This window comes from Micromonospora sp. C41, from assembly GCF_018070485.1.
GTDB classification, from domain to species: domain Bacteria; phylum Actinomycetota; class Actinomycetes; order Mycobacteriales; family Micromonosporaceae; genus Micromonospora; species Micromonospora chalcea.
Genome location: NZ_JAGPXP010000002.1, coordinates 1 through 56,348, shown reverse-complemented (window position 1 = coordinate 56,348; position 56,348 = coordinate 1). Strand labels below are relative to the sequence as shown.

At 74.3% G+C, this 56,348-nt stretch carries 52 protein-coding genes and 1 riboswitch (1 of these 53 running past the window's edge); of the genes, 32 read left to right on the top strand and 20 right to left on the bottom strand.

Annotation, left to right across the window (positions count from 1 at the left end):
• Both KBX43_RS02405 and KBX43_RS02400 read right to left on the bottom strand, forming a co-directional pair.
• Positions 1–1,205, bottom strand: the 5' portion of a protein-coding gene (locus tag KBX43_RS02405; RefSeq protein ID WP_064445874.1) for an aromatic acid exporter family protein. Its footprint begins 94 nt before the window's first position; 1,205 of the gene's 1,299 nt are visible here — the first part of the coding sequence; the start codon lies at positions 1,203–1,205; its stop codon lies beyond the left edge, outside the window.
• 60 nt (positions 1,206–1,265) lie between these two features.
• Positions 1,266–2,018, bottom strand: coding sequence for a dienelactone hydrolase family protein (locus tag KBX43_RS02400; protein WP_140946562.1), 753 nt, complete (start codon positions 2,016–2,018; stop codon positions 1,266–1,268).
• Between the two features lie 135 nt (positions 2,019–2,153).
• Here KBX43_RS02400 and KBX43_RS02395 point away from each other — a divergent pair, with 135 nt between their 5' ends.
• Complete coding sequence (locus tag KBX43_RS02395) at positions 2,154–2,552, top strand: DUF2267 domain-containing protein (protein ID WP_064445872.1); 399 nt, start codon at positions 2,154–2,156, stop codon at positions 2,550–2,552.
• Entirely contained in the window at positions 2,549–2,809 is a 261-nt protein-coding gene (locus tag KBX43_RS02390) for a hypothetical protein (protein ID WP_043323854.1), read from the top strand. Before KBX43_RS02395 ends, KBX43_RS02390 begins: the two co-directional genes overlap by 4 nt.
• 5 nt (positions 2,810–2,814) lie before the next feature.
• Here the strand turns inward: KBX43_RS02390 and KBX43_RS02385 are convergent, their stop codons facing one another.
• The gene (locus KBX43_RS02385) at positions 2,815–3,744 is read right to left on the bottom strand and encodes a diacylglycerol kinase family protein (protein WP_187693582.1); all 930 of its coding nucleotides are present in this window, start codon (positions 3,742–3,744) and stop codon (positions 2,815–2,817) included.
• Positions 3,745–3,858: 114 nt separating this feature from the next.
• On the opposite strand from KBX43_RS02385, the gene KBX43_RS02380 reads away from it, so the two are divergent.
• Genes KBX43_RS02380 through KBX43_RS02360 form a run of 5 tightly spaced genes read left to right on the top strand, consistent with a single transcriptional unit; the run spans position 3,859 to position 10,939 of the window.
• Positions 3,859–5,559, top strand: a complete 1,701-nt coding sequence (locus tag KBX43_RS02380; protein WP_247677079.1) for a sugar ABC transporter permease — start codon at positions 3,859–3,861, stop codon at positions 5,557–5,559.
• A gap of 47 nt (positions 5,560–5,606) precedes the next feature.
• Entirely contained in the window at positions 5,607–6,158 is a 552-nt protein-coding gene (locus KBX43_RS02375; protein ID WP_104114162.1) for a hypothetical protein, read from the top strand.
• Between the two features lie 12 nt (positions 6,159–6,170).
• Positions 6,171–6,716 (top strand): hypothetical protein, encoded by a 546-nt coding sequence (locus KBX43_RS02370; protein ID WP_187693581.1) that lies wholly within the window; start codon positions 6,171–6,173, stop codon positions 6,714–6,716.
• A gap of 8 nt (positions 6,717–6,724) precedes the next feature.
• Positions 6,725–8,146, top strand: coding sequence for a hypothetical protein (locus KBX43_RS02365; RefSeq protein WP_187693580.1), 1,422 nt, complete (start codon positions 6,725–6,727; stop codon positions 8,144–8,146).
• A 48-nt stretch (positions 8,147–8,194) separates the two neighbouring features.
• The gene (locus KBX43_RS02360) at positions 8,195–10,939 is read left to right on the top strand and encodes an AAA family ATPase (RefSeq protein WP_210882719.1); all 2,745 of its coding nucleotides are present in this window, start codon (positions 8,195–8,197) and stop codon (positions 10,937–10,939) included.
• A 25-nt stretch (positions 10,940–10,964) separates the two neighbouring features.
• On the opposite strand, the gene KBX43_RS02355 is transcribed toward KBX43_RS02360, so the two are convergent.
• A complete protein-coding gene (locus KBX43_RS02355) occupies positions 10,965–11,543 on the bottom strand; it encodes a TetR/AcrR family transcriptional regulator (RefSeq protein ID WP_210882718.1) in 579 nt (192 codons plus the stop codon).
• Positions 11,544–11,612: 69 nt separating this feature from the next.
• Here KBX43_RS02355 and KBX43_RS02350 point away from each other — a divergent pair, with 69 nt between their 5' ends.
• Positions 11,613–12,158 carry a hypothetical protein gene (locus KBX43_RS02350; RefSeq protein WP_210882716.1) on the top strand — a complete coding sequence of 182 codons (546 nt, stop codon included), beginning with the start codon at positions 11,613–11,615 and terminating at the stop codon, positions 12,156–12,158.
• Between the two features lie 3 nt (positions 12,159–12,161).
• Here KBX43_RS02350 and KBX43_RS02345 read toward each other — a convergent pair whose 3' ends face one another.
• The 4 genes from KBX43_RS02345 to KBX43_RS02330 all read right to left on the bottom strand — a co-directional run bounded on the left by KBX43_RS02345 (position 12,162) and on the right by KBX43_RS02330 (position 15,295).
• Entirely contained in the window at positions 12,162–13,400 is a 1,239-nt protein-coding gene (locus KBX43_RS02345) for a low temperature requirement protein A (protein WP_210882714.1), read from the bottom strand.
• A gap of 104 nt (positions 13,401–13,504) precedes the next feature.
• On the bottom strand, positions 13,505–14,365 hold the full coding sequence (locus tag KBX43_RS02340; RefSeq protein ID WP_210882712.1) for a Sir2 family NAD-dependent protein deacetylase: 861 nt from the start codon (positions 14,363–14,365) through the stop codon (positions 13,505–13,507).
• Positions 14,362–14,649, bottom strand: a complete 288-nt coding sequence (locus KBX43_RS02335) for a DUF1905 domain-containing protein (protein WP_069088624.1) — start codon at positions 14,647–14,649, stop codon at positions 14,362–14,364. Before KBX43_RS02335 ends, KBX43_RS02340 begins: the two co-directional genes overlap by 4 nt.
• 4 nt (positions 14,650–14,653) lie before the next feature.
• Positions 14,654–15,295, bottom strand: a complete 642-nt coding sequence (locus tag KBX43_RS02330) for a DUF998 domain-containing protein (protein WP_210882710.1) — start codon at positions 15,293–15,295, stop codon at positions 14,654–14,656.
• A gap of 133 nt (positions 15,296–15,428) precedes the next feature.
• On the opposite strand from KBX43_RS02330, the gene KBX43_RS02325 reads away from it, so the two are divergent.
• Together KBX43_RS02325 and KBX43_RS02320 are read left to right on the top strand one after the other, a co-directional pair.
• A complete protein-coding gene (locus tag KBX43_RS02325; RefSeq protein ID WP_210882708.1) occupies positions 15,429–16,712 on the top strand; it encodes a histidine kinase in 1,284 nt (427 codons plus the stop codon).
• Positions 16,700–17,359: a response regulator transcription factor gene (locus tag KBX43_RS02320; protein WP_043323831.1), complete on the top strand. Its 660-nt coding sequence runs from the start codon at positions 16,700–16,702 to the stop codon at positions 17,357–17,359. The genes KBX43_RS02325 and KBX43_RS02320 overlap by 13 nt, the downstream gene beginning before the upstream one ends.
• Before the next feature lie 7 nt (positions 17,360–17,366).
• Here KBX43_RS02320 and KBX43_RS02315 read toward each other — a convergent pair whose 3' ends face one another.
• Positions 17,367–17,789, bottom strand: coding sequence for a thioesterase family protein (locus KBX43_RS02315; RefSeq protein WP_043323829.1), 423 nt, complete (start codon positions 17,787–17,789; stop codon positions 17,367–17,369).
• 71 nt (positions 17,790–17,860) lie between these two features.
• On the opposite strand from KBX43_RS02315, the gene KBX43_RS02310 reads away from it, so the two are divergent.
• Complete coding sequence (locus KBX43_RS02310; protein ID WP_043323827.1) at positions 17,861–18,604, top strand: hypothetical protein; 744 nt, start codon at positions 17,861–17,863, stop codon at positions 18,602–18,604.
• Positions 18,605–18,611: 7 nt separating this feature from the next.
• Here the strand turns inward: KBX43_RS02310 and KBX43_RS02305 are convergent, their stop codons facing one another.
• Positions 18,612–18,917 (bottom strand): DUF1330 domain-containing protein, encoded by a 306-nt coding sequence (locus tag KBX43_RS02305; RefSeq protein ID WP_043323825.1) that lies wholly within the window; start codon positions 18,915–18,917, stop codon positions 18,612–18,614.
• Positions 18,918–19,082: 165 nt separating this feature from the next.
• Between KBX43_RS02305 and KBX43_RS02300 the strand changes: the two genes are divergently transcribed.
• A complete protein-coding gene (locus KBX43_RS02300; protein WP_113972771.1) occupies positions 19,083–20,045 on the top strand; it encodes a hypothetical protein in 963 nt (320 codons plus the stop codon).
• A 40-nt stretch (positions 20,046–20,085) separates the two neighbouring features.
• Complete coding sequence (locus tag KBX43_RS02295) at positions 20,086–20,418, top strand: putative quinol monooxygenase (RefSeq protein ID WP_043323822.1); 333 nt, start codon at positions 20,086–20,088, stop codon at positions 20,416–20,418.
• A 52-nt stretch (positions 20,419–20,470) separates the two neighbouring features.
• On the opposite strand, the gene KBX43_RS02290 is transcribed toward KBX43_RS02295, so the two are convergent.
• Complete coding sequence (locus KBX43_RS02290) at positions 20,471–21,316, bottom strand: S1 family peptidase (protein WP_113972772.1); 846 nt, start codon at positions 21,314–21,316, stop codon at positions 20,471–20,473.
• Between the two features lie 382 nt (positions 21,317–21,698).
• On the opposite strand from KBX43_RS02290, the gene KBX43_RS02285 reads away from it, so the two are divergent.
• Both KBX43_RS02285 and KBX43_RS02280 read left to right on the top strand, forming a co-directional pair.
• Positions 21,699–23,147 (top strand): endo-1,4-beta-xylanase, encoded by a 1,449-nt coding sequence (locus KBX43_RS02285; RefSeq protein WP_043323818.1) that lies wholly within the window; start codon positions 21,699–21,701, stop codon positions 23,145–23,147.
• Between the two features lie 115 nt (positions 23,148–23,262).
• Positions 23,263–24,198, top strand: a complete 936-nt coding sequence (locus tag KBX43_RS02280) for a superoxide dismutase (RefSeq protein WP_113972773.1) — start codon at positions 23,263–23,265, stop codon at positions 24,196–24,198.
• Positions 24,199–24,236: 38 nt separating this feature from the next.
• On the opposite strand, the gene KBX43_RS02275 is transcribed toward KBX43_RS02280, so the two are convergent.
• Together KBX43_RS02275 and KBX43_RS02270 are read right to left on the bottom strand one after the other, a co-directional pair.
• Positions 24,237–25,811, bottom strand: coding sequence for a Na+/H+ antiporter (locus KBX43_RS02275; RefSeq protein ID WP_181373756.1), 1,575 nt, complete (start codon positions 25,809–25,811; stop codon positions 24,237–24,239).
• A 78-nt stretch (positions 25,812–25,889) separates the two neighbouring features.
• Positions 25,890–26,510, bottom strand: a complete 621-nt coding sequence (locus tag KBX43_RS02270; RefSeq protein WP_064445853.1) for an L-threonylcarbamoyladenylate synthase — start codon at positions 26,508–26,510, stop codon at positions 25,890–25,892.
• Between the two features lie 96 nt (positions 26,511–26,606).
• Between KBX43_RS02270 and KBX43_RS02265 the strand changes: the two genes are divergently transcribed.
• Positions 26,607–26,969 (top strand): hypothetical protein, encoded by a 363-nt coding sequence (locus tag KBX43_RS02265; RefSeq protein WP_064445852.1) that lies wholly within the window; start codon positions 26,607–26,609, stop codon positions 26,967–26,969.
• 260 nt (positions 26,970–27,229) lie between these two features.
• Complete coding sequence (locus KBX43_RS02260; protein ID WP_113972774.1) at positions 27,230–30,214, top strand: glycosyl hydrolase; 2,985 nt, start codon at positions 27,230–27,232, stop codon at positions 30,212–30,214.
• 105 nt (positions 30,215–30,319) lie between these two features.
• On the opposite strand, the gene KBX43_RS02255 is transcribed toward KBX43_RS02260, so the two are convergent.
• The 4 genes from KBX43_RS02255 to KBX43_RS02240 all read right to left on the bottom strand — a co-directional run bounded on the left by KBX43_RS02255 (position 30,320) and on the right by KBX43_RS02240 (position 35,918).
• Positions 30,320–31,186 carry an SDR family NAD(P)-dependent oxidoreductase gene (locus KBX43_RS02255; protein WP_113972775.1) on the bottom strand — a complete coding sequence of 289 codons (867 nt, stop codon included), beginning with the start codon at positions 31,184–31,186 and terminating at the stop codon, positions 30,320–30,322.
• A gap of 164 nt (positions 31,187–31,350) precedes the next feature.
• A complete protein-coding gene (locus KBX43_RS02250) occupies positions 31,351–34,146 on the bottom strand; it encodes an FAD-binding and (Fe-S)-binding domain-containing protein (protein WP_113973091.1) in 2,796 nt (931 codons plus the stop codon).
• A gap of 36 nt (positions 34,147–34,182) precedes the next feature.
• Positions 34,183–34,953: a nucleotidyltransferase domain-containing protein gene (locus KBX43_RS02245; RefSeq protein WP_113973092.1), complete on the bottom strand. Its 771-nt coding sequence runs from the start codon at positions 34,951–34,953 to the stop codon at positions 34,183–34,185.
• 29 nt (positions 34,954–34,982) lie between these two features.
• Positions 34,983–35,918, bottom strand: coding sequence for a diacylglycerol kinase family protein (locus KBX43_RS02240; RefSeq protein WP_069088619.1), 936 nt, complete (start codon positions 35,916–35,918; stop codon positions 34,983–34,985).
• A 152-nt stretch (positions 35,919–36,070) separates the two neighbouring features.
• Here KBX43_RS02240 and KBX43_RS02235 point away from each other — a divergent pair, with 152 nt between their 5' ends.
• From KBX43_RS02235 to KBX43_RS02220, 4 genes are all read left to right on the top strand, one after another.
• Positions 36,071–37,225 (top strand): hypothetical protein, encoded by a 1,155-nt coding sequence (locus tag KBX43_RS02235; RefSeq protein ID WP_233514655.1) that lies wholly within the window; start codon positions 36,071–36,073, stop codon positions 37,223–37,225.
• 130 nt (positions 37,226–37,355) lie between these two features.
• Positions 37,356–38,021, top strand: coding sequence for a hypothetical protein (locus KBX43_RS02230; RefSeq protein WP_113972776.1), 666 nt, complete (start codon positions 37,356–37,358; stop codon positions 38,019–38,021).
• 192 nt (positions 38,022–38,213) lie between these two features.
• On the top strand, positions 38,214–40,532 hold the full coding sequence (locus tag KBX43_RS02225) for a transglycosylase domain-containing protein (protein WP_113972777.1): 2,319 nt from the start codon (positions 38,214–38,216) through the stop codon (positions 40,530–40,532).
• Positions 40,533–40,936: 404 nt separating this feature from the next.
• Positions 40,937–43,000, top strand: coding sequence for a M4 family metallopeptidase (locus tag KBX43_RS02220; protein WP_043323799.1), 2,064 nt, complete (start codon positions 40,937–40,939; stop codon positions 42,998–43,000).
• 134 nt (positions 43,001–43,134) lie between these two features.
• Here KBX43_RS02220 and KBX43_RS02215 read toward each other — a convergent pair whose 3' ends face one another.
• Together KBX43_RS02215 and KBX43_RS02210 are read right to left on the bottom strand one after the other, a co-directional pair.
• Positions 43,135–43,584: a YbaB/EbfC family nucleoid-associated protein gene (locus KBX43_RS02215; protein ID WP_043323797.1), complete on the bottom strand. Its 450-nt coding sequence runs from the start codon at positions 43,582–43,584 to the stop codon at positions 43,135–43,137.
• Between the two features lie 183 nt (positions 43,585–43,767).
• Positions 43,768–44,412, bottom strand: a complete 645-nt coding sequence (locus tag KBX43_RS02210) for a transglycosylase family protein (RefSeq protein ID WP_113972778.1) — start codon at positions 44,410–44,412, stop codon at positions 43,768–43,770.
• A riboswitch (cyclic di-AMP (ydaO/yuaA leader) is annotated at positions 44,411–44,556 on the bottom strand. Its footprint overlaps the gene before it by 2 nt.
• Before the next feature lie 172 nt (positions 44,557–44,728).
• Here KBX43_RS02210 and KBX43_RS02205 point away from each other — a divergent pair.
• From KBX43_RS02205 to KBX43_RS02195, 3 genes are read left to right on the top strand one after another with little or no spacing between them, the layout of a single operon-like run.
• Entirely contained in the window at positions 44,729–46,291 is a 1,563-nt protein-coding gene (locus KBX43_RS02205; RefSeq protein ID WP_210882706.1) for an LLM class flavin-dependent oxidoreductase, read from the top strand.
• Positions 46,292–46,337: 46 nt separating this feature from the next.
• Positions 46,338–46,814 (top strand): helix-turn-helix domain-containing protein, encoded by a 477-nt coding sequence (locus tag KBX43_RS02200; RefSeq protein WP_043323791.1) that lies wholly within the window; start codon positions 46,338–46,340, stop codon positions 46,812–46,814.
• Between the two features lie 33 nt (positions 46,815–46,847).
• Complete coding sequence (locus KBX43_RS02195) at positions 46,848–47,546, top strand: SDR family oxidoreductase (protein WP_043323789.1); 699 nt, start codon at positions 46,848–46,850, stop codon at positions 47,544–47,546.
• A gap of 66 nt (positions 47,547–47,612) precedes the next feature.
• Here the strand turns inward: KBX43_RS02195 and htpG are convergent, their stop codons facing one another.
• The gene (gene htpG, locus KBX43_RS02190) at positions 47,613–49,505 is read right to left on the bottom strand and encodes a molecular chaperone HtpG (protein WP_113972780.1); all 1,893 of its coding nucleotides are present in this window, start codon (positions 49,503–49,505) and stop codon (positions 47,613–47,615) included.
• A gap of 137 nt (positions 49,506–49,642) precedes the next feature.
• Here htpG and KBX43_RS02185 point away from each other — a divergent pair, with 137 nt between their 5' ends.
• The 8 genes from KBX43_RS02185 to KBX43_RS02150 all read left to right on the top strand — a co-directional run bounded on the left by KBX43_RS02185 (position 49,643) and on the right by KBX43_RS02150 (position 56,140).
• Positions 49,643–50,371 (top strand): FadR/GntR family transcriptional regulator, encoded by a 729-nt coding sequence (locus tag KBX43_RS02185; RefSeq protein ID WP_210882704.1) that lies wholly within the window; start codon positions 49,643–49,645, stop codon positions 50,369–50,371.
• A complete protein-coding gene (locus KBX43_RS02180) occupies positions 50,368–51,195 on the top strand; it encodes a sterol desaturase family protein (protein WP_043323784.1) in 828 nt (275 codons plus the stop codon). The genes KBX43_RS02185 and KBX43_RS02180 overlap by 4 nt, the downstream gene beginning before the upstream one ends.
• 11 nt (positions 51,196–51,206) lie before the next feature.
• Positions 51,207–51,866, top strand: coding sequence for a lysoplasmalogenase (locus KBX43_RS02175; protein WP_247677077.1), 660 nt, complete (start codon positions 51,207–51,209; stop codon positions 51,864–51,866).
• Complete coding sequence (gene smpB / locus KBX43_RS02170) at positions 51,839–52,330, top strand: SsrA-binding protein SmpB (protein WP_166457646.1); 492 nt, start codon at positions 51,839–51,841, stop codon at positions 52,328–52,330. Before KBX43_RS02175 ends, smpB begins: the two co-directional genes overlap by 28 nt.
• Before the next feature lie 109 nt (positions 52,331–52,439).
• The gene (locus KBX43_RS02165) at positions 52,440–52,877 is read left to right on the top strand and encodes a VOC family protein (RefSeq protein ID WP_187694610.1); all 438 of its coding nucleotides are present in this window, start codon (positions 52,440–52,442) and stop codon (positions 52,875–52,877) included.
• A gap of 61 nt (positions 52,878–52,938) precedes the next feature.
• Positions 52,939–53,514 carry a helix-turn-helix domain-containing protein gene (locus KBX43_RS02160; RefSeq protein ID WP_210882695.1) on the top strand — a complete coding sequence of 192 codons (576 nt, stop codon included), beginning with the start codon at positions 52,939–52,941 and terminating at the stop codon, positions 53,512–53,514.
• Complete coding sequence (locus KBX43_RS02155) at positions 53,511–54,791, top strand: MFS transporter (protein ID WP_187694609.1); 1,281 nt, start codon at positions 53,511–53,513, stop codon at positions 54,789–54,791. Before KBX43_RS02160 ends, KBX43_RS02155 begins: the two co-directional genes overlap by 4 nt.
• A 113-nt stretch (positions 54,792–54,904) precedes the next feature.
• Complete coding sequence (locus tag KBX43_RS02150) at positions 54,905–56,140, top strand: glycoside hydrolase family 16 protein (protein ID WP_210882693.1); 1,236 nt, start codon at positions 54,905–54,907, stop codon at positions 56,138–56,140.
• Positions 56,141–56,348: the final 208 nt, after the last annotated feature.

Sequence of the window (56,348 nt, the reverse complement as noted above, 5' to 3'; positions counted from 1 at the left end):
GCCCGGATCGGCGGGCGCGCTTCGGCCTCGCCCGCGCCGGCGGCCCGGCGCACGCTGCCGTTGGCGTCCTCGGCCCGGCAGCCGGTGGCCCGCAGCAGCTCGCTCTGCGCGGTCCGCAGGTCGCTGATCATCGCTTCGCCGTAGGTGCGCACCCCCTGCGACCACGCGCGTCCGGCCAGCTCCGCGCCCTCCCGCACCAACTCCCGGGTGCGTTCCAGGTCCTCGTCGTCGCCGCCGCGGCAGGCCCGGTTCAGCTCCCGCGTGGCCGCGCCGAGGCGGACCACCGCGTCCGGCAGCGCGGGCGGGATCGGCTCGTCGTACTGCAACGCGGTGGCGGAGCGCCGGGCGATCGACCGGGCGTAGAGCACCAGCCGTTCCAGGTGCTGCGTCGCCTCGGCGTACCTGTGGAACTGGGCCCGGCGGCGCCAGCGGACGGGCGCGATGGTCACCACCTCCTCGGCCCCGCTGAGCGCGTCGTTGAGCCGCCCGATGTCCGGCTCGAGTCCGCGCAGGTCCTCCAACGCGCGCTGAGCCTCGTCGGCGTCGCGCCGGGTCAGCGCGTGCGCGACGGCGTCGAGTTGCGCGGTGAGCCCGGCGGTCACCGGCTCCACCGCCTTGCCCAGCACCCGGATCGGGTTGACCGGCAGCAGCAGCGCCACCACGAACAGGCCGACCAGCCCACCCACCAGCGCGTCGAAGAGCCGGGGCAGCTCCAGACCGGGCTGCACCGGCGCGAGCGTGGCGATCAGCACCGCCGTACCACCGGCCTGGCCGACCAGCGCGCCGCCGCGCCCGGCCACCAGCAGCGCGGTGGCGATGGCGAGCGTGACCACCAGGCCGGTCTGCCAGGAGCCGCTGCCGAGCAGGGCGCGCAGCAGGTCACCGACCACGATGCCGAGGCCCACGCCGATGAGCAGTTCGAACGTGCGCCGGGCCCGCTGGCCGATCGCGGTGGCGATGGTGCCGACCGCGGCGGCCGGGGCGAAGACGTGCCCGCCGGAGCCGAGCAGCCACTGGGCGAGCAGCGCGGCGAGCGCCGCGGCCAGCCCGGCCTGCGCGGAGATCACCACGGTGATCTCCAGTTGGCGCATCCGGTTCCGGCTGGCCATGCCGCCCTCGGCACGGGCCCGGGCGAGGGCGCTGCCGCCCCGCTCGACCACCCGGTCCAGGGGCGAGCGGACGGTGTCGCGAGGGCGGTCGGCCATGTCGCCGGTTACCCGCCCCCGTGCCGGTGAATCGTCCGCCCGGCCCGGCCGGCGCCCGGATCAGCGCCCGAAGGTGCGGTCGAGCAGGTCGAACAACGCGGCCCAGTGCCGCTTCGTGGCCTGCTCGTCGTACATCGGCGTGTCCGACTGGGTGTAGCCGTGGCGGGCGCCGGGATAGACCTCGGAGCGGTAGGTGACACCGGCCGCGTCCAGCGCCTTCTCCAGCACGGCGATCTGCTCGGCGGTCATCGACGGGTCGGCGTCGGCGTGCCCGAAGTAGAGCTCGCCGGTCACCGCGCCGAGGCCCAGGTGCGGGCTGTCCGGCGCGTCGGTGACCACCCGCCCGGCGTGGAACGCGGCCGCCGCGGCGATCCGGTCCGGCAGCGCCTCGATCGCGCGCAGCGCGTTCATGCCGCCCATGCAGTACCCGGTGATCGCCGCCGGACCCGGCGCGACGTCCGGCTGGGCGGCGAGGAAGTCCAGGTAGGCGGCGGTGTCCCGGGCCACCGTCTCCGGCGTCAGCGCGGCCATCATCGGCCCGATGCTCTCGAACAGGGCGCCGCGGCGGCTGTCGTCGGCGAGCGCGCCGAGGTCGATCAGCGGGGCGCGTCCGGCGCGGTAAAACAGGTTGGGCGCCAGCACGACGTATCCGCGCTCGGCGATCGTCGCGGCCATCTCCGCCACCCGGGGCCGCAGCCCGAAGGCGTCCATGAACAGCAGGACGGGCGGGAAGGGGCCACCGGAGTCCGGCCGCGCCAGGTAGGCGTCCGCCGTTCCGTCGGGGGTGGGCACGTCCACGGTCGTCGGCTGCACTGTCGGGGCCTCCTTGCTGCGGGTTCCGGGCTGCACGCTACCCCCGGCCCGGCGGCGCCGGCGCCTCGGGCTCGCGACCCGTTTGCCGACGTCCAGCGTGGGAATCCGGCAATCCCAGCGGAGGAAGGCGGCGAGATGGACCAGGATCAGTTCATCGGCGCGGTGGCCCGGCGGTGCGGCGCGTCCGCGGAGCAGGCCACGGCGATCACCCGGGCGACGTTGACGACGCTGGCCGAGCGGATCGACGGCGGGGAGGCCCGCGACCTTGCCGACCAGCTGCCCGAGGCGCTGCGGGCCTACGCGTTCGGCCCGGCCGAGGCGGCCGAGCCGTTCGGGCTCGACGTGTTCGTGGAGCGGGTCAGCGGACGCGCCGACGTGGACGTGGACGCCGCCCGCGACGGCATCACGGCGGTGTTCGACGTGCTGCGCGACGCCGTCGACCCGGCCGCGTACACCCAGGTCGTCACGCAGCTTCCCGCCGAGTACGGCGACGTGGCCGACCAGAGCGCCCCGTACGTGCGGCGCACCGCGTGAGCGAGGACGCGCTGCGCCGCCCGCCCGAGGCCGACGCGCAGGAACAGCGGCAGGACGAGACGCTCGTCGGGCCACCCGACACGGTAGACAGGGCGGTGCCCGAGGCGAGCGAGGCGGACCTGGCCGAGCAGGGCGTGCTGCGCCCGCCGAGCGACCGCGCCGGCCTGGGCGAGTCGGTACGCGACGATCTGACCGCCTCCGACGCGGTGGAGCAGAACACGGAGATCCCGCTGCCCGACGAGGAGCACTGGGCCTGACCGGCTCAGTGGTCCGGGCTGTCCGCCCGGGCCATCAGCCGCAGCGCGTTCGGGTCCAGACCGATCCGGACCGGGGTCTGCCCGTACGGCTCGCCGTCGACCTCGATGCGGGCCGGCCGGTCGGTGTCCAGCCACAGCTGGCGTACCGCCAGGAACGGCTCGTCGCCGAGCGTGCGGCGGTGGCCGGCCGCCGCGTTGCGCGCCGTCTCGCGCAGCAGCCCGCGCCGGGTCGGCCCACCCACCGGGTACGCGACCAGCAGCCGGTCGTCGGCGGTGGCGTCGGCGGTGATCGGGCGGCCGGCGTGGAAACCGCCGTTTGCCACGTACACCTGATGGGTGGTGAACGTGTGCTCGCGTCCCTCGGCGCGGACCGTCACGCGCAGCGGCCGGTGCCGGGCCAGCAGACCCAGCCCGGTCATCGGGTACGCGAGCCGCCCGGCGGCCCGCTTCAGCCCCGGCGGCGCGGCCTGCATGATGTCGGCGGACAGCCCGATCCCGACGTGGTTGGTGAACCGGGTGTCGCCGATCAGGCCCAGGTCGACGTCGATCACCTTGCCGTCGGTGAGCACCGCGATCGCGGCGTCCAGGTCGAGCGGCACGCCGACGGTGCGGGCGAAGTTGTTGGTGGTGCCCAGCGGCAGCAGACCCAGCGCGACGTCCCGGTGGGCGAGCAGCCGGGCGGCCGCGCCGACGGTGCCGTCGCCGCCGCCGGTGACCAGCAGGTCCGGCTCGAGGTCGGCGGCCTCGGCGAGCACCCGGTCCAGTTCGCCGGGCCGGTCCACCGGGTACGCGCCGAGCAGCGTGAACCCGGCCGCGCGCAGGCGTGCGTGGACGGTGTCGTAGAGCCGCCGGCCACGGCGGGAGTGGGCGTTGACCACCAGCGCCGCCCGCCGTCGTCCCCGGATCGCCGTGGTCAGCTCCTGCTTGCTCCGCACGGTTGCGACAGTAGCCGCCCCGCCCGGCAGCGGTCCGGTCGCGCTGCCGACGTGGACGGCATCGGTTACCGTCGCGACGGCCGTGATCGTCGATCTTCGAGAGTGGATGTCCCGATGAATCAGCCGGCAACACCGCAGGCGCCAGCGCCCCAGCACACCCAGCCGAACCGCCCGGCGCAGACCCTGATCGGGCTGGCGCTGATCGTCCCGGCCGTGATCGCCTGGGTCTGGTCGTACGTCCTGCCCACCCTGTCCACAGTGGCCCGCAGCTTCCAGGGTGACGGGCCGCGCGGCTCGGGCGAGTCGGCCGGTACGGCGAACTACGAGGCCGCCCTCACCTCCGGCTTCGCCGGGCAGGTCGGGTTCGCGGTGCTGCTCGCCCTGATCCCGCTGGCGGTGGCGCTGCTCGCCGCGCCGCTGCTCGCCGTCCTCGCCGACCGGGCCGGCCGGGTGGCCCGCCTGGTCACCCGGGGCGTGCTGGCGCTGCCGCTCGCCGCGTACGCGCCGGTCGCGGTGTACCTCGGCCGGCGCGCCGAGGGCATCGAGGACGGCACCCTCACCCAGGATCTGCAGTCCCCCCGGACGTTCCTCGTCTCGGCGCTGGCACAGGTGACGTTCGGGCTGGTCGTCGCGGTGGCCGCGACGCTGTACCTGAGCGCCCTGCGCCGGCGGGACCCCGACCAGCGGCCCGCGCCCGCCATGCTGACTGTCGGCGGGCTGCTCGGCCTGGGCGTCCTCGCCGCCGCCCTGCAGACCTACACCGCCCCGGTGATCCTGACCGGCGGCGGGCCGCGCGGCGAATCCACTGCGACGCCGGTGTTCACCGCCGTGCAGACCACCTTCCGGACGATGCGCTTCGGTGTCGGGTCCGCCACGTCGACGCTGCTGCTGGTGCTGCTCGGGCTGCTCGGGATGGCCGCGGTGACGCTCATCCTGGCCACCCGGCTGCGCATCGAGTTCGACGGCTGGCGGGACGGCCCGGCCGTCCGGGAGGCGGAGTCCTTCACCGGCCGCCGGCCGCTGCTCGTCGGGCTGACCGCTGTCGCGCTCGTCGTCGTCCTCGGCGTGACCGTCTGGGCGTCGCTGCCGTGGCTGCGGAACTTCTCCGCCGACACCGGGCCCCTGCCCAAGGGGGTCGAGACGGCGAACCTGTTCGCCAACACCTGGGTGCCGCCGCTGCTGTCCACACTCGTTGCGGTGACGGTCGCGGCGCTGGCCGGGTTCGGGATCGGCGCGCTGCGCCCGCTGGGGCGCTGGAGCGAGCTGCTGCTGGTGCCGTTCGCGCCGTGGTTGTTCGCCGGCGCCGGCCCGCTGGCCATCGCCAATTTCGAACGCACGACGGAGCGCGAACAGCTGGGCCTGTTCCTCGGCCTGGTGCCGCCGACCTGGCTGTCGGTGCCCGCGCTGTTCGCGTTCACGCTGCTGTTCCGGGGCCAGCACGAGCGGTGGCGTTCCGGCGGCGGCGCCGGCCGTACGCTGCTGCTGCCGGCGCTGCCGATGCTGGCCGTGACCGCGTTGCCGACCTGGCTGGCACACGCCCAGTCGCCGTTGTGGTCGATGCTCGTGGGCCGGGGCCCGGACAGCCTCACCGCTCCCGCGCTGGTGCAGATGATCGCCGGCCGCGCCTTCGGCGCCGGGGGCGAGCTTCCGCTGGGCCTGGTCCTGCCGCTGCCCATGCTGATCCTGTTCGTGGTGTTGTTCGTCGCGCTCATGGTCGGCTACCTGGATCGGCTCGCCGTCCGGGTGGGGTGGCGCGGCGGCCCGGACACGCCGCCTACCGGGGCGCGCGAGCCTGCCGCCAAGGTCACCGCATAGGGAAACCCCCGATTACCGGCGGTGACGTCGCGCCTAGCGTCGCAGGCATGGCAACTGACGCGCTCACACCGGCCCGGACCGCCCGTCTCCACCGCGCCCGCCTGGCGCTGCCCCTGGTGCTGCTCGCCCTGCTCGCGCCGGCCGGGTGCGACTCCGGCGGCGACGTGCTCGACGGAGGCGCGGCCGACACCGTGGCGGGCGAGGACGGCGGCGACACCGACGCGGGCGCGGTGGACGACGTGCGGCCGCCGTGCCCGTTCACCGCCGCCCAGGTCTCCGAACTGGTCGACCGGAAGCTGCGCGACGAGGGCAACTGCTCGTTCGGCGACGGCATCGCCCAGCTGGCGGTCACCACGGCCTCGGCCACCGCCGGCAAGGCCACCTACGACTACCAGCACGAGCAGGCCGGCCAGCAGTACGAGAAGGTCGTCGACCTGGACCGGGGCGAGCGGGGCTACCTCGCGGTCAAGGACGTGCGCGGCGAGGCGGTGCTGATCGACGGCAAGGGCACGTACACGGTGACGATCAGCAGCTTCGGCGGCGGCACCGCCGGCAACGAGCAGATCCTGCGCCGCACGCTCGACGCGATCCCGGCCTGAGCGGGGGCCGGCATGCGAACCCGTCGACTGATCGCGCTCGCGTTGACCGCGACATTGTTCACCGCGCCGGCCGGTTGCGGCGGCGGCGAACCGCCGGCCGCCGGTGCCGCCGCGCCCGGCGCGGGCTCGCCGGTCGCGGACCCGACCGGGGAGGCGCCGGCCGAGCCGAGCGCTGAACCGGTGGACGACGCCGCCGGGCCGGACGCCTGCGCGCTGGTGTCCAAGGCCGACGCCGAACGTCTCGCCGGCACGCCCCTCGACGAGCCGGTCGCCGCCGGGCAGTCGTGCACCTACACAGGGCCGACGAGCGGGCCGACCGCCCAGGTCGAGGTGTTCGTGGGTGACGGCGCCAAGAAGTACCTCGACATCGAGCGGCAACTCGAGCACGAGATCCGTGAGCTGGCCGGCACTGCCGACGAGGCTCTGCTCACCGCGGAGGCGTTCTTCCTGCGCAAGGGCGACCTGTGGGTCGCGGTGCGGCTGGTGCGGCTCAACGACCCGCAGGAGAACCGGGCGCCGCTGGAACGGCTCGCCCGTACCGTCGCCGGCCGGATGTGAGGCGGCCGGTGCGCGGCCGTCGGCTGCTCGCGGCCGGCGTGGCGGCGCTGCTGGCGGTGACCGGCTGCGGCGGCCCCACGCCCGGCCCGGCCGACGCGGCCGACGACGGGCAGCCCCGGTACGGGCAGGCGCCGGCGCCCGGGAAGGACGTCACGCTGCAACCGGACGTGGTGCTGGTCGGTGGCGGCAGCCGCACCGTGCGGTCGGTGAGCCCGGACGGGCTGACCTGGCGGCTCGATCCCGGCGCGCGCGACGCCGACCGGCTCGCGCCCGGCCGGGTCATGTTCCTCACCGGACGCGGCGTGGGCCGGGTGCTCGACCTGGCCGAGGACGGCGACGACCTGGTCGTCACGATCGGCCCGGTCACACTCACCGAGGTGATCCGCGACGGCACGTTCGGCGGGGACGACGTCACCCTCGACCAGCCGACCGTCTACGTAGCAGGTGAGCCGTCGTGGACCCGGGACGCCGCGGCGGCCGGCGGCACGCTCGGCCGATCCCGGCCGCTCGCCGTCGCGCCCGCGCAGCCGCCGCCCGCGCCGGGCGGGCAGGCCGCCGCGAGCGCCCACGGCTACCGGGTACGGACGTTCTGCTGCGCCGGTGGCGTCGGCACGCACTTCACGTACGACGACGGCGGCGTCCGGCTCGCCGGCACCGTCACGCTCACAGTCGGCCGCCCGGCCGCGTCGTTCCACCTGGCCATCGGCGCGGGCAAGGTGACCCGGGCCGAGCTGGAGATCGGCGGCGGCTTCGGCATCAAGGTGGACTTCACCGCCGGCGTCGACGGCGGGCAGAACCACCGCAGGACGTTCCCGGTCCCGGTCGACATCGCGTTCCCGATCGGGCTGGTCGCCGGCCTGCCGCTGTCGTTCACGGTGAGCCAGACGCTGGAGGTGGCCACCGCGTTCGGCGCGAAACTGGGCACGTTCCGCGGCTCCGGCGAGTACGCCCTCGCCGGCAAGCTCGGGTTCGGCTACGCGAACGGCCAGGTGGGGTCGCGCGTGACGGAGGGCTTCGCGCGCCGGGTGAGCCTGCTCGACTCGCTCACCGGCGTGCCGGTCGGCGTGATGGGGCTGGTCGTGCGGCACGGCGTGCGGTTCACCATGGGGATCAGCGCGTTCCTGTTCACCGCCGGCATCTGGTTCGAGCTGGTCACCTCGTACGGGGCCACGATCGGGTCCGCGCTCGGCGCCCCGTACGCGGTGTGCCGGGGCGTCGGCCTCGGCGTACGGGCGAGGTTCGGCATCGGCTACCGCATCCTGGAACCCGTCGTCCAAGTGATCAACAAGTTCCTCAGCCTGCTCAGCCCGTCCCGGGCGCCCCGGATCCCGCCGATCGCGGCGACCAGCGGGCCGAGTTGGAGCGCCGACGTCTACCGCAACCAGGAGGTGATCCCGCCCGTCTCGATATGCGGACAGGTTCCGGGCTAGGCCGCGCCGACGCTGGGTTCGGGGGCGCGGCTGTGCCACCATCCCGCCATGGACGCCGCACTGGTCGGCCGCGACGCGGTCGTCGAGCGGGTGTGGCGCGCCCTGGCGGCGGGCACTCCGGTGCTCCTCGACGGTCCCAGCGGCATCGGCAAGACGACGCTGTGGCGAGCAGTGCTCGACCACGCCCGGCGCACCGGCTGGCGGGTGCTGTCCGCCGCGCCCACCGAGGCCGAGAGCGCGTTGCCGTACGCGGCGCTGGCGGACGTGCTGCGCCCGCTGGCCGACGCGCTACCGGGGCTGCCGGCGCCGCAACGCGCGGCGGCCGACATGGTGCTCCTGACCGGCGAGCACGACGGCGCGGCGGTCGACGAACGGGCAGTGGGCGCCGCCACCCGCACCCTGCTCGACGCGGCGGTCACGGACGCGCCCCGGCTCCTGCTCGCCGTCGACGACCCGCAGTGGCTGGACCTGCCGAGCGCCCGGGCGCTGCGGTTCGCGCTGCGCCGGCTGTCCCGGTGGCCCGCCGTCCTGGCCACCCACCGCACCGGCGAGACCCCGGCGACGCCGGTGCCGCTCGGGCTGGACGACGACCCGACCGGCCGGCACCCGCTGCTGCGCGCCGACGTACCGCCGCTGCCCGCGCCCGACCTGCACCGCATCCTTCAGGCCCGCGTCGGCGGCACGCTCAGCCGCCCGCTGGTCGAGCGGCTGGCACGCGACGCCGACGGCAACCCGCTGCTCGCCGTCGAACTGGCCCGGGCGGTGCTGCGGCTGCCCCGCCCACCCGCGCACGACGAGGACCTGCCCGTACCGTCGTCGCTGCGCCGGCTGCTCGCCGAGACGCTGCGGGCGCTGCCCGGCCCGAGCCGGGAGGCGGTCCGGCTGGCCGCGCTGCTGACCGTGCCGGACATGCGGGACCTGACGGCGGCGGGCATGCCGCCCGGCGCGCTGGACGCGGCGGAGGACGCCGGGCTGGTCGTGGTCACGCCGAGCCGGATCAGCTTCGCCCACCCCCGGTACGCCGCGGCGGTCCGGGAGAGCATCCCGCCGGGAGCCCGGCGGCGCCTGCACGCGGTGCTCGCCCGCGCGGTCGCCGACCCCGACGAGCGGGCCCGGCAACTGGCCCGGTGCGCTGTCGCGCCGGACGCGGACGTCGCCGCCGACCTGGCCGCCGCGGCGGCCCGGCAGCGCATACGCGGCGCGCCCGCGCTCGCCGCCGACTGGTACGCCCGGGCGGCCGAGCTGACCCCGCAGGCCGCCACCGCCGACCGCAACCGGCGTCGCCTCGACGCGGTGCAGTGCCGCATCGACAGCGGGGACTACGCGGCGGCCGGCCGGGCCGCCGAGGCCGCGGCCGAGGAGCTGACCGGCGCCGAGCGGGGTGAGGCGCTGCTGTTGCGCGCCCTCGTCGCCTGGTGCGCCGACGACCTGGTCACCGCCGTGCGCGTGGCCGAGCAGGCGCTCGCCGCGGCCGGGCCGGACGGGGACCTGGCCGGGCGGATCCACACGCACCTGACGATGTTCCACGACCAGCCGGAGGCCGCGCGGGCGCACGCGCGGGCGGCGATCGCCCGGCTCTCCGACCGCGACGACCACCGCCCGCTGTTCACCGCCGCGCTGCTGCTGTTCTTCTTCCACGAGGTACGCGCCGGTGGCGAGGCGCCGACCGGCCTGCTCGACCGGGCGCTGGCGTTGGAGGCCGGCGAACCGTCCTACCTGGCCGGCTCGGTGCCGGCGATCTGGTGGAAGGCCGTGGACGACCACGACCGGGCCCGGGCCCGGCTGCACCTGATGCTGGACCGGGCGGTGGCGCGCGGGGACGACCCGCTGCGGCACGAGGCGCTCACCCACCTCGGCGAGACGGAACTGCTCGCCGGGCGGTTCGCCGAGGCCGGTACACACATCGCCGACGCCCGTGACCTGGGTGAGCAGCTCGGCACCGGCCTGGTGGGCGAGAGCTGGCTGGCCGGCATGCTCGACGCGCACCGGGGCCGGCTGGCGCGGGCGGGTGCCACCGCCGCCGGGCTACGTCGCGACGACGACCTCGGCGACGCGTGGAGCCGCCGGCTGCACCATCAGCTCACCGGGCTGGTGGCGCTCGCCTCGGGCGAGTGGGTCACGGCCGCGGCGGCGTACGGCTCGCTCGCGGCCGACCTGGACGGTTCGGGCATCGTCGAGCCGCTGGGGCAGCGGTTCGAGCCGGACTGGATCGAGGCGTGCGTGGGCGCCGGTGACCTGGACACCGCGCACGCGGCGCTGGACCGGCTGGCCCGGCGGCACGCGCGGCTGCCGCGGCCGTGGACGACGCTCGGGCTGGCCCGCAGCCGGGTGCTGCTGGCCGGCGCGACGGGCGCGGACCCGGGCGAGGCGCTGGACGCGCTGACGCAGGCCCGGGCCACGGTGCCGGAGGCGGTGCTGCCGTTGGACCGGGCCCGCTGCCTGCTCGCGGCCGGGCGGGCGTACCGGCGGGTGCGGCGGCGGCGGGAGGCGCGGGCGGCGCTCGACGCGGCGGTGGCCGAGTTCGACGCGCTCGGCGCGTCCGCGTTCGCCGACCGGGCGCGGGCGGAGCTGGGCCGCATCGGCGCCCGCACCCCGGCACCGACGGCGCTCACCGCGACGGAGGAGCGGGTGGCCCGGCTCGCCGCCCGGGGGCAGACGAATCGGCTCATCGCCGACGCGCTCTACATCAGCCCGAAGACGGTCGAGGCGAACCTGGCCCGGGTCTACCGCAAGCTGGGCATCGCCAGCCGCGCCGAGCTGGGCGCGGCGATGGGCCGGCGTCCGGGCGACTGAGTCGCTCAGGACGCGGCCAGGGCGGTCAGGACGCGGCGAGCGTGTCCAGGTGCGCGCCGAGCAGCGCCCGGGCGCGCCCGGGTGGCATCCGCTCGGGGTGCAGCAGCGCGTGCAGCGCGAGCCCGTCGAGCAGGGCGTGCAGCCCGGCGACCGCCTCGGGGTCGGGGCCCGGTTCCCCGGTGAGGAGGCAGACGGCGAACTCGGCGGCGCGGCGGATGCCGTCGTCCGCCTCGGCCATCCGGGATCGCGCGGCCGGGTCGGTCTGGGCGCGCGCGGCGAGCAGCAGCCACACCTCGGCCTCGCGGACGCGCTGCCGGTCCAGCGGCAGCAGGTGTTCCAGCACCCGCTGGGCGACCTCGCGGGGGCTGCCGGTCCGGTCGTCGGCGGCGATCCGCTCGGCCGCCTCGGCCTGTACGTGCTCCATGGCGAACACCAGCAGTTCGGTCTGGGTCGCGAAGTAGTGCCGCAGCGCGCTCGGTGACCAGCCCGCCTCGGCCGCGATGCTGCGCACGGTGGCGGCGCCGACGCCGTCGCGGTAGACGACCCGCCACATCGCCCGCGCCAGCTCGGCACGGCGCGCGTCGTGGTCGACGATCTTGGGCACGGGCCCCTCCGAACCTGGTCGACGAACGCTGCTACGGTTATCGCACATCGTACTAAAAAAGGAGGCCGCATGCTCGTGGCAGTGATCGTCGGATGCGAGGTGGCGTTCTGGGTGGTGCTGCTCGCCGGGCTGATCGCCCGGTACCCGCTGCGCCGGCCCCGCCTCGGCGCGGCGCTGCTGATCGCCGTGCCCGTGGTCGATCTCGTGCTGCTGGCCGCCACGATGATCGACCTGCGCCGGGGCGCGACAGCCACGTTCGCCCACGGCCTCGCCGCCGCGTACCTCGGGTTCTCGGTGGCGTTCGGGCACAGCATGGTGCGCTGGGCCGACGAGCGGTTCGCGCACCGGTTCGCCGGCGGGCCTCCCCCGCGCCGGGCCCCGAAGTACGGGATGGCGCGGGCCCGGCACGAGTGGCTCGAGTGGGGCAAGGGCATGATCGGCTGGGCGGTCGCCTGCGCCGTGCTGCTCGGCGGCATCGCCCTGGTCGGCGACGGCGAGCGCACCGCCGAACTGTGGGCGTGGGCCGGCCGGCTCACCGTGGTGATGGCGGGCTGGCTGGTGTTCTGGCCGGTCGCGTACACCGTCTTCCCGAAGCGGGCGCCGCGCGACGCGTGAGGCTCACCCTCCGCCCCCGGCGACCCGGCCTACCGGCTGATTCGCCGACCGCCCGGCGGCGGAAGGCTCACCGCGCCGATCGACGGCGATCGCGACCAGCAACAGCCCGGCCAGCGCCGCCAGCGCCAGCGCCGGCGGCAGCGCCGTCCCGAGCGCGGCCAGCGGCAACGCCGCACCGGCGACGGCCAGCCGGGCCGCTCCCACCGGCTGACCGGTCAGCCGCCGGAACAGCAGCCGTCCGGCCAGGTAGACGGCCGCGCCACCGAACAGCGCCACCGCGGCCGAGCGGTTCAGCCGGGGCCCGGCCTCCGGGTCGGCGACGTGCTCCAGCACCTGCTCGATGCCGAGCGCCAGGTAGATGACGCCGGCGACGAGCAGCAGATGGGTCTGGCTGTAGGCGTCCGCGGCCATCCGGTCCCGACGCGCCGCCGGTGCGGCGGCGAGCGCCCGGGCCGCCTCCGGGGACGTGCTGCGGAAGTAGAGCCACCAGAGGCAGACGGTCACCACGAAACCGACGAGCGCCACGGCGAGGACCGACGGCTCGGTGACCGCCGAGGCCGCGCCCACTCCCGCGGCCACCACCGACTCCCCCAGCGAGATGATCAGCACCAGGCCGTACCGCTCGGCGAAGTGCGTCGGGCTGCGCAGCGGCCAGGCGCCCCGGCGGGCGTACGACAGCCGCTGCCCGGCCACCTCGACGGCGAAGCCCAGCACCCACAGCGCCGCGTGCGCGGCACCGTCCAGCAGCGCGCCGAGCAGCAGCGGCACCCAGCCGACGGCGCTGACGCACGCGAAGAACCGGATCCGGGCGCGCAGTTCCGGGTCACCCGCCGCGGCCCAGTGGAACAGCGTCAGGTGCACCGCGCGCAGCACCACGTAGGCCAGCACGACGATCAACGGACCGTCCAGCCCCGGGCCCGGCGTCCACGCCTGCGGCATGGCGAGCGCGGCCAGGAACAACGCGGCCATCGCGACCAGGAACCCGCCGCGCACCACCCCGACGTCGGCGGGCGTGTGGTTGCCCAACCAGGTGTACGACAACCACGCCACCCAGAGCAGCACGAGCAGGAGCAGGCCCTTGGCCATCCCCGCCGGGGTCGGGTGCGGCTCGATCAGCGCCATGATCCGGGTGAGCGCGAAGACGAAGACCAGGTCGAAGAAGATCTCGAAGGGCGTGACCCGACGCTCGTCCGGCCCCGGCCGGGGCGCGCGCGGCCGTCGTCGCACCCGTTCGCGTCCCACGCCCGCCGCCCTCCGCCGGTCCACCTCCTGCGCCGACGGTAGGTGGCGCAGGGCGGGCGATCGGGCGATTCCCGGGATCACGCCGGGCTCGGCCTGCGGTCAGTTCAGCCGACCGCGTCGTCCGGCCAGGCGGCGCGGACCAGCGCGGGCAGCACGTCGCCGGCCGGGCCGCGCAGGTTCACCGCGCAGATCGCGTCCAGCGGCGTCGGTACCGGGTTCACCTGCACCACCGGCGCGCCGAGACGGGCCGCCACGAGCGGGATCTCGGCGGCCGGGTGCACGAGCGCGGAGGTGCCCACCGTCAGCAGCAGGTCGCAACCGGAGGCCGCCTCGACCGCCGCGTCGAGCGCGGCCGACGGCAGCGCCTCGCCGAACCACACCACCCCGGGCCGCACCGGCGCGCCGCAGTCGGCGCACGCGGGCGGGTCCAGCGGCCCGTCGTGCGCCTCCGGCGCATGCGATTCCGCCCCGCCGTGCGATTCCGCCCCGTCGTGCGGTTCCGCCCCGTCGTGCGGCTCCGGCGGACCGGCGGACGGCGGCAGGTCCGACGGCAGCGGCGCGGGCCGGGCGCAGGCCGAGCAGCGGGGCGCGAACAGGCTGCCGTGCAGGCGTACCGGGGCGGGCACGCCGCCGCGCTCGTGCAGGTCGTCGACGTTCTGCGTGATCACCACGGTCTCCGGCAGCCGGGCCGCGATCGCCGCCACCGCCCGGTGCCCCGGATTCGGTAGCGCCCGGCGAACCCCGCGCCGACGTGTCTCGTACCAGCCCCAGACCAGCGCCGGGTCGGCGCGGAACGCGGCCGGTGTCGCCAGCTCCTGCGGGTCGTAGCGTTGCCACAGCCCGGTCTGGGCGTCCCGGAACGTCGGCACGCCGCTCTCCGCCGACATGCCGGCCCCGGTGAACACCACCGGCCGGCGCGCGGCGGCCAGCAGCCGGCCCGCCTCGGCCAGCTCCGGCCCGGTCACACGTCCACCGTCAGCCGCACGTCGACCCGGTCACCCAGCTCGATGCCCTCGGCCCGGCGCGCCGCGACCCGCAGCGGCACCACGTACCGGCCGTCCTTGGGCCACAGCGATGTCCGCCAGTCGGTGCCGCCGATGCGGACCGTCACCGGGATCATGCCCCAGCCGTAGGTGACCGACGCCGATGCGGCCTCGATCGCCGCACTCTGCTCGTCGGGCACCGTGACGAAGTGGTACGGCGCCGGGCCGCGCCAGAACCACACCTCGCCGCTGAACGCCAGCTCCATCCGGTCAGGATAGGGGCCGGGACCGACAGAGCCCGAGCAGCCGCAGCCCGGCCGTCGTCACCCAGGCGAACAACGGGAACACGGCGACACGCTCCATGCCGCCCACGCCGATGCCGGCGTCCACCCGGGACAGGAACAGCACGGTGCCGGCCAGGCCGAGCAGACCCAGGACCGCGCTGACGGTCCGCAGCTCACGCAGCAGCGGCGACCGGCCGAGCGCGGCGGCCAGCAGCGCCGCGTTGCCGAGCGCGAAGACCAGCAGCGCGCCGAGCACGTGCAGGTTCTCGTCCACGTCGGCCGGGTAGAGACCGGCCAGCACGTACCCGGGCCCGGCGGCCACTGCCGACGCCACGGTGACGGTCGCGGCGCGGCCCGGGCGCAGCGCCCGGCGCGCGAGCAGCGCGCCGACCGCGAGCAGCAGCCCGGCGCCGACGAACACGGCGTTCATGCCCGCGTGCCACGGTGAGCAGACCGGACGCGGCCGGCTGGTGTCCCACACGCCGCAGGTCACGTTGCCGAGGTCGCTGATGTTGTGCTCGGCCCAGCTGAACCGGGGCTGGTCCCAGGCCAGGCCGACGAGGACGTTGGCGGCCAGGAACGACACGGCGGCGAGCAGCCAGCAGGCGCCCGCGAGGCGGTTTCTCACCCGACGAGTGCACCGTCTCGGGGCGCCCCGGCGCACGGGGCGTGGCGGGCCGGTTCGAGGTAGGGCCAGACCTACCCGGGAAGCGGGGTCCAGCCGGCTGGGAAGCACGGTGTGGCCTGGCTAGCGTCGGGCCATGACCGTTGATCACGGGTTGGCCGGCGCGTTGCGCCGCCGCCGCTACCTGCTGTCCGCGTGGCCGTGGCGGGCCCTGGCGTACGCCGTCACGACCCTGCCCCTGGCCGGCGCGGCGGCGCTCGGCGCGGCGGTGGTCGCCGCGCCGCTGCTGCTGGTGGCCGGCGCGCTGCGGCGGGGCCGCCCGGTCGACGCCACGGCGCTGGCGGTGCTGGCCGTGCTGGCGCTGGCGGTGGTGGCGTTCGCGCCGCTGGCCGGCGCGCCGGTGGCGGCGGTCGAGCGGTGGCGTCTCGGCCTGGTCGACGACCGACCGGTGACCGCGCCGAAATGGCGTGGGATCGTCGCCCGCCTCACCACCGCCACCGGATGGCGGGAGGGCGCGTACCTGGCGGTGCTGGGGGTGGCGGTGCCGCTGGCGTACGGGATGTTCGGTCTGCTCGTGCTGCTGGACGTGGCGCTGGTGGCCGGTCCGTGGCTGGCCGGCGGCGAGGAACGCATCGTGCTGATCTGGGCCACTGTCGACTCCCCCGCCGAGGCGGTGCCGTACGCGGTCGCCGGTCTGCTGGCGGTCCCCGCGCTGGTCTACCTGGCCGGGCTGCTCGTCGCGGCCCAGGCGGCGGTGGCCCGCCTGCTGCTCGACGACGCGCCCGGCGGGACGGCGCTGCGCGAGGTGACCCGGTCCCGGGCCCGCCTGGTGAGCGCCTACGAGGCCGAGCGCCGCCGCGTCGAGCGGGACGTGCACGACGGCGTGCAGCCGCGCCTGACCAGCCTCACCCTCCAGCTCGGGCTGGCCCGCCTCGACGTGCCGGACGGCTCCCCGGCGGCGAGGCCGCTCGCGGCGGCGCACGAGCAGGCCAAGGAGCTGATGGTGACGTTGCGCGGGATCGTCCAGGGCATCCGCCCGCAGCAGCTCACCGAACTCGGCCTGGCCGCCGCCGTCGGTGATCTGGCCGCCCGGTCGGTCGTCCCGGTCACCGTGCACGCCGACCTGACCCGCCCGGTGCCGGACCTGGTGCAGACCACCGCCTGGTACGTGGTCTCGGAGACGCTCGGCAACGTGGCCCGGCACTCCGGGGCGACCCGGGCGCAGGTGCGCCTGATCCGCGACGAACGACTGCTGGTGGTGGAGGTGCGCGACGACGGCCGGGGCGGCGCCGACCCGGCGCGCGGCACCGGTCTGACCGGGCTCGCGGACCGGGTGGCGGCGGTGGACGGGCGGCTGCTGCTGTCCAGCCCGCCCGGTGGGCCTACCCTCGTGCGGGTGGAGCTGCCGTGCCGTCCGTGATCCGGGTCGTCCTGGCCGAGGACGAGGTGCTGCTCCGGGAGGGCCTGGTGGGCCTGCTGACCCGGTTCGGTTTCGCTGTGGACGCCGCCGTCGGCTCCGCCCCGGACCTGCTCGACGCGGTCCGCACCCACCGGCCCGATTTGCTGGTGACCGACATCCGGATGCCGCCGCAGCACCGCGACGACGGCCTGCGGGCGGCGGTCGCGCTGCGCGCCGAACGCCCGGACCTCGCCGTGGTGGTGCTCAGCCAGCACGTGCAGAGCGGGTACGCCGCCGCGCTGCTCGACAGCGGCGACGGCAACCGGGTCGGCTACCTGCTCAAGGACCGGGTGGCGGACGTCGAGGAGTTCGCCGCGACGCTGCGCCGGGTGGCGGCCGGCGGCACCGCCGTCGACCCGGACGTGGTGCGGCACCTGCTGCGCCGCCCGCGCGACCCGCTCGGCGCGCTGTCCCCCCGGGAGCGGGAGGTGCTGGGCCTGGTCGCCGAGGGGCACTCCAACAGCGCGATCGCGGCGCGGCTGCACGTGACCGAGGCGGCGATCGGCAAGCACGTGGGCAACATCCTGGCCAAGCTCGGCCTGCCGCCGGACGAGGACACCAACCGGCGGGTGCTGGCAGTGCTCGCCCACCTGCGCGCGGCGGGCTGACCGGGCGCTACAGGCTCATCGGCGCGGGGTCGGTGGCCAGTGCCCGGAACCGCTCGCGCGGGTCGGGCACCAGCCGCCGTTCGGCGAGGTCGAGCAGGCCGCCGACGCCGGACACCGAGGCGACGGGGGTGCCGTCCGCGCGGGTGAACTCCTGGCCGATCCGGAACGTCTTGCCCTCGCCCCAGTGGAACTCGCAGGTCACGTCGACCTCGTCGCCGCCGCGCAACTCCCGCAGGTAACGCACAGTCACCTCCAGCGCGACCGGCCCGACGCCGCCGGCGATCAGCCGGTCCTGGCCGATGCCGGAGGCGCGCAGGCACTCCCAACGGGCGTGCTCGGCGTACTGGAGGTAGACCGCCTGGTTGAGGTGCCCCTGCGTGTCGAGTTCGTAGCCGCGCACGGTGACGCGCACCCGGAACGGATCTGCCATGCCGGCAGCCTAACCAGCGGCGCGGACAAAACGGCGTGCGGTCCGGGCCACGCGGCTCTAGCCTCCCCGGCGTGACTCTGGAGATCGTGACCCTGGCGCAGCGGCCCGACCTGGCGCCGCTGCTCGACACCGACTTCGACGGCGCCTGGCCGCCGTTCATGCTCTGGGATCCGATGGGCGCGCTCTACTACGGCGTCGCACACGAGACGTACCCCGAGTTCGTCTTCGCCGCCGTCGACCCGGCCGAGCCGGGCCGGGCCGTCGCCCGGGGCTACGCGGCGCCGTTGCGCTGGACGGAGGACGAGCTGCCCGACGGCGGCTGGGACCGGGTGATCCAGCGGGCCACGCTCGGCCGGCTCACCGGGTCCACCCCCAACCTGGTGTCCGCGCTGGAGATCTGCGTGCGCCCGGACCGGCGCGGCGGCGGGGTGTCCGGGCTGATGCTCGCGGCCATGCGCGCGGCGGTGGCCCGCGCCGGGTTCGACACGCTGGTGGCGCCGGTGCGCCCGAACGGCAAGGCCGACGCCCCGGACGTGCCGATGACCGAGTACGCGGCCCGCCGCCGCCCCGACGGCCTGCCGGCCGATCCGTGGCTGCGGGTGCACGTGCGGGCGGGCGGGGTGATCGAGCGGGTCGCGCCCCGGTCGATGACGGTGACCGGGACGCTCGCGGACTGGCGGCGCTGGACCGGGCTGCCGTTCGACACCTCCGGGCCGGTGCGGGTGCCGGGTGCGTTGACGCCGGTGCTCGTCGACGTCCACCACGACCACGCCGCGTACGTGGAGCCCAACGTGTGGGTACGCCACCGGCTCTGACCGGTCGTCAGGCCGGCCAGGCGTGACCGATCCCGTCGAGCAGCAGGACCACGCCCTCGGTGGCCGCCTCCCGGTCCCGGGAGATCTCCCGGTACTCCGGCGAGGTGGACCAGCGCTCGAAGTCCTCCCGGCTGTCGAACGACAGCAGCACCGCCTTGTGGTGCGGCCACTCCCCCTCGACCACGCGCGGGCTGGTGTCGGCGGCGAGCAGCCGACCGCCGTAGCGGGCCAGCACCGGCGGGAAGGCGGCGGCATACCTGTCGTAGCGCGCCCGGTCGTGGATGGTGAGCTGCGCGAGGGCGTAGACGGTCACCGGCTCAGGCTACCGACCGCCCGAGCGCTCCGGCCTCGTCCGTCGGGCCGGATCCGCCGCCTCCGCGAGCCGGGTCGACTGTCCGGTGTGCTCTAGCCATTATGGCTCTGACCTGCGAATACTGGTAGCAGGTCCGGGCGGCGTGGGGGAAAGAGGTGGGGCACGATGATCGAGCAGGAGACCCAGCCGGAGGCCATACCCGAGCCCCGGAACACGCCGGAGGGCGGGCCGTCCCGGCCCGTCACGCCGGTTCCCGGCGCGGTGTGGCAGGTCCGCGTACGGACCAAACTCGACGACCTGTACCAGCAGCTCGCGGTGCTGTCCGCGCGCGACCCCGATCGGGCCGAGGCGCTGCGCGCGCAGCTGTCCCGGGTGGAGGTGGTGCTCGGACGCAGCGGCGTGGTCGAGTGGTTGCGCGGCGGCAACCTGGAGTACGCGTGGCAGACCATCCACTCGGTGGAGCGGGCCATGGTGGGGTTGCGCAGCCCGGACGAGCTGGCCGGGCTGCTGCCGGCGTACCGCAGCGCGGCGGCGCAGGTGCTGCCGGCCGACGACAAGGTGCTCAGCGACCTCGACACCGCGACCGGCGGGGTGCCCGTGGAGTTGCTGCGCGCCCGGGTGCAGGCGCTGCTGCTGCGCTTCCACTCCGCGTCCGACGAGTTCCACGAGTCGGCGCGGCGGCTGCGCAACCGGATGCTGGGGCTGTCGGTGTTCGCGCTGGTGGCGGAGATCCTCGTGGTGCTGGTGCAGTGGCTCAGCCACGACGTCCGGCTGCTGGAGGCGCCGACCGACGCCGGTGGCGTACCGGCCTGGCGGCTGCTGTTCTTCGTGCTGATCGCCGGGGCGCTCGGCGCGTTCCTCAGCGCGCTGCCGTCGATGATCACGTCCCGGTCCGGCGGGCTGCCCTACAAGCTGCCGTTCCAGCAGGGGCTGCTCAAGCTCGCGGTCGGCCCGCTGGTGGCGGTGGTCGGCATCATGCTGGTCATCGGCGGCCTGGTGGAGACCAGTGTGAGCAGCACCGCCGCGCTGCTGGGCCTGGCCATCGTGTTCGGCGCCGGGCAGCAGGCGGTCACCGCCTTCGCCGACCGGCGGGCGGCCGAACTGCTCGGCCCGGCGGCCAAGAGCTGATCAGGCGCGGGTCACCGGCGGCCCTGGGTAGCCTGATCCCATGATCTTCATTACCGCCAAGTTCCGGGTCCGCCCCGAAGACGCCGACAACTGGCCGCGGATCGCCGCCGACTTCACCGCCGCGACCCGGGCCGAGCCCGGCTGCCTGTGGTTCGACTGGTCCCGCAGCCTGGACGACCCGACCGAGTACGTGCTGGTCGAGGCGTTCCGCGACGACGAGGCGGGCGCGGCGCACGTGCAGTCGGAGCACTTCCGCGAAGCCCAGCGCACGCTGCCGCCGCACCTGGCCGAGACGCCCCGGATCGTCAACGTGACGGTGCCGCAGCAGGACTGGTCGCGCCTGGGCGAGATGGCCGTACCCGGCGACGCCTGACCGGACGGCGCAACTGCGCGCGGGCGGCGCGGCGGGCCGCCCGCGCGGCCGGTCAGGGGATGGTCAGGCCGTAGGCGGCGAGGATCTCCAGGATCGGCTGGTAGTAGCTGGTGCCACCGCTCGTGCAGTTGCCACTGCCGCCGGACAGCACGCCGAGGACGACGCCGGTCGCGGCCACGTAGAGCGGTCCGCCGCTGTCCCCCGGCTCGGCGCAGATGTTCGTGCGGATCAGCCCGGTGACGCTGCCCTCGGCGTAGTTGACTGTGGCGTTCAGCCCGGTGACGGTGCCGCACCGTACGCCCGTGGTGGCGCCGCTGCGGCAGACCGCCTGCCCGACGTACGCGCTGCCGGCGGCGGTTACGGTGACCTGCCCCGGGTAGGTGTGGATCGCGCTCGGGTGGGCGGCGGTTCCGGTGTAGCGGACCACGCCGTAGTCGTTGCCGGGGAAGCTGCTGCCGGTCCGGCTGCCCAGCACCGTCGTGCGGGCGCTGTCGGCGTACCAGGTGGCGGCGAGGCGCGTGCAGTGTCCGGCGGTGACGAAGTACCAGGTGGCGCCGCTGCGCACGTTCGCGCCCAGTGAACAGCGCCCGCCGCCGCCGTAGATCGCCTGACCGGCGGCGATGAGCGTACGCAGCCGCCCGGGTTCGTGGCGCAGCACCGCGCCGGCCCGGGCCGCGGTCCGGCGCAGCGCGGCCAGCTCGCTGCCGCGTACCGTGTCGTCGGCGGTGACCGTGAGCCGGCCGGTGGCCGGGTCGTGCTCCCAGGCGGTGCCGGGCGTGCGGATCCCGGCGAGCGCGGCGGGCCCGGCCGGTGGAGTGGCGACGCCGGCCCGGGCGACCGCCGGAGCGCCGGTCAGCAGGACGGCGAGGACGAGTACGACGAGCGCGGGTCGGCGCATCCTCCGGGACCTCCTCCATCGTCTACGGTCGATTGGCACAGCATCAGCCCGCGGGCGCGATCCACTCAACCGGCAGAACCGGCGATTCCCGAAACTTCCGGAGTCGCGGCCGGCGGTGCGCGCGCCCGTCCCCCCGCGCCCGCCCTCGGATTCCCGCCCTCCACCCGCCACCGCGTGCCCCGATGTCGACGCATCGAGGTGATTAAGTTTTCGGAACGCTTCCGGTAGGCTCCGGGCAGAGATTCGCTTCGATCCACTCACGATGTGCCGGGGAGTCGCTCCCCGAGTTGGCGCGGCCACCGGGCGACCGCGCGGAGCCGACATCGTGGCGGGCGGTGGCCGAGGCGAGCCGATCCCATTGACAGGCTAGAGAGGCGTTCAGATGGACAAGGTGCTCGCCCGCGGCAGCGGGAGCGCGGCAGCCCGGTCACGCCCGCGGACCGCTGTGGTCGCGATGGTGGCGGGGGCCGCGATGGTCGCCGCCACGATAGCGGTGGCGACCAGCGCCAGCGCCGGCACGACGCTCGGCGCGTCGGCGGCGGAGCAGGGCCGGTACTTCGGCACGGCGGTGGCGGTGAACAAGTTGTCCGACAGCACGTACGTCGGCATCCTGAACCGCGAGTTCAACATGGTCACCGCCGAGAACGAGATGAAATGGGACGCCACCGAGCCGTCCCGGAACCAGTTCAACTTCACCAACGGCGACCGGCTCGTCGCGCACGCCCAGGCCAACGGCATGCGGGTGCGCGGCCACGCGCTGCTCTGGCACCAGCAGCAGCCCGGGTGGACGGGAAGCCTGTCCGGCAGCGCGTTGCGCGACGCGATGATCAACCACGTCACCCAGGTCGCCACCCACTACCGGGGCAAGATCCACTCCTGGGACGTGGTGAACGAGGCGTTCGACGACGGCAACAGCGGCGCCCGCCGCAACTCGAACCTCCAGCAGACCGGCAACGACTGGATCGAGGCCGCGTTCCGTGCCGCGCGCGCCGCCGACCCGGGCGCCAAGCTCTGCTACAACGACTACAACATCGACAACTGGAGCTGGGCCAAGACCCAGGGCGTCTACAACATGGTGCGGGACTTCAAGTCCCGGGGCGTGCCGATCGACTGCGTCGGCCTCCAGTCGCACTTCAACAGCGGGTCGCCGTACCCGAGCAACTACCGCACCACGCTGCAGAACTTCGCCGCGCTCGGCGTCGACGTGCAGATCACCGAGCTGGACATCGAGGGCTCCGGCAGCAGCCAGGCCACCTCGTACGGCAACGTGACCCGGGACTGCCTGGCGGTGGCGCGCTGCAACGGCATCACCGTGTGGGGCATCCGCGACACCGACTCGTGGCGGGCCAGCGGCACCCCGCTGCTGTTCGACGGCAGCGGCAACAAGAAGCAGGCGTACACCGCCGTGCTGAACGCGCTCAACGAGGGCGGCACCCCGCCGCCCACCACCGCGCCGCCGACCAGCACCCCGCCCACCTCGACGCCGCCGACCAGCACGCCGCCGACCAGTGAGCCGCCGACGACGACTCCGCCGCCGACCGGCGCCTGCACCGCCACGATCACCACCAACCAGTGGCCGGGCGGCTTCGTCACCAACGTACGGATCACCGCGGGTTCCAGCGGGCTCAACGGGTGGACCGTGTCGCTCACCGTGCCCTCGGGCTCGGCGGTCACGAACACCTGGAGCGCCCAGGCCAGCGGCACCACCGGCGCGGTGACGTTCCGCAACGTGGACTACAACCGCCAGGTCGGTGCCGGTGGCACCACCGAGTTCGGATTCCAGGGCACCGGCACGGCGCCCTCCGGCACGCCGGCCTGCGCGGCCGGCTGACAGTCGGCGCGACCCGGCACGGGTGCACCGTGCCGGGTCGCGTCCCCGGCGGTCGCCGGCCGCGACCGTACAGTGGGGCAGGTCCTGTTCCACCGTTTCGTCCGGAAGGACCACAGTGAACCGACGCATCAGGACCGTCCTCGGCGTCGCCCTGGCCGCCACCCTCGTCACCACCGCCGCCCCGGCCCCCGCCGCCTCCGCCCACGACCGCCGTCCCACGGTCATCACGCTGCCGGACGGCTTCCAGCCGGAGGGCGTCGCCGCCGCCGGCCGCTACGCCTGGTTCGGGTCGCGGGCCACCGGTGAGATCTACCGCGCCGACCTGATCACCGGGGCGGGCAAGCAGGTCAGCCCCGCCACCGGCACCCCGTCGCTCGGCCTGAAGGTCGACGCGCGGGGCCGGCTCTTCGTCGCCGGCGGCACCGCCGGGGACGCCCGGGTCGTCGACACCCGCACCGGCGCCGTGCTCGCGAGCTACCGGTTCGCCGAGGCGCCGACGTTCGTCAACGACGTGACGCTCACCCGCGACGCCGCCTGGTTCACCGACTCGAACCGGCCGGTGCTCTACCGCCTGCCGCTCGGACGCGGCGGCAAGCTGCCGCCCGCCGACGGCTTCACCACGCTGCCGCTGACCGGTGACTTCCAGCAGACCGGCACCGGCGTCAACCTCAACGGCATCGCGCCCACCCCGGACGGGCGCGCGCTGATCGTCGTGCAGTCGAACACCGGCACGCTGTTCCGGGTGGACCCGGCCACCGGCGTCACCACCGCCGTCGACGTGCCGGGCGCCACCTTCCTCAACGGTGACGGCCTGCTGCTGCTCGGCCGCAGGCTGTACGTGGTGCAGAATTTCCTCAACCAGGTCGCCGTGGTCGACCTGAACCGCGCCGGCACGGCCGGCGTCGCCCGAGGCGTCATCACCGACCCGGGCTTCGACGTGCCGACCACGGTGGCCGCCGCGCTCGGCCGGCTCTACCTGCCGAACGGCCGGTTCACCACCCCGCCGACTCCGACCACCCCGTACACGGTCGTCGCTGTCGACGCGCGCTGAGCCACGCCGGCCGCCACCCTCTCCGGGTGGCGGCCGGTTCACTCCTCCATCTCCGGCCCGAGCAGGCGGATCTCCTCGATGTCGATGGCCGCCTGGAGCTGCCGCAGCACCACGTCGTCGATCTGCCTGGTGTTGCGCAGCCGGGTGATCTCCTGCCGCTTGTGGTCGAGCACCCGCAACCGCAGCCGGCGGGCCATCTCCCGCTCCCCCTCCGCCTCCTCGCCGCCGGGGTCGCGCGCGGCGGCCAGGTGGTCCTCGTAGTCGGCGCGCAGCCGGTCCACCGTGTCCTGGGTGGCGCCCACGTCGCTGGCGGCCCGGGGCAGCGCCTCCAGGGCTGCCTCGGTGGCCCGGATCCGGGCCCAGCGCACCTCGTCGTCGCGTTCCCGGTCGCCGGTCAGACCGGCCCAGCTCACGACGGCGGGCAGCGTGGTGCCCTGCACCAGCATGATCAGCACGATCACCACCACGGTCACGAAGATGATCAGGTCGCGTTCGCGCACGTTGCTGCCGTCGTGCATGGTGACCGGCACGGCCAGCGCGGCCGCGAGCGAGACGGCGCCGCGGAACCCGGCCCAGCCCACCGCGGTACGCATGCGGAAGTCGAAGTGCCGCGCCCGGCTCGACTCCCGCCGGTCCGCCCGTTGCAGCGCCGACACCGACAGGTGCACCCAGAGCAGCCGGATCATCACCACGACCAGGGCGACGAGCACCGCGATGCCGAGCGACGCGGCCGGCGAGTGGCTGGTGATGCTGCGCAGTGAACGCGGCACCTGCGTGCCGAGCAGCACGAACAGGCCGCCGTTGATCATGAAGGTGGAGAGGTCCCAGAACGCGAACGCGGTGACCCGGGAGCGGGCCCGGATCACCCGGGGCGCGGCGTAGGACAGCAACAGTCCGGATACCACCACCGCGAGCACGCCGCTGGCGTGCACCGCGTCGGCGAGCAGGAACGCGACGAACGGGGTGAGGATGCTCAGCCCGCCCTCGCGCATCGGGTCGTCGACGTGCTTGCGGATCAGCACCACGACCGCGCCGACGAGCAGTCCCGCGGCCACGCCGCCGGCCGACTTGCCGATGAACTCGCCGGTGAGCAGCAGCGGCCCGGGCACCGTCCCGCCCGCGATCACGCCGGCCGCCACGGCGAAGAGCACGAGCGCCGTACCGTCGTTGACCAGGCTCTCCGCGCGCAGCGTGGTGAGGATGCCGCGCGGCATCCGTTTGGCCAGGCCGGCCACGGCGGCGGCGTCGGTGGGGGCCAGGACCGCGCCGAGCACCCAGGCGGCGGACGCCGCCACGCCGAGAGCCTGCGCGGTGAACGCGACAGCGGCCATCGTGATGATCACCAGCACGACGGCGAGGCCGATGATCACCACCAGGTTGGCGCGGATCTCGCGCAGGCTGATGACCAGACTCTCCCGGTAGAGGATGGCCGGGAGGAACAGCACCAGCACGACCTCGGGCTCGAGGATCAGGTTGTCGAACGGCGGCAGCAGGCCGATCAGCGCGCCCATGGCGATCAGCAGCACGGGCGGCGCGACGCTGTAGCGACCGCCGATCGTGGTCCCGACGAGCACTGTCGCGCCGAGCACCGTGATCAGCAGGAGTGCTTCCACGCCGTACCCCCGTCACCGTTCCCCCGGGTCCCTACCGTGCCCCACGACGGCGCCCGGACGGGGCGGAATCGGTGATCGTTACTCGAAGCGGGCCGGGTCTCCGGCGCCGCGACGCAGGATCTCCGGCTCCTCGCCGGACAGGTCGACCACGGTGGTCGGCTCGAGCCCGCAGTCACCGGCGTCGACCACGGCGTCGATCAGGTGGTCGAGCCGTTCCTTGATCTCCCAGCCCTGGGTCATCGGCTCGTCCTCGCCGGGCAGCAGCAGCGTGCTGGACAGCAGCGGCTCACCCAGTTCGGCCAGCAGCGCCTGGGTCACCGTGTGGCTCGGCACGCGCGCCCCGACCACCCGCCGGCGCGGGTCCTGCAACCGCCGGGGCACCTCGGCGGTGGCCGGCAGCAGGAACGTGTAGCTGCCCGGGATGACGGACTTGACCTGGCGGAAGACCGCATTGCTGAGCTTGACGAACTGGCCGAGCTGGGCGAAGTCGGCGCACACGAGCGTGAACGGGTGACGGTCGTCGAGCCGCCGGATCTCGCGGATGCGTTCCACGCCGTCGCGGTTGCCGATCCGGCAGCCGAGCGCGTAGCAGGAGTCCGTCGGGTACGCGATCACCCCGTCGGCGCGCAGCAGGTCCACCACCTGCCGGATCACGCGGGGCTGGGGGTTGTCCGGATGCAGGTCGTAGTACCTCGCCACGACGGCCAGCCTATGCCCGCGACCTGGCGGGCGCAGGTTTGGCCGGGGCGGTTTCCGGAAACAGGTGGGGGCCGTTCACGACAGGGGGACCGAATCATGTCCGAAGCCAGCACAGACCGCGTCACCGACCGCCCCGCGGAGGTGACCGATCCGCTGCTGTGGGACCTGGCCGCCGCGGTGGCAGACGCGCACCAGCCCGACGCCGAACGTGTCTGCGCGAGCCCGAGCTGCGCCGGGGCCGCCTGGCCCTGCGGCGCGTGGAACAACGCGCAGGCGGGGCTGAGCGCCGCCCGGGCGCCCCGGCAGTCCGCCGCGCCCCGGCAGTCCGCCGGCTCGCCGCAGTCCGCCTCGCGGCCCGTCGCCGGACAGCCGGGCGTCAGCCGGCCCGGTGCCGCCGGTGAGCCGGGCACGGCCGCGGCACGGACCGACGCGCGGAGCCTCGCCGCCACCGCCGCCTGACGCAGCGTAGGCACACGCGTCCTCACGCCGCCCCCGGCCGCCTCGGCCCGGGGCGGCGCTCGTGCGCACCGTCGAGCCTGGTCAGCGCGCTTCGTGAGGTGATCGAAGGGTCGGTCGCGTGTGCGGGAGAGCGCTCTCTTCGGTAACAAGACATTGACGGATCCGTAACCCGAACCTTACTGTCCCTTCTCAAGAGAGCGCTCTCACGACTGCCGCACCACCACTCCGTACCCCGCCTTCTCCTCGTGAAGGGGACCTCCATGACCCTCCTGCGGGACTTCTCTCCCGACCCCGTACCCCCGACCGCGCCCGTCCGGTCCCCGGCCCGCCGTCGCGGTCTGCGGGCGACCGCCCTCGTCGCCGCGTCCGTGCTGGCCGCCGGCCTGCTGGGCGCCGTGGTCGGCGGCGGCGGCACCGCCACCGCCGGCGCCGTCGGCGCGGGCAGCTACACCGAGACGCTGCCGCCCGGCGCCCTGCTGCCCAAGGGCTGCGGCGCGATCAGCACCAACCCGCGCATCTTCACCACCGCCGACGCGCCCGCCGGCGCCATCCCCACGAACGACTGGTGGTCGTCGCTGATCTGGAAGCGCAACAACTGCGCCGGCAGCGAGAACCTGCACGCCCACCCGCTGGCGTTCAAGGCCGAGAACAACGGGCTCGGCCTGTCGTACACCACCACGCCCGCCATCAGCGGCACCGCGACCGGCGTCGGCGAGTTCCACTACCCGTACGGCGAGGACGTCCGCGTCGGGATGCCCGGACTGTCGGCGCCGGTGGTCAAGGCCGCCGGCTGGAGCGACTGGACGGTCACCGCCGACTGGAGCGACGGCAGCCGCACCATGCGCGCCACCATCGGCCACGGGCTGCCGTTCAGCTACTACACGGTCAGCGGCGGCACCGCGCAGCTCACCGCCACCGCGACACCCACCGTGTGGCGCAACTCCGGCGCCACCATCGGCTTCACGGTCAACGGCCACGACTACGTCGCGTACGCCCCCACCGGCGCGACCTGGACCGTCAACGGCGCCGGCATCAGCTCGACGCTGGCCGGCAAGGGGTACTTCTCGGTGGCGGTGCTGCCCGGCGGCGGTGACCGGGCCGCCTTGGCCGACACCTACGGCCGGTACGCCCACGCCCACGTCACCGGCACCCGGATGAGCTACACGTACGACCCGTCGGCGGGAACCGTGCGCACCACGTACGCGTTCACCACCACGCCCCGCGAGGGCAGCGAGACGAAGACCGTGGTGGCGCTCTACCCGCACCAGTGGCGCAGCCTCACCGGCGCCACCCCGATCACCCCGACGTACGTCTCGGCGCGCGGCGCCATGCGGGTGCTCACCGGCGTGCCGTCGTTCACCACCACGATGCGCTTCACCGGCGTGCTGCCCGAGGTGCCCGCCGTCGGCGACTCCAGCGGCGCCGACCTGGCCACCGTCACCGGCTACCTGAACGCCGAGCAGGGCAACCCGGAAGGCGTCAGCGGCACCGACACGTACTGGGCCGGCAAGGGACTCGGCCGGGCCGCCCGGATCGCCGAGATCGCCGACCAGCTCGGGCAGACCTCGGTCCGCGACGCGGCGGTGACCGCGATGAAGAACCGGCTGACCAACTGGCTCACCGCGAGCTCGGGCGAGACCGGCCAGCTCTTCTACTACGACCGCAACTGGGGCACGCTCATCGGCTACCCCGCCTCGTACGGCTCCGACGAGGACCTCAACGACCACCACTTCCACTACGGCTACTTCATCGCCGCCGCCGCCACGGTCGCCAAGTTCGACCCCGGATGGGCCGACGACAGCCGCTACGGCGGCATGATCGACCTGCTCATCCGCGACGCCAACAACTACGACCGCGCCGACAGCCGCTTCCCCTACCTGCGGGACTTCGACATCTACGCCGGGCACGACTGGGCCTCCGGGCTGGCGCCGTTCTTCGCCGGCAACAACCAGGAGTCCTCGTCGGAGGGGATGAACTTCGCCAACGCGCTGATCCAGTGGGGTCAGGCCACCGGCGACACCGCCGTGCGCGACGCCGGGGTCTACCTGTGGACCACCCAGTCCGCGGCCATCTCCGAGTACTGGTTCGACGTGTACGACCAGAACTTCCCGGCCGCGTTCGGGCACAAGACCGTCGGCATGGTGTGGGGCGACGGCGGGTCGTACTCCACCTGGTTCTCCGCGGCGCCGGAGATGATCCAGGGCATCAACATGCTGCCGATCACCGGCGGTCACCTCTACCTGGGCGACTTCCCCGAGTACGTCAAGGCCAACTACGCCGAGCTGGTCACCAACAAGGGCGGCCCGCCGACGGTGTGGCAGGACATCATCTGGGAGTTCCTGGCCCTCGGCGACGGCGAGCAGGCGCTGCGCAACTTCCGCGCGAACAGCGGGTTCACCAGCGAGGAGGGCGAGAGCAAGGCGCACACGTTCCACTGGATCCGCAACCTGGCCGCGCTCGGCACCGTGGACACCACGGTCACCGCGAACCACCCGCTGGCGAAGGTGTTCGTCAAGAACGGCGTCCGCACCTACGTGGCGTCGAACATCACCGCCCGGCCGCTCACCGTCACGTTCTCCAACGGCGTCACGCTCGCCGTGCCGGCCGGCAAGACCGCCACGTCCGGGGCGTACACGTGGAGCGGCGGCAACGCCACCGGCGGCGGGACCGTGCCGACCGGCACGCCGACGACCTCGACGCCCAGCCCCACCCCCACCACCGCGAGTCCCACGCCGACCTCCGCCAGCCCCAGCCCGACGGGTACGGGCAGCGCGCTGAAGCCGGTCCGGTACCTGCGCTCGGGCGGCGGGCTGGACGGCAACGCCGGCACCGCCGGCACGGTGAACGTGGCGGCGGCGAACGGCAACCACGACGGCACGCCGACCAACCCGCAGGTGTTCACGGCCACCGGGCTGACCGGCACGTACACCGGCGGGGCGACCGCCTTCGACCTGGCCGTCGACGCCGGCACGGCGATCGGCAACGGCGTCCAGATCCGGGTCTCCTACGACCTGACCGGCAACGGCAGCGTCGAGCGGGTGGAGACCTACCGGTACTTCGCCACCGATCCGATCCCGGGCGCGGAGCGCTACCGGCAGACCCAGGGCCTGCTCTCGGCCACCGGCACGCTGGGCAATCTGTCCGGCGGCACGGTACGCGTCGAGGTGTGGAACGCCATCGGCGGCGCGCCCACGATCCTCGGCGTCGGCAACGGCTCGACTGTCACGCTGCCGTACGGTTCCTGACCCGAAGCTCCTGAACGCGCGACTCCGGCGCCCCGGCCCTCGTGGCCGGGGCGCCGGCTCGATGCGTCCCCGGCCACGACCGCCGTCGCCGGCGGCCCGACGGGATCAGGCGGTCACGTGCGCGCTGTCGCCCGCTGTCGCGGCGAACGACGTGCCGCTGACCATGCGCGCCGCGTCGGAGGCGAGGAACACCACCAGCGGCGCGACGTCCTCCGGCTCCACCCACGGCACGCCCAGCGGCGTCTTCGCCCGCAGCGCCCCGACCGCTTCCCGCTCCACCTCGGCCAGGTCACCCGACGGTGACTTCCCCGCCTCCACCAGCGCCTGCACGTAACGGTCCCGGTGCCGGGTCAGCGCGGTGTCGACCAGCCCCGGGATCACCGCGTTCACCGTCACGCCGTGCGGCCCGAGTTCCAGCGCGGCGGACTTCATCAGCCCAATGAGCCCCCACTTGGACGCCGAGTACGCGGACCCGTTCGTGGTGCCGTGCTGTCCCTGGGTGGACGACGTGATGACGATCCGCCCGCCGCCGCGCCGTACCAGCAGTGGCGCGAACACCCGCAGCACGTTCGCGGCGCCGGTGAGGTTCACGTCGATCTGGTCGTGCCAGTGCTGGTCGGTCATCTCCAGCAGCGGCGCGAACGCTTGGATGCCGGCGTTGGCGAACAGCACGTCCACGCCGCCGTGCTCCCGCTCGACCGCCTCGGCGAACGCGCGTACCGCCCCGATGTCGCGCTGGTCGGCCACGTGCGCGGACCAGCGGGCGCCGGCCGCCGTCACCCGGCGCCCGGTCTCGGCCAGGTCCTCCGGGGTGGCGGGCGGGAGGTCCAGGATCGGGCTGACCGGCCCGGCGACATCCATCCCGGCCACGTCCGCGCCCGACTCGGCCAGCGCCACCGCCGCGGCCCGGCCGATCCCCCGCGCCGCGCCGGTGACCACAGCGACCCGCCTCGACAACACGCCCGCAGCCACCGCGTCACCCCTCCCGTGGACTCCCCATCCCGCACCGTAAGCCCTGCCGTCCCCGCCCCGCCCGCGATCAAGCCCTCGGTACGCCAGCCCAGCTCACGGCGCCCGCTCCCCTCATCCCCGAACTGGTGTCGATCACGCGAAAAGCCGGCACTCCGCGGACGTCGCTACGGCGAGGTGGCCTCGGCCAGCAACTCCAGCACGTGCCGGTACGGTTGCCCGGTCGCCCGCGCCAGCCCGATCTCGCACGTACGGTTCACCGAGGCGTACCCGTCGAAGGCGCGTGCCGTGACGGCGGCGGCCTCGGCCCGGGTGGCCGACGCGGTCAGCTCCGGGTGCAGCAGTCCCCGGTCCCCGGCGAAGCCGCAGCACTGCCAGCCCTCCGGGACGACCACCTCGTCGGCGACCGCGCGGGCCACGGTGAGCAGCGCGTCGTCGAGTCCGAGGCGGACCGACGAGCAGGTCGGGTGCAGCGCGAGCGAGCCGATGCGGCGGCGCACTGTCAGCCGGGGCAGCAGCGTGCCGGCGGTGTACGCGACGGCGTCGACGACCCGCACGTCCCCGGCGCCGTCGAGCAGCCGCTCGAAGCCCTCGGTGCAGGACGCGGCGTCGCTGACCACGGGCAGCGCGCCGTCGCGGCTGGCGGCGCGCAGCACCGGCGGGACGCGGTCGCGGACCTGCCGGTAGCCGTCGGTGAGTCCCTTCGACGACCAGGGGGTGCCGCAGCACAGGTCGCCGATGCCGTCGGGCACGAGCAGGCGTACGCCGGCCCGCTCGGCGAGCGTGAGCAGCGCGGCAGCCACGCCGGTGCCGCCATCGGCCGGGGCGAACAGCGTGCCCAGGCAGGACGGCACGAACACGGCGTCCGGGTCGTCGGCCGGGTGGGGGCGGCGCGGAGTGCCGCCGCGCGGCAGGTCCCGTTGCCACTGCGGCACCCGGTCGGAGCCGAGCACCGCGCGGGCGGCCCGGGTGGCGGCCTCGGGCAGCGCGGGCGGCAGCGCCCCGGCCAGATCGAGTCCCCGGGCCATGCCCCGGGTGGTGGCGCCCCAGCGGCGGGCCGCGCCGCGCCAGGCGGTCCCCGCCGCCCGGCCGTGCTCCTGCGCGCGCAGCCGCTTGACCAGGTCACCGGTGTTGATCAGCACCGGGCAGGCGGTGGCGCACATGCCGTCGACGGCGCAGGTCTGCACCGCGTCGTAGTCGTAGTCGTCGGTCAGTTCCCGGACCAGCGCGGTGTCGCCGGCGGCCTGCGCTGCGGCGATCTCCCGGCGCAGCACGATGCGCTGCCGGGGCGTGGTGGTGAGGTCGCGGCTGGGGCAGACCGGCTCGCAGTAGCCGCACTCAACGCAGCGGTCGACCTCCTCCTCCACCGTCGGCACGGTCTTGAGGTGCCGCATGTGGATCTCCGGGTCGTCGCTGAGCAGCACCCCCGGGTTGAGCACGCCGTCCGGGTCGCAGAGCGTCTTCAGCTCGCGCATCACCTCGTACAGCTCGTCGCCGAACTGGCGGCGCACGTAGGGGGCCATCACCCGGCCGGTGCCGTGCTCGGCCTTGAGCGTGCCGCCGTGGCCGAGCACCAGGTCGACCATCTCCTCGGTGAAGTCGGCGTAGCGCGCCGGGGCCGCACCGCCGTCGAAGCGCTCGTTGAGCATGAAGTGCAGGTTGCCGTCCTTGGCGTGGCCGAAGATGACGCTGTCGGCGTACCGGTGCCGCTCGAACAGCTCGGCCAGCGACGCGCAGGTGCCGGCGAGCGCCTCCACCGGCACGGCGATGTCCTCCAGCAGCGCGGTGGTGCCGGACGGGCGCGCGCCGGCCACCGCCGCGTACAGGCCCTTGCGGATGTGCCACAGCGCGGCCCGGGCGGCCGGTTCGCCGCTGAGCCGCGCCGGTGCGCTCAGCGGCAGACCGGCCAGCACCGGTCCGGCGTCGGCGACCCGGTCGGCGAGCGCCGCCGGGTCGGACTCCTGCCACTCGGCGAGCAGCGCGGCGTGCCCGCGCACGGCCAGGCCACGCAGCGTGGCGTCCGCCTTCGGGTCCCGCTGGGCGACCCGCAGGGCGACGGCGTCGAGCAGCTCGACCGCCGCCGGCCCGGCGGCCACCAGCGCCGGCATCGCGGCCATCGCCGCGCCCAGCGTTTCGAAGACCAGCAGGCCCGTCGCGGCATGGCGGTGCACGGGTACGGTGCGGAACGTCGCCGACGCGACGAACGCGAGCGTGCCCTCGCTGCCGACCACGAGCCGGGTGAGCAGATCGGCCGGGTCGTCGTGGTCGAGGAACGCGTTCACGCCGTACCCCATGGTGTTCTTCATGGCGTACTGGGCGCGGATGCGGCGCACCGAGTCGGGATTGCCGCGTACCCGGTCGCGCAGCCGCAGCAGCCCGGCGTGCAGCGCCGGTTCGGCGGCGCGCAGCCGGGCGTCTGCGTCCGGGGCGCCGGTGTCCAGCACGGTGCCGCTGGGCAGCACGAGGACCAGCGACTCCAGCGTCCGGTACGTGTTGAACTCGGTTCCGCAGGTCATGCCGCTGGAGTTGTTGGCGACCACGCCGCCGACCGTGCACGCGGACTCGCTGGCCGGGTCGGGGCCGAGCTTGCGGCCGTACGGCGCGAGCCGCGCGTTCACCTGCCGCAGCACCACCCCCGGTTGGACCCGCACCCGCCGCCCGTCGTCGAGCACCGTGAGGTCGCGGAAGTGCCGTCGCACGTCGACGAGCAGCCGGTCGGTGACGGCCTGGCCGCTGAGGCTGGTGCCGCCGGAGCGGAACGTCAGCGGGGTGCCGGTGCGGCGGCTGTGCGCCAGCAGCGCGGCGACTTGACCGGCGTCGGCCGGGGTGATCACCGCGCCGGGGTGCAGCAGATAGTGCGAGGCGTCGTGGGCCATCCGCAGCCGGTCCGCGGCCCGGGTCGCCACGCCGCCGGGCACCACCGACTCCAGTCCGGCCCGCGTGGACGCGCTCAGCTCCGTCATGATCACCGCACCTCCCCGGCTCACAGTAGTCGCGGTTCAGTCCGCGGTGATCCGGTCCAGCACCCGCCGCTGGAACGCGCGGGCGGCCGGGCCGGACGGCGGCGTGCCGCCGCGGCGGGCCTCGATCGAGGCGCGGATCAGCGCGGCGTCCGGGTCGTCGGCGGCAACCCGCAGCCCGGCGTCGACCTTGCCCAGCCAGACGCCGTCGCGGTGGCGCACCAGCGCGCGGCAGGCGCCGAGCACCGCGTCCTCCGCGCCGGGAGCCGGTGCGTCGCCGGGTGGGGTGGGCAGCGCCAGCCACCAGCGCAGCGCGTCGGCCAGCAGCGCCCGCAGCGCCTGCGGTGACGGGTCGGCGAACACGTCGGCGGCGGGCGGGCCGAGCAGCGTCAGGCCGGACTGGCGCAGGATGCTGCGGTCCAGCGCGTACCAGAACCGCCCGTCGGCGGCGGGCCGGTCGGCCGGGTCGTAGGTGGCGCGGAACGGCATTGTCGCGCCGGTGTTCAGCTCGACCTCGAAGCCGGGCTCCGGGGCGCCGGAGGCGGCCACGTAGCGGCGGTAGACCACGAGTTCCAGGCCGCGCGCCGGGCAGGGCAGCGACTCGTGCCGCAGCCGCTCCACGAGTATCCGCTTGGCCGCCTCCGGCTGGGGTCCGGCGACCAGCAGCGCCACGTCCACGTCGCTGCGCCCCGGCTGGTACGCGCCCAGCCCGACCGACCCGGCGGCGTACGCGCCGACGAGGTCGTCACCGAGCACGTCCCGGGAGCGGCGGACCAGTTCGGCCAGGTAGTCGCGGATGTCGTCGCGCATGCCGGCATCCTGCCCCGGCCAGAACGCGGTCAGTCCGGCGGGTCGGGGCAGCACACCGTCAGCGCGCCCGGGACCACCTTCACCTTGAGCCGTTTCGCCTTGCCCCGCGCGCCGCCGTCCAGCTCGTACGTCTTCGGCGCGTCGAACCGCACCGTGATCTTGCGACCGCGGGTGATCCGCACGAACGGCGACTCCTCGGAGCGCCCGGCGGCCATCCGGCCCAGCGTGCGCGCCCAGTCCACCGCGCCGCTGGCGGTGGACACGCCGACCTCCAGCGCCCCGTCGTCCGGACGGGCGTCGTCGAAGGCCGGGATGCCGCCGGTGATGGTGCCGACGTTGCCGAACAGCACGCAGCTCGCCTCGTCGTCGAACCAGTCCGCGCCGTCGACCCGGATCCGGGTCCGTACGCACTCGCCGCGCACGTGCCGCAGCCCGGTCCAGACGTACGCGATCCGGCCGAACCGGCCCTTGAGCTGCCGGTCGGCGTCCCGGATCAGGTCGCCGTCGAACCCGGCGCCGGCCATCACCGCGAAGTGCTCGCCGTTGATCCGGCCCAGGTCCAGCTCGCGGCGGCGGCCGTGCAGCGCGATGCGTACCGCCTCGGGCAGGTCGACCGGGATGCCCAGGTTCACCGCGAACAGGTTGGCCGTGCCGGCCGGCAGGATGCCCATCGGCACGCCGCTGCCCGCGAGCGCGTCGGCGCACCGCTGCACCATGCCGTCGCCGCCCCACACCAGCACCAGCTCGGCGCCGGAGTCCAGCGCCGCGCGGACCCGCTTGGGCGCCTTGCGGCTCTTCGGCACCTCGTACCAGAGCAGCCGCCCGACCCCGGCGGCGACGAGCCGGGAGCGCAGCTCGTCGAGCCCTCCCCCGAACGTCTTCTTCCGATGGGCGACGACGGCGACCACACCGGCCGGGGGCGCGGCGGGGGCGGTGGCCGGGCGCTCGGCCGTGCTCGTGTTCATGGTTCCGCTGTACCCGGAGCGCGCGCGTCCCACGCCTGCGCCCGGCGCGACGCGCCCGAAACCGATTCGCGGCGTACTGTGCCCGGACGGCCACGTTCGGTACAGTGCGGACGATGATCCGCGCCGCCGGGCGCGGATCCGGAGGGTGTGCGATGACGCGACGGATCGGGTGGGTGGCGTACTACACGCTGCGCCTCGGTTTGCTGCTCGGCGGCGTGGCAGCCGTCTGGGGCGCGCACGAGGTGGCGGCCGGCTCGGCCGCCCACGCCGCCGACCGTCCGCCGCTCACGGCCACCGTGGAGACTCTGACCCACACACTCGGCGCGGTTCTCGGCCTGCCCGCGTCCGGGGCCGTCGGTGTCGAGTCCACACCCGCCGCCGCGCCGGCATCCGGCACGACAGCTCCCGCCGCCGACGCCACCGTGCCGAGCGCTGACGCGCCCGGCACGGCCACATCCGGCACGGCCACGCCCGGAAAGGCCGTGGCGACGCCCCCGGAGGCGGCCCCGGAGGCGGCCCCGGCCGCCACGACGCCGGTCACCGGCCGCGTCGTCGAGGCGGTGGTGACGCCGGTCCGCGACCACGTGCTGACCCCGGTCACCGAGGGCCTGCGCCCGGCCACCGACCCGGTACGCGATCACCTGCTCACGCCCGTCGCGGAGGCCCTGCGCCCGCTCACCGGCCCGGTCACGGAGGGCGTGCTCGAACCGGTCGCGGACGTGCTGTCCCCGGTCGTGGAGCCGCTGAGCCCGATTCTCGGTCCGGTCTGGCGGGGCCTGGAACCGGTGGTCGCGCCGCTGGACCCGGTGCTCGACCCGCTCAGCCCGGTGACCGATCTGCTCGACCCACCGGCGGCGTCGCAGCCGGACCCGGCCGACCCCGCTGACCCGACCGACCCCGGTGACCCGACAGCCCCCGCCGACCCGGCTGATCCGGCTGGTCCGGCTGATCCGGCCGGCACCGCTGATCCGGCCGTGAAGGCCCGCCCGGCTGCGCCGGCCCGCGCGGGCGACAGCGTTACGGTCGCCGCCGGCCCGGTGGCGCGTGCCTTCGCCGTCGAACAACGGGGCGCCGCCGCGCGCAGCGCGACGCAGGCTGTCCGCACGGCGGCCGACTTCGCCCCGACCCCCGTCGCGCCGCAGCCGTACGACGGCGCCAGCCATGCCGGCGGCGCGGTGCACAGCGAGGCGGCCGACGCGGACGCGTGCCGCTGGGGGCTGCCGACGCTCGCCCACCAGTACGGGCGCCCGTCGCACGAACGCCTGCCGGCCTCCCGCACGTCACGGCCCGGCACCAGACCCGCCTGAGCGGACTTCACAGGACCACATGCGATCCGGAGCACGGGCGTGTCCCGCCCGACTGCCGCGCCTGCGCGGCGGCGCCGTCGTCCGGCGCCCGCACCAGACCCGATCATGCCTGTGAAACAGGAGTTCGTTCATGAGCACAGCCCTGCCCGTCGCCCGCGCCCGGTGGTGCGACATCGGCCGCATCGCCGATCTCGTCGCCGAGGCCCTGATGCCCACCGCCCTGGCGGCCTGGCTCGTCCCCGACGCGCCGCGCCGTTTGCCGGTCCTCGCCGCCGTGGCGCGGATCTGGACCGAACACGCGCTGCTGTTCGGCGACGCGTTCCTGCTGCCCGACGGCAGCGCCGCCACCGTGTGGTTCCACCGCTACCGGCCGATCCCGACGCCCCACCGGTACGCCGATCGTCTCGCCGCTGCCGCCGGCCCGGACGAGGAGCGGTTCCGCCGCCTCGGTGACGCGCTCGCCGCCCGGCGTCCGGTCGAGCCGCACAACAACCTGGCGCTGCTGGCCGCTCCCCGGGGCGGTGCGGCGGAGGCGCTCGCCGGGGCGCAGCGCCGGATGGACACCCTCAGCCTGCCCACCTACGCGCACCCGTGCGCCGGGGAGCAGGAGGAGTTGCTGCGGCGGCTCGGCTACACCGCACGGGAGGCCTTCGCGGCCCCGGACGGCACCGAGCTGCGGGCGCTGTGGCGGTCGACGCCGTTCCGTGCGGGCGGCAACGACCGCTGGCCGGTGCGTCACCGCGGCTTCGGCCGCCCGGACCGCGACGGCCGGGCCACCGACCGGGCGGCGCGCTGACCGGTTGACCGGGCCGGGGCGGCCACCCAGCCGCCCCGGCTCCCGCCCGCCGCCTTCACGGGGACGTCGCTGTGCTCGGCCTCGGCGAGCCGGAGGTTGATCCGTTGCCCCGACGTCGTCGGCCGGTGCGGGCGCCCTACCTCGGTTAGCCTGCGAGCCGGGCACGACTTCGCCGAGCGACCGGAGGTAACGGTGCGAGGAACGGGAGAGACCCCGGGGCCGGCCGGCGCCACGACCGCGAGCCCGAAGCGCAAGCGGCGGCGCCTGCCGGTCGTCCTCGCGGTCTGCGTGCTGCTGGCCGGGTGCGGCCTGGTCGCGGGCGGCTACTACTTCGACAGCGTGCCCACGCCCAGCGACCTGAAGCTGCCCGAGTCGACAACCGTCTTCTACGCCGACGGGCGCACGCCGATGGCGAAGCTGGGCGCGCAGAACCGCACCATCGTGCCGTACGACCAGATGAACGACTCGGCCAAGCAGGCGATCGTGGCGGCCGAGGACCGGACCTTCTGGACCAACCGCGGCATCGACTTCAAGGGTGTGCTGCGCGCCGCCTGGGCCAACGTGAGCGGCGGGCAGCGGCAGGGCGCGTCCACGCTCACCCAGCAGTACGCGCGCATCGCCGCCGACCTGCGCGGGGTCACCTACTCCCGCAAGCTGCGCGAGGCGGTCATCGCGTGGAAGCTCGACGACGCGTACACCAAGGAGGAGATCCTCGGCTTCTACCTGAACACCGTGCCGTTCGGCCGGGGAGCGTACGGGATCGAGGCGGCCGCGCAGACGTACTTCGGCAAGACGGTCCGCCGGGACGCCCCACCCGAGCGGCAGCTCACCCAGGCCGAGGCGATGGTGCTCTGCGCCATGGTGAAGCAGCCGGAGGCGGATCCGGCCGACCCCGAGGGCACGCCCGGCTACGACCCGCGCCGCAACGCGCTGGCCAAGCAGAACTCGATCGACAGGTGGAACTACATCCGCGACGGCATGGTCAAGCTCGGCTACCTGACGTCGCAGCAGGCGGCGGACCTCGCGTACCCGGACACGGTCCGGCCGATCGACAAGGACGCGGGCCGGTCCGACCTGGACCGGCCGACCGGCCTGGTGGTCAACCACGTGCTGGCCGAGCTGCGCGGGACCGAGCCGTTCCGCGGCAAGCCGGACGAGGTGATCCGGGACGGCGGCTACCGCATCGTCACCACCATCGACAAGCGCGTGCAGGACGCGGCCGAGGCGGCGGCGGACATCCGCCGGGACACCGCTCCGCGAGCGGTGCGCGGGCAGCCGCGGAACTGGCAGGCGGCGCTGGTGGCGGTGGAGCCGGGCACCGGCCGGGTGCTCGGCTACTACGGCGGCGACAAGGGCTCGGGCGCGGACTACGCGGGCTGGTACTCCGACGAGGACGGCCAGGCCCGCGGCTTCGGCCAGCATCCGCCGGGGTCGTCGTTCAAGGTGTACGACCTGGCCGCCGCCGTGCGCGACGGGATCTCGGTGAAGGAGCGGTTCGACTCGCCGGACACCAAGGAGTTCCCCGCCTCGGGGCGCACCAAGGGCAGCGCGGCCGGGCCGATCCGCAACGCCGAGCGGGCGCCCTGCCAGCCGGACTGCGCGCTCTGGGAGGCCACCGTCGCCTCGCTCAACGTCACCTACTTCGAGCTGACCGAGCGGCTCGGCACGGACAAGGTGATCGAGATGGCCCGGCAGGCGGGCGTGGAGTCGATGTGGGAGACGGTCCGGGGCAACCCCCGACCGCAGCGCGTCGACCTGCGCAGCGACCCCGCCGACGAGGTGGCGAAGCGGTTCTCCACCGAGGTCGGCATCGGGCAGTACGGCATCACCGTGCAGGACCACGCGAACGGGATGGCCACGTTCGCAGCCGGCGGCAAGCGCGCCGACGCACACTTCGTCCGGTCGGTGAGCAAGGACGACGAGGAGGTGTGGACCGAGCAGCTGCGCACCACCGACCTCGGGCTGGACCGGGAGGCCGTCGACCAGATGGACTGGACGCTGCGCCGGGTCCGGGCGGCCAAGCTGGACAACGGCTGGGACTCCGCCGGCAAGACCGGCACCTGGCAGGCCGGGAAGAGCACCACGCAGAACGTGCACACCTGGATGGTGGGCTGGACCGGCGCGCTGGCCTCGGCCGTGTGGCTGGGCACCACCGACGGCAAGCCGCTGCGGACCAGCGACGGCAGCTACGACGTGTACGGCTCGACCGGTGCCGCGCCGATCTGGCGGCAGTTCATGACAAAGGCCACCGAGGCGATGAAGCTCGACCCGGGCAAGTACCGCTTCGGTGAGCCGAAGTTTCCCGGCGACACCCCGGAGCCGACCGCGTCGGCGCCGCCGCCGTCGACCGCCGCGCCCACACCGTCGGACTCCCCGAGCCCGAGCCCGACCCCGTCGAGCCCCAGCCCGAGCCCGGAGCCGACCGGGCGGCCGACGTCGCGGCCCACGCTGACGCCCACGCTGCCACCGCCGCCCACGATCACGCCGACGCGGACCCGCGGCCCGCGCTGACGTGCCCGGCCGCGCGGTGGCGGCCCGCGTGCGGCGGCGTCCTCGCGTCTATGTGCGCCATTCGCGCACATAGGCAACGTCCGCAATTTGCACGGGCCCCCATCCACTGTCGGCAATGTTCGCCCTGATCAGGGCCTATTGAAGATCATGGTTGCCTGGGACGACGCGCGCGGCGACACGCCCGACTGCCAGCCGTTGCCCAGGTCACCCATTGCTCACGGGTCGCGCGGCGTGTGATTGTGCACCAGCGAACCGCCGACCCCCGGCGAATCGCGACGGTCGATCTGTCGACCCGGAGCCACGCCGGCAGCTCCGGTGACCGGCCGTCACCCTGCCTCGCACCACCGCGCCGCCCGTCCCCACCGGGCTCGTGCGGCGCGCCTGTAGAACAGGAGCAAACCTCCGTGAAACTCTCACCTCGCCTCGCCGCGCTCACCGGCGCGGCGGCGGCCGGCGTCATCGCCGCCGGCACCGCCGCGGCCGTGCAGGCCGCGCCACCCGGGCCCGCCGCCCCCAACCCGGCCCAGGCCCGAGCGGCCGCCGCCGACTCGACCCGCGCGCTGGTCGCGAACCGCCCCGCCTACCTCCAGGCCGGTTCCGACGACGCGTTCGTCCAGAAGCCGGTCATCTCCTCCGAGGGCACCCAGTACGTGCCGTACGAGCGCACCTACAAGGGCCTGCCCGTGGTCGGCGGCGACTTCGTGCTGGCCACCGACTCCGCCGGCAACCTCAAGTACGCCTCGGTCGCCCAGCAGCGGCCGATCGGCGCCCTCGCCACCACGCCCGCGCTGACCCAGGCCGCCGCCGCGGCCACGGCGCGCGCCCAGCTCAAGACCGTCAGCGCCGTCGAGGGCACCACGCTCGTCGTCTACACGCTCGGCGCCGCACCGGCGCTGGCCTGGGAGACCACGGTACGTGGCACCAGCGCGGACGGCCCGAGCCGGCTCACCGTCGACGTCGACGCCCGTACCGGCGCGGTCCTGCGCAAGCAGGAGCACGTGGTACGCGGCACCGGCACCGGCGCCTGGAACGGGCCCAGCCCGCTCACGCTCAACACCACCCAGTCGGGCTCCACGTACACCATGAAGGACCCGACCGTCACGAACCTGAGCTGCCAGGACGCGGCGAACAACACCACGTTCAGCGGCTCCGACGACGTGTGGGGCAACGGCACCGCCACGAACAAGGAGACCGGCTGCGTGGACGCGCTGTTCTCCGCGCAGACCGAGCACAAGATGCTCGCCCAGTGGCTGGGCCGCAACGGCGCCAACGGCAACGGCGGCTACTGGCCGATCCGGGTGGGCCTCAACGACCAGAACGCCTACTACGACGGCAGCCAGGTGCAGATCGGCAAGAACACCGCCGGTCAGTGGATCGGCTCGCTGGACGTGGTGGCGCACGAGATCGGCCACGGCATCGACGACAACACCCCCGGCGGCATCTCCGGCGGCGGCACGCAGGAGTTCGTGGCGGACACGTTCGGCGCGGCCACCGAGTGGTTCGCCAACGAGCCGTCCAGCTACGACGCGCCGGACTTCCTGGTCGGCGAGAAGATCAACCTGGTCGGCTCCGGCCCGATCCGCAACATGTACAACCCGTCGGCGCTCGGCGACCCGAACTGCTACTCCAGCAGCATCCCGTCGACCGAGGTGCACGCCGCGGCCGGGCCCGGCAACCACTGGTTCTACCTGCTGGCCAACGGCAGCAGCCCGACCAACGGGCAGCCGTCCAGCTCGACCTGCAACAGCAGCAGCGTGAGCGGACTGGGCATCCAGAAGGCCATCAAGATCATGTACAACGCCATGCTGCTGAAGACGTCGTCCTCGTCCTACCTGAAGTACCGCGTCTGGACGTTGCAGGCGGCGAAGAACCTCTACCCGAGCAGCTGCACCGAGTTCAACGCGGTCAAGGCGGCCTGGGCGGCGGTCAGCGTGCCGGCCCAGTCGGGTGAGCCGACCTGCGCCGGCGGCACCCCGACGCCCACGCCGACCGCCACCACCACCCCGCCGTCGGGCGGCTGCTCCGGCAACAAGCTCGCCAACCCCGGCTTCGAGTCGGGCAACGTGAGCTGGACCGCCTCGTCCGGCGTCATCACCACCGACAGCGGCCAGGCCGCCCACGGCGGCTCGTACAAGGCGTGGCTGGACGGGTACGGCTCGTCGCACACCGACACGCTCAGTCAGTCGGTGACGATCCCGGCCGGATGCCGCGCGACGTTCAGCTTCTGGCTGCACATCGACAGCGCGGAGACGACCACCGGCACCGCGTACGACAAGCTCACCGTCAAGGCCGGCAGCACCACGCTGGCCACCTACTCCAACCTGAACAAGGCCACCGGCTACGTGCAGCGGTCCTTCGACATCTCGTCGCTCGCAGGCACCACGGCGACCATCTCGTTCAGCGGCGTGGAGGACAGCTCACTGCAGACGTCCTTCGTCGTCGACGACACCGCGGTCACCCTGAGCTGACCGTGGCGTAGCGCGGCCGGTCGTCGTCCTCCCGGCGGCCGGCCGCATCGTCGTGCCGGGCGGTGCCGCGTCGCGCGTGGCCGCCGCCACGTGCCGGGGCGGCGCCGCGTCGTGCCGGGCCGTGTGCGGTCGGGTCAGGCCGGACGCCCGGCCTGGGACGCCGTGCCGCGGTCGCGGTGGATCCGCGCGGCCGCCTCGTGCATCGCGCGACCGAACAGCTCGGCCTGGTCACCCATGCTGCCGAGCCGGGCGGCGAGCGCGTCGGCGTCGGCCCGCGCCGACGCGCTGACCCGGGCGTCCAGCTCGGACAGCGCGGCGTTGGCGGCGGCGGTGACATGTCCGCACAGGACGTCGAGGGGCTCGCCGGCCAAGTCCGGGTCGATCGTCACGGAATCCAGCCGGCCACCCTGAACGGCGACCGCGCGGACCCGGCCGTCGGCTGCGGTGCCCTCGGCGCGCAGCAGGTCGCCCGGCTCGCCGTCGGCGTGCTCCGAGGCCCGGGAGCGCATCGCGGTGAGCGCCTGCTGCGTGCGGGTCAGCAGTTCGTCGATGCTCGCGGCCGCCGAGAACGGATCGTTGGTCATTTCCGCGCTTTCTTCACGTCTGAGCCGATCATCGTGACCCTAGCAACCGGCTCCGACGAATCGCGGTCAGCGGCCGTCACGGGTGGCGTCCGGCGCCGCGAGCAGGCCGGACACCGGCGGCGCGGCGTGTCGCGGGCGGCCGGACGCCCCGCCCCGGCGACCCGGCCGGGCGTCCGGACCAGATCAGCGCAGACGCAGCCGCTGACCGGGGAAGATCAGGCCGGGGTCGTCGCCGACCACTGCCCGGTTGCGCTCGTGCAGGGCACGCCAGCCACCGTCGACGCGCTGCGCCACGGCGATCTCCGACAGCGTGTCCCCGCGCCGGACCACGTACGTCCCGGCCGACGGCTGCGGCGCCGCAGTCGTCGCGGCCCGCTCCGGCGCGGCCTTACGCGTGGCGGCCCGCTTCGGGGCGAACTTCTTCGAGGTGGCCTTCTTCGGGGCCGCCCGCTCGGACCGGGTCGCCGCGGCGTTCGCCGAGCCGCCCTTCTTGCCGCAGACCGGCCACGCGCCGATGCCCTGGCCGCGCAACACCTTCTCCGCGACGGCGATCTGCTCGGACCGGCTGGCCAGGTCGGCGCGGGCGGCGTACTTCTGGCCGCCGTAGCCGTTCCAGGTGGCGCGGGAGAACTGGAGCCCGCCGTAGTAGCCGTTGCCGGTGTTGATCTTCCAGTTGCCGCCGGACTCGCAGCGCGCGACCGCGTCCCAGTTGACGCCCGCGCTGGCCGGTGCGGCCGGGCCGAACAGGCTCGCGGCGCCGACGGCGGCGCCGGCCAGGACCGCTCCGAGAGCGGTACGGCGGCTTCGGGCCGAGTATGCAGTTGCCATGTGGATTCCTCCACGCCGACGAGGTGAGCTGTCGGGTTCGGGCCGAGGAGCCCGGCCGCCGGTGGCGGCTTCACCCCGAGGTGACGATGCACCGTGGAACGTGTGGTTCCCCCGCTCCCGCACGAGGTTCGGTTACCGGGGCCGGCGGCGGGATTTGGCGTTTCCGGCCCGCGGTGCCCGCGAATGCGAACGAAACCGACGCTAAGGACGGTTTGCGACGATCGTCCACTTCTTGTGATGGTGTTCACCCGGCCGGGCTACCACCTGTGGAGCTACCGTGGCAGGGCCGAGCAAGATCACGGGAGGGGCGGGACGGATGACCGATCACGGACACGAGCTCACCTTCGGCGGCTTCATCACGCCCGCCGCCGGGCAGCCCGACCAGGTGGTGGCGCTGGCCACGCTCTGCGAACAGGTCGGGCTGGACCTGGTCACGTTCCAGGACCACCCGTACCAGCCGGGGTTCCTGGACACCTGGACGCTGATGTCCTACGTGGCCGCCGTCACCGAGCGCATCCGCCTGGCCGGCAACGTGCTCAACCTGCCGCTGCGCCAGCCGGTGGTGCTGGCCCGCAGCGTGGCCAGCCTGGACCTGCTCACCGGCGGCCGGGTCGAGATGGGACTCGGCGCGGGTGCGTTCTGGGACGCGATCGAGGCGACGGGCGGGCGGCGCCTGTCCCCCGGCGCGGCGGTCGAGGCCCTGGACGAGGCGATCCGGGTGATCCGCGAGGTCTGGGACACCGACCGCCGCGGCATGATCCGCGTCGACGGCGAGCACTACCGGGTGGTCGGCGCCAAGCGCGGTCCGGCGCCCGCGCATCGGGTGGGCATCTGGGTCGGCGCGTACAAGCCGCGCATGCTGCGCCTGGTCGGCCGCGCCGCGGACGGCTGGCTGCCCTCCCTGTCCTACCTGCCCAAGGGCCCCGACGAGCTGCCCGCCCTGAACGCGCTCGTGGACGAGGGCGCGCAGGCCGCCGGGCGCGACCCGGCCGAGATCCGCCGCATGCTCAACGTGACCGGCACGTTCGCGCGCTCGTCGGCCGGCTTCCTGGCCGGGCCGCCGGAGCAGTGGGTGGAGGAGCTGGCCAGGCTCACGCTGGAGCACGGCATCACCACGTTCATCCTCGGCAGCGACGAGCCGCGCGCGATCCAGATCTTCGCCCAGGAGGTCGCGCCGGCGGTCCGCGAACTCGTCGCCGCCGAGCGCACCGCGCCCGGCAGCGGGGCCCGCGCGGTCGCCGACGACACAGCCGCCACCGGCGGCGCGGCCACGCTGGCGGTCACCCCCACCCCCGACCCGGGGGTACGTCTGAGCGCGCGCCGCCCCTGGGACGAGTCGACCCGGCCGACCGCCCCGCCGCCTCCGGCCGGCCAGGTCTACCCACCCCGGGGGCAGGCCGCCGGGCAGCACCTGGTGGACGTGCACGACCACCTGCGCCAGGAGCTGGCCCAGGTGCGCGACCTGCTGGAACAGGTCAAGCGGGGCGCCGTCTCGCCGGGCCGGGCGCGGGCGGCGCTCAACGAGATGACCATGCGGCAGAACAACTGGACGCTCGGGGCGTACTGCGCGGCCTACTGCACCATGGTCACCCAGCACCACGGGCTGGAGGACGCCTCGATCTTCCCGCACCTGCGCCGCTCCGAGGCCGGGCTGGCGGCCGTGCTCGACCGCCTCGAGGAGGAACACGTGGTGATCCACGGGGTGGTGGAGGGCGTCGACCGGGCGCTCGTGGAACTGGTCCACCGGCCCGGCGACTTCACGCAGCTCCAGGAGGCGGTGGACCTGCTCACCGACACGCTGCTGTCGCACCTGTCGTACGAGGAGCACCAGATCGTCGAGCCGCTGGCCCGGCACGGCTTCTTCCCCGGCCAGCTGTGAGGTAGCTGACTTTTGATTTCCTAAGTCAGGGGGTACCGTCGACGCCATGACGGACCTCCTTGCCCAGCGTGACTCCTGGTCCACCGCCAACTGCTCGATCGCCCGGGCGCTGGAGGTGGTCGGCAACCGCACCACGCTGCTCCTGCTGCGCGAGGCGTCGTTCGGCACCCGCCGCTTCGACGACTTCGCGCGGCGGGTCGGCGTCAGCGAGCCCGTCGCCGCCGCACGCCTCAAGCAGCTCGTCGCCGACGGGCTGCTCGACCGGCGCCCCTACCGCGAGCCCGGGCAGCGCACCCGCGACGAGTACGTGCTCACCGCCAAGGGCAGCGACCTGATCCCGGTGCTGGTCGCGCTGCGGCAGTGGGGCGACACGTACGCCGCCGACGAGGCCGGCCCGGCCGTCCGGCTGACCCACGACGAGTGCGGCGCGGCCGTGCACGCCCGGCTGCGCTGCGACGCCGGACACGACGTACCGCCCGGCGAGCTGGCCGTCCTGCCCGGTCCGGGCCTGCTGTCCGCCTGACCCACCTTCCTTCCCCACCCCTCGGAGCGAGACATGAAGATCGCTGGAAGCACCGCCCTGGTCACCGGCGCCAACCGTGGCTTCGGCCGGCACCTGGCCGCCGAACTCGTCGCGCGCGGCGCGACCGTCTGGGCCGGCGCCCGCAACCCGGACACCGTCGACCTGCCCGGCGTCACCCCGGTACGCCTCGACATCACCGACCCCGCCTCGGTGGCCGCCGCCGCGGAGCGGGCCGGTGACGTGACGCTGCTCGTGAACAACGCCGGCGTGAGCACCGGCGCCGACCTGCTCGACGGTGACCTCGCGCAGATCCGGCTGGAGCTGGAGACGCACTACCTCGGCACGCTGTCGGTGGTACGCGCGTTCGCGCCCCGGATCGCGGCGAACGGCGGCGGCACGATCCTGAACGTGCTGTCGGCGCTGTCCTGGTTCACGATCCCCGGCGTCGGCGCGTACGGCGCGGCCAAGGCCGCCGAGTGGTCGATGACGAACGCGCTGCGCCTGGAACTGGCCGGCCGGGGCGTCCGGGTCGCCGGGCTGCACGTGGGCTACATGGACACCGAGATGGCCGCCGCCGTGCCCGGCCCGAAGGCGCACCCGGCCGACGTCGCCCGGCTCGCCGCCGACGGCATCGAGTCCGACAGCTACGAGATCCTGGCCGACGACGTCGCCCGCCGGGTCCAGGCGGGGCTGTCCGGTGGGGTGGCAGCGCTCTACCCCGCCCTCCCCTGAGCGCCCGCATGCAAGGAAGGGCCCCTTCTTATCGCCTGGGCGATAAGAAGGGGCCCTTCCTTGCACCTACAGGCCGCGGGCCAGGCGGTCGGCCAGGATGCGGGTGAACCGGGCCGGGTCGGCCAGCTCGCCGCCCTCGGCCAGCAACGCCATGCCGTACAGCAGCTCGGCGGTCTCGGTCAGCGCGGCCGTGTCGCCGCCCTCACCGTGCGCCTTGCGCAGCCCGGTGACCAGCGGGTGGGCCGGGTTCAGCTCCAGGATCCGCTTGACCTGGGGCACTTCCTGGCCCATCGCCCGGTACATCTTCTCCAGCGTCGGCGTCATGTCGTGCGCGTCGCCCACCACGCAGGCCGGCGAGGTGGTCAGCCGGGTGGACAGGCGAACCTCCTTGACGCTGTCGGCGAGCGCGCCGCCGAGGAACGTGAGCAGGTCGGCGTACTCCTGCCGTTCGGCCTCGGCCTTCTCCTTCTCCTCCTCGGTCTCCAGGTCCACCTGGCCCTTGGCGACCGAGCGCAGCGTCTTGCCGTCGTACGCGCCGACGCGCTCGACCCACACCTCGTCCACCGGGTCGGTGAGGATCAGCACCTCGTAGCCCTTGGCGCGGAACGCCTCCAGGTGCGGCGAGTTCTCGATGGTGGCCCGGTTCTCGCCGGTGGCGTAGTAGATCTCGCTCTGCCCGTCCTTCATCCGCTCCACGTACGCCCGCAGCGTGGTGGGCTCGGCCGGGTCGTGGGTGCTGGCGGCGCGGACCAGTTCCAGCAGTGTCTCGGTGTTGTCCGCGTCCTCCAGCAGACCCTCCTTGACCACCGCGCCGAACTCGGTCCAGAAGGTGCGGTACGACTCGGCGGACATGTCCTTGAGCGTGGCGAGGACCTTCTTGACCAGCCGGCGGCGTACCGCGCGGATCTGCCGGTCCTGCTGGAGGATCTCCCGGGAGATGTTCAGCGACAGGTCGTGCGCGTCCACCACGCCCTTGACGAAGCGCAGGTAGTTGGGCATCAGCGCGTCGCAGTCGTCCATGATGAACACGCGCTTGACGTAGAGCTGCACGCCGCGGCGGCCCTGCGGGGAGAACAGGTCCAGCGGGGCGTGCGACGGCAGGAACAGCAGCGCCTCGTACTCGAAGGTGCCCTCGCCGCGCATGTGGATGGTTTCGAGGGGGTCGGCCCAGTCGTGCGCGACGTGCCGGTAGAACTCCTTGTACTCGGCCTCGTCGACCTCGTCCCGCGAGCGCGCCCAGAGCGCCTTCATCGAGTTGAGCGTCTGCTCCTCGCGGGTGGTGGCGCCGTCCTCGCCGGGCTTGTCGACCGTCATCCGGATCGGCCACGAGATGAAGTCGGAGTAGCGCTTGACGATCTCCCGGATCGTCCACTCGGCGGTGTAGTCGTGCAGGTTGTCCTCGGTGTCGACGGGCTTGAGGTGCAGCGTGACCGAGGTGCCCTGGGGTGCGTCCTCGACCTCCTCGATCGAGTACGTGCCCTCGCCGGTGGACTCCCAGCGGGTGCCGCCGGACTGTCCGGCGCGGCGGGTCAGCAGCGTCACCTTGTCGGCGACCATGAACGTGGCGTAGAAACCGACGCCGAACTGGCCGATCAGCTCCTGGGACGCTGCGGCGTCGGAGGACTCGCGCAGCTTGCGCAGCAGTTCGGCGGTGCCGGACTTGGCGATGGTGCCGATCAGGCGGACCACCTCGTCACGGGTCATGCCGATGCCGTTGTCCCGCACGGTGAGCGTACGGGCGTCCTTGTCGGCCTCGATCTCGATGTGCAGGTCGGAGGTGTCGGCCGGCAGGTCCTTGTCGACGAGCGACTCCAGCCGCAGCTTGTCCAGCGCGTCGGACGCGTTCGAGATCAGTTCGCGCAGGAAGACGTCCTTGTTCGAGTAGATCGAGTGCACCATCAGCTGCAACAGCTGACGGGCCTCGGCCTGGAACTCCAACGTCTCGACCCCGTCGCTCACACCGGCTCCTTCCCTCTGGCGGCTCCTACGGCGGAAAGGATACGAGGGGTGACCGCTGCGGCACGCACCGGCCGCCCCGGAATTCGACTGGTACAACCAGTTGACGGGTTGATGTGTACGGGGCCACACTGCTGCGCATGACCTTCGATCCCGCGCCCCGCGTCTCGGTCTCCGACCACGTCTTCGGCCGGCTGCGCGACGCGATCGTCTCCGGCCGGTACGCGCCGGACGAGACGCTGCCCGGCGAGCGCGAGCTGGCCGGCGCGTTCGCGGTCAACCGGCACGCGGTCCGGGAGGCGCTGCGCCGCCTGCAGCAGCTCGGCCTGGTCTGGGTCAGTCAGGGCGGCGCGACCCGGGTGCTGGACTGGCGGGTCCACGCCGGGCTGGACCTGGCGCTGTCACTGGCCCGCTCCGGTGACGTACTCCCGGTCGAGACGCTGGTGCGCGACATGCTGGAGATGCGGGCGTGCGTCGGGATCGACGCGGCCCGGCTGTGCGCCGAGCGCGGCGACGCGGCCGTCGTCGCCGCCGTGGTCCGGGCCGCCGAGGAGTACGGCGACCTGGCCCCCGACCTGGACCTGATGAACGAGGCGAACATCGCCATCTGGCGGCTGGTCGTACGCGGCAGCGGCAACACCGCCTACCAGCTCGCCTTCAACAGCCTGGTGGCCGGCACGTTCGCGGTCGGTGACGTCCCCCCGGACGCCCGCGCGGCCGAACTGCTCGACGTCGCCGGGCACCGCCGTCTCGCCACCTCGATCGCCTCCGGTCAGGGCGCGGCGGCCGCCCGGCACGCCCGGGAGCTGCTGACCGCGCCGGTCACCCCCACCCCCACCACCACCCCCGGAAGGGAAGCGCGCGCATGATCCCCGCCGTGCTGTACGCCGTCCCGGCGTTCCTGCTCCTGATCGTGATCGAGGCGGTCTCCTACCGCTTCCTGCCCGACGACGACGAGCGCGGCTACGAGCTGCGCGACACCACCACCAGCCTGTCCATGGGGCTGGGCAGCCAGATCATCGGCTTCCCGTGGAAGCTGCTCACCGTCGGCCTGTTCGCGGCGCTGTGGACCGTGGCGCCGGTGCAGTTGTCCCCCGGCGACTGGTGGACCTGGGTGATTCTGTTCTTCGCCGACGACCTGGCCTACTACTGGTTCCACCGCTCGCACCACGAGGTGCGCGTGCTCTGGGCCAGCCACGTGGTCCACCACTCCAGCGTCTACTACAACTTCTCGACCGCGTTGCGGCAGAGCTGGACGCCGATGACCTCGCTGCCGTTCTGGCTCGCGCTGGCCCTGCTCGGAATTCCGCCGTGGATGATCTTCCTGCAGCAGTCGGTCAGCCTGCTCTACCAGTTCTTCCTGCACACCGAACGGATCAGGGTGCTGCCCCGGCCGATCGAGTGGATCTTCAACACGCCGTCGCACCACCGGGTGCACCACGGCTCCAACACCGAGTACCTGGACCGCAACTACGGCGGCATCCTGATCATCTGGGACCGGCTGTTCGGCACGTTCGAGCCCGAGCGGGCCTCCGCGCGCTACGGCCTCACCAAGAACATCGGCACCTACAACCCGCTGCGGGTGGCCACCCACGAGTTCGCCGCGATCTGGTCCGACGTACGCCGGGCCGACTGCTGGCGGCACCGACTCGGCTACCTGTTCGGCCGCCCGGGCTGGCAGCCGGCCCGATGAGGCGCTCCTGGATGCTGCTCCTGTTCGGGCTGGTCGCCGCCGTCGAACTGGTCGGGGTCGCGCTCGACTCGACGGTGCTCCAGTGGCTGGCCAAGCCGCTGCTCGCGCCGGTGCTGCTGGCGTACCTCTGGGCGCGCCGCCGCCGGGTGGACGCGGTGGCGGTCGGCCTGGTCGCCGCCACCGCGGGCGACGTCGCCCTGCTCCTGGAGGGTGACACCGCGTTCCTGGCCGGCATGGGCTTCTTCCTGGTCACCCAGATCGCGTTCATCACCGCCTTCGTCCGGCACCGGCGCGCGCCGGTCGTGGCGTGGGCCGGCTACCTGCTCGCCTGGGCCGGGGCGAACGCGCTGCTGTGGGGCACGCTCGGGCCGCTGCGGCTGCCGGTGCTCGGCTACAGCCTGGCGCTGTGCCTGATGGCCGCCGCCGCGGCCGGGGTGTCCGCGCCTGTCGCCGCCGGCGGCGCGTTCTTCCTCGTCTCCGACCTGCTCATCGGCGTGGGCGCGGCCGGGATCGAGCTGCCCGGGCGGGGCCTGCTGGTGATGACCACCTACTGCGCGGCGCTGCTGCTGATCACCACCGGCTGGGTGGCCGCGACCCGCCCGGCGACCGGCCCGGAGTCGCCGCCCGCGGGTACCCTGCTCGCGTGGCCAGGGAGAACGGGCGCAAGCTGATCGCCTCGAACAAGAAGGCGCGGCACGACTACGACATCCTCAAGACGTACGAGGCGGGTATCGTGCTGGCCGGCACCGAGGTCAAGTCGCTGCGGGAGGGGCGGGTGTCGCTTGTCGACGCGTTCGCCCAGGAGCGCGACGGCGAGATCATGCTGTACGGCCTGCACATCGCCGAGTACGGCTTCGGCACCTGGACCAACCACGCGCCCCGGCGCACCCGCAAGCTGCTGCTGCACCGGGTGGAGATCGCCCGCATCCTGGAGAAGCTGCGCGACGGCGGCGTCACGCTGGTGCCGCTGTCGATGTACTTCGCCGACGGCTGGGCCAAGGTGGAGCTGGGCCTGGCCCGGGGCCGCCGGTCGTACGACAAGCGTCAGGCGCTGGCCGAGCGGGACGCGAAGAAGGAGATCGCCCGCGAGATGGGTCGCCGGCTCAAGGGCCGCACTACCGGCCGCCGAACCTGATCCGTCCCGTGTTGAGGACAGTCGCTGTCCGCTGGCTCCGGCAGGCTGGACGGCGACCGATCACACGTGCCGCCGGTTCGCCGGCGGGACCGACGGAAGGTGAGCCGAGATGGCCCGCGACGTGCAAATCACCATCGACTGCGCCGACCCGGCGAAGCTGGCGGCGTTCTGGGCCGAGGTCCTCGGCTACCGGGTCCAGGGCCCGCCGGAGGGCTTCGACTCGTGGGAGCAGGCGCTGACCGCGATGGGCGTTCCGCCGGAGCGGCACAACGACGCCTCGGCAGTGGTCGACCCGGAGGGCGCCGGTCCGCGACTGTTCTTCCAGCGGGTGCCGGAGTCCAAGCGGATCAAGAACCGGGTGCATCTGGACGTCCGGGCCGCGCCCGGCCTGACCGGCGAGGCCCGGATGGCGGCGCTGGAGGCGGCGGCCGACCTGCTCGTTCCGCTCGGCGCGACGCGCGTCGGGCGCTTCGAGCCCGCTCCCCCGCTGGAGGCGGGGCACGTGCTGATGACCGATCCGGAGGGCAACGAGTTCTGCCTCGACTGAGACCCGAGGAAATTCGACAAGACTCCTTGTACATTACTTCTTGTCGGTCTAGCCTGACGGCATGACCGACGGAACCGGCAACCGGCGCCTCAGCGACCCGCGCGCCATGCGGGCGCTGGCCCACCCCACCCGGCTGCGGCTGCTCGGCGAGCTGCGCCTGCGCGGCCCGCAGACCGTCGGCATGCTGAGCGAGCGGACCGGCGAGGCGGTCGGCTCGGTCAGCTACCACGTCGGCAAGCTGGCCGAGCACGGCTTCGTGACCGAGGCCCCCGAACTCGCCCGGGACCGGCGCGAACGGTGGTGGCGGGCCGCGCACGCCACCACCGACTGGGATCCGCTCGAACTGCTCGACGACCCCGAGCGCCGGCTCGCCGGCAACCTGCTGCGCCAGGCCGCCATGCAGCGCTACGTGGACCGCTACCAGGCGTACCTGGAATCGGAGGCCGACCTCGACCCGGCCTGGATCCGCGGCACCACGAGCAGCGACACGGTGCTGCGCCTGACCCCCGACGAGCTGGTGGAGCTGCGGGACGAACTGTCCGAGCTGGGCCGGCGCTGGCGGGAACGCGGCGCCGCCGGCCGGCCCGGCGCGGAGATGGTCACGCTCATCTGGCAGGCGTACCGGGGGCCGCGGTGACCCGCGACCGCCGGCCGCTGGCCGGACTGCTGATCGGGCACGCCGTCTCGCTGACCGGCAACGTGCTCACGCTCATCGCGCTGCCGCTCTACGTGCTGGCCGAAACCGGCTCGCCGGGCGCCACCGGGCTGGCCGGCGCGTTCGCCACCGCGCCGGTGGTGCTCGGCGGCGCGTTCGGCGGCGTGCTCGTCGACCGGATCGGCTACCGGCGCTCCAGCGTGCTCGCCGACGTGGTCTCCGGCGTGACGATCGCCGCCGTACCCCTGTTGCACTCCACCGTCGGCCTGCCGTTCCCGGCGCTGCTGGCCCTGGTCTTCGTCAGCGGACTGCTCGACACGCCGGGGCAGACCGCGCGCACCGCGCTGCTGCCGGAGGCCGCGGCGGCGGCCGGGGTGCCGATCGAGCGGGCGGCCGGGTGGGAGGACGCGACCTCGCGCGGCGCCCGGATGATCGGCGCACCCCTGGCCGGCCTGCTGGTCGGCGTGTTCGGGGCGGTGCCGGTGCTGGCGCTGGACGCGGTGACGTTCGCCGTGTCGGCGCTCGTGGTGACACTGCTGGTGCCGCGTGGCCTGCGGCCGTCCGACGACGGGAGCGAGCCGGAGACCGGCGGCTACTGGCGGCAGTTCGCCGCCGGGCTGCGCTTCCTGGTCCGCGAGCCGCTGCTGCGCGCCATGGTCCTGCTGGTGCTGGTGACGAACCTGTTCGACGCGGCCAAGAGCCAGGTGCTGCTGCCGGTGGTCGCCGAACGGGAACTCGGCGGGCCGGCCGCGTTCGGCCTGCTGGTGGGCGTCATGGGTGGTGGGGCGCTGGTCGGCTCGCTGGTGTTCAGCGCGATCGGGCACCGCCTGCCCCGCCGGGCCACGTTCGTCACCGCGTACGCGCTGTGCGGCGCCCCACCGCTGTGGGCGCTCGCCGCCGCACCGCCGCTGCCGGTGGTGGCCGCCGTGGTGGCGATGGCCGGGCTGGCCGCCGGCGCGCTCAACCCGCTGATGGGCGCGGTCCAGTTGGAGCGGGTGCCGCCCGCCATGCGGGCCCGGGTGTACGGCGTGATCGGCGCGGGCGCGTGGGCGGCCATGCCGGCCGGCGCGGTCGGCGCGGGATTCGCCGCGGACCGGTTCGGCCCGACGTCCACGCTGGTCGTGATGGGCGCCTGCTACCTGCTGGTGGTGCTGACGCCGTTGCTGGGCGGCCCGTGGCGGGACATGCGCCGGCCCACAGTGGTGCGGCAGCGCGAGCCCGAGCCCGCCTCGGACCGCAGGCGGGAAACGCTCTCTTGACATCGACCGACTTCGTTCATACCTTCATCGAAGTCTATTTGTATGGTTTGTTAACCGTTCGGCGGGGCCGGCCGCCGTGACGGAAACGGCCACCACCCCGCAGGAGGCGCCCCGTGCGCACCATCCGTACCCTAGCCGCCCTGGCGGTGACAGCGGTCGGCCTCACCGCCGCCCTCACCGTCGTCCCCCACTCCCCCGCGATCGCCGCCCCCGGCGCGGTCACCTGGTCCGACGACTTCAACGGCCCCGCCGGCGCCGCGCCCGACGCGAGCAAGTGGCGCTACGACATCGGTGGCGGCGGCTGGGGCAACAACGAGTTGCAGTACTACACCAACAGCACCCGCAACGCCGCGCTCGACGGCAACGGCAACCTGGTCATCACCGCCCGCCGGGAGAACCCCGGCGGCTACAACTGCTGGTACGGAAGCTGCCAGTACACCTCGGCCCGGCTGCTCACCAACGGCACGTTCGCCCAGGCGTACGGGCGGTTCGAGGCGCGCATCAAGGTCCCGCGTGGACAGGGGCTGTGGCCGGCGTTCTGGATGCTCGGCAACGACATCGGCACGAACCCGTGGCCCGGCAGCGGCGAGATCGACATCATGGAGAACGTCGGCTACGCGCCGTCGACCGTCTGGGGCACGCTGCACGGCCCCGGCTACTCCGGCGGCAGCGGCGTCGGCGCCTCCACCTCGCTGCCCGGCGGGCAGGCGCTCGCCGACGCCTTCCACACGTTCGCCGTGGACTGGGCGCCGGACTCGATCACCTGGTACCTCGACGGCGTGGCGTACTCCCGCAAGACGCCCGCCGACATCGGCGGCAACCGGTGGGTCTTCGACCACCCGTTCTTCATGATCATGAACGTGGCGGTCGGCGGCAACTGGCCCGGCTCGCCGGACGGCAGCACGACGTTCCCGCAGACCATGACCATCGACTACGTCCGGGTCCAGGCCTGGGACAACGGCGGCGGGGGCACCGGCGGCCAGATCACCGGGTACGGCAACAAGTGCGTCGACGTGGCCAGCGCCGGCACCGCGAACGGCACCCCGGTGCAGCTCTGGACGTGCAACGGCACCGCCGCCCAGCGCTGGAACTGGAACGCCGACGGCTCGGTACGCGCGCTCGGCAAGTGCCTCGACGTGGCCGCCGGGTCCACGGCGAGCGGCGCCAAGGTGCAGCTCTACGACTGCAACGGCACCGGCGCGCAGAAGTGGGTGTTCAGCGCGGCCGGCGACATCGTGAACCCCCAGGCCAACAAGTGCCTGGACGCCACCGGTCCCAGCTCGGCCGACGGCACCCGGCTGCAGATCTGGGACTGCACCGGCGCCGCCAACCAGAAGTGGCGCCGCTGACCGGCGTCCCGGCCCGGGGCGGGCGGCGCACCCGCCCGCCCCGCCCGCACCCGCACCCGCACCCGCACCCGCACCCGCACCCGCACCCGCGATCTTGCACTTTCGGCCCGAGTCGCGCCCCGAATGTCCCGTTCGCCCGGGCACAAAGTGCAAGATCGCGGGCATGAGGTGCGGCCCCCCCACCCCCCCCCCCGCCCCCCCCACCCAC

What these genes read in the sequence shown, in the direction of transcription:
- KBX43_RS02285 (WP_043323818.1), top strand. Translation starts at nt 21,699, where the DNA reads ATGGACAAGGTGCTCGCCCGCGGCAGCGGGAGCGCGGCAGCCCGGTCA.
- KBX43_RS02185 (WP_210882704.1), top strand. Translation starts at nt 49,643, where the DNA reads ATGACCTTCGATCCCGCGCCCCGCGTCTCGGTCTCCGACCACGTCTTC.
- KBX43_RS02200 (WP_043323791.1), top strand. Translation starts at nt 46,338, where the DNA reads ATGACGGACCTCCTTGCCCAGCGTGACTCCTGGTCCACCGCCAACTGC.
- KBX43_RS02245 (WP_113973092.1), bottom strand. Translation starts at nt 34,953, where the DNA reads ATGCGCGACGACATCCGCGACTACCTGGCCGAACTGGTCCGCCGCTCC.
- KBX43_RS02380 (WP_247677079.1), top strand. Translation starts at nt 3,859, where the DNA reads ATGAATCAGCCGGCAACACCGCAGGCGCCAGCGCCCCAGCACACCCAG.
- KBX43_RS02325 (WP_210882708.1), top strand. Translation starts at nt 15,429, where the DNA reads ATGACCGTTGATCACGGGTTGGCCGGCGCGTTGCGCCGCCGCCGCTAC.
- KBX43_RS02315 (WP_043323829.1), bottom strand. Translation starts at nt 17,789, where the DNA reads ATGGCAGATCCGTTCCGGGTGCGCGTCACCGTGCGCGGCTACGAACTC.
- KBX43_RS02335 (WP_069088624.1), bottom strand. Translation starts at nt 14,649, where the DNA reads ATGGAGCTGGCGTTCAGCGGCGAGGTGTGGTTCTGGCGCGGCCCGGCG.
- KBX43_RS02180 (WP_043323784.1), top strand. Translation starts at nt 50,368, where the DNA reads ATGATCCCCGCCGTGCTGTACGCCGTCCCGGCGTTCCTGCTCCTGATC.
- KBX43_RS02300 (WP_113972771.1), top strand. Translation starts at nt 19,083, where the DNA reads ATGATCGAGCAGGAGACCCAGCCGGAGGCCATACCCGAGCCCCGGAAC.
- KBX43_RS02165 (WP_187694610.1), top strand. Translation starts at nt 52,440, where the DNA reads ATGGCCCGCGACGTGCAAATCACCATCGACTGCGCCGACCCGGCGAAG.
- KBX43_RS02265 (WP_064445852.1), top strand. Translation starts at nt 26,607, where the DNA reads ATGTCCGAAGCCAGCACAGACCGCGTCACCGACCGCCCCGCGGAGGTG.
- KBX43_RS02240 (WP_069088619.1), bottom strand. Translation starts at nt 35,918, where the DNA reads ATGAACACGAGCACGGCCGAGCGCCCGGCCACCGCCCCCGCCGCGCCC.
- KBX43_RS02350 (WP_210882716.1), top strand. Translation starts at nt 11,613, where the DNA reads ATGCTCGTGGCAGTGATCGTCGGATGCGAGGTGGCGTTCTGGGTGGTG.
- KBX43_RS02230 (WP_113972776.1), top strand. Translation starts at nt 37,356, where the DNA reads ATGAGCACAGCCCTGCCCGTCGCCCGCGCCCGGTGGTGCGACATCGGC.
- KBX43_RS02210 (WP_113972778.1), bottom strand. Translation starts at nt 44,412, where the DNA reads ATGGCAACTGCATACTCGGCCCGAAGCCGCCGTACCGCTCTCGGAGCG.
- KBX43_RS02260 (WP_113972774.1), top strand. Translation starts at nt 27,230, where the DNA reads ATGACCCTCCTGCGGGACTTCTCTCCCGACCCCGTACCCCCGACCGCG.
- KBX43_RS02235 (WP_233514655.1), top strand. Translation starts at nt 36,071, where the DNA reads ATGACGCGACGGATCGGGTGGGTGGCGTACTACACGCTGCGCCTCGGT.
- KBX43_RS02205 (WP_210882706.1), top strand. Translation starts at nt 44,729, where the DNA reads ATGACCGATCACGGACACGAGCTCACCTTCGGCGGCTTCATCACGCCC.
- KBX43_RS02160 (WP_210882695.1), top strand. Translation starts at nt 52,939, where the DNA reads ATGACCGACGGAACCGGCAACCGGCGCCTCAGCGACCCGCGCGCCATG.
- KBX43_RS02195 (WP_043323789.1), top strand. Translation starts at nt 46,848, where the DNA reads ATGAAGATCGCTGGAAGCACCGCCCTGGTCACCGGCGCCAACCGTGGC.
- KBX43_RS02215 (WP_043323797.1), bottom strand. Translation starts at nt 43,584, where the DNA reads ATGACCAACGATCCGTTCTCGGCGGCCGCGAGCATCGACGAACTGCTG.
- KBX43_RS02375 (WP_104114162.1), top strand. Translation starts at nt 5,607, where the DNA reads ATGGCAACTGACGCGCTCACACCGGCCCGGACCGCCCGTCTCCACCGC.
- KBX43_RS02360 (WP_210882719.1), top strand. Translation starts at nt 8,195, where the DNA reads ATGGACGCCGCACTGGTCGGCCGCGACGCGGTCGTCGAGCGGGTGTGG.
- KBX43_RS02175 (WP_247677077.1), top strand. Translation starts at nt 51,207, where the DNA reads ATGCTGCTCCTGTTCGGGCTGGTCGCCGCCGTCGAACTGGTCGGGGTC.
- KBX43_RS02395 (WP_064445872.1), top strand. Translation starts at nt 2,154, where the DNA reads ATGGACCAGGATCAGTTCATCGGCGCGGTGGCCCGGCGGTGCGGCGCG.
- KBX43_RS02250 (WP_113973091.1), bottom strand. Translation starts at nt 34,146, where the DNA reads ATGACGGAGCTGAGCGCGTCCACGCGGGCCGGACTGGAGTCGGTGGTG.
- KBX43_RS02290 (WP_113972772.1), bottom strand. Translation starts at nt 21,316, where the DNA reads ATGCGCCGACCCGCGCTCGTCGTACTCGTCCTCGCCGTCCTGCTGACC.
- KBX43_RS02295 (WP_043323822.1), top strand. Translation starts at nt 20,086, where the DNA reads ATGATCTTCATTACCGCCAAGTTCCGGGTCCGCCCCGAAGACGCCGAC.
- KBX43_RS02370 (WP_187693581.1), top strand. Translation starts at nt 6,171, where the DNA reads ATGCGAACCCGTCGACTGATCGCGCTCGCGTTGACCGCGACATTGTTC.